The organism is Desulfosarcina sp. (genome assembly GCF_046496365.1).
Lineage (GTDB): Bacteria > Desulfobacterota > Desulfobacteria > Desulfobacterales > Desulfosarcinaceae > Desulfosarcina.
Window position 1 is genome coordinate 1 of the sequence record NZ_JAWOHB010000142.1, and the last position, 46,595, is coordinate 46,595.

Here is a 46,595-nt window from a genome sequence, read left to right on the forward strand (position 1 = left end):
ATCCCCATCCGCTTTGGCGTTCTTTCTAACTTACCCTATTGAGGTTTAACCCCCACAAACAGATTGGCGATACCCAATGTTTTCATGGCAATCATGGCGCAAGCGGGCTTTTCCCCTATCACCTGCCGCCGGATGACATTGGGTATCGCCAATCTGTTTGTGGGGGTTAAACCTCAATAGGGTAAGTTAGAAAGAACGCCAAAGCGGATGGGGATGCAATGTTCTCGAACCGAAGGGTCAGTCAGCGACGAAACCCACATTGACCCGATTATCAATCCATCCAATCGAAGGTGCGCTGAACCGCCTTGCGCCATCCTCGGATACCCGCCTGGCGTACATCATCATTCATCTTCGGCTGCCATGTCTTGTCCACCGTCCAGTATTGTTTCAGATCGTCCATGGAGCCCCAGAATCCGACAGCCAGTCCGGCTGCATAGGCGGCACCCAGTGCCGTCGTCTCGGTGATGGACGGCCGGATCACCGGTACGTTGAGCAGATCAGCCTGAAACTGCATGAGCAGATCGTTGGCCACCATGCCACCGTCTACTTTGAGGCTGTTGAGCACCACACCCGAGTCTTTTTTCATGGCCTCCATAATATCCAGGGTCTGGTAGGCGTTGGCCTCCAGAACCGCGCGGGCAATGTGGCTCTTGTTGACATAGCGGGTAAGGCCGGCGATAACACCGCGGGCATCGGAACGCCAATAGGGGGCAAACAAGCCTGAAAAGGCTGGAACAATGTAGGTGCCGCCGTTGTCATCCACACTTCGGGCCAGCGTCTCAACCTCTGGCGCCGAACCGATCAGCCCCAGGTTGTCCCGCAGCCACTGCACCAGGGCACCGGCAATGGCCACCGACCCTTCCAGGCAGTAAACCGGCTTTTCCCCGCTGACCTGGTATGCCACGGTGGTCAGCAGGCCGTGGGCGGACTGAACCGGCTCAAGGCCGGTATTAAGAAGCATGAAGCAACCGGTCCCGTAAGTGTTCTTGGCTTCACCAACCTCAAAACAGGTCTGGCCTACCAGGGCGGCCTGTTGGTCTCCCAGGGCTCCGCAGACCGGCACCGTCGCAGATAGAGGACCTTCCTTGAGCGTGTGGCCCCAGGTGTTTTTGTCGATGGACGGTACAATCCGCGGCAGCATCTGCCGGGGAATCCCCATGATCGAAAGGATCTCATCGTCCCAGTCCAGCGTTTTCAGGTCCATAAGCAGTGTACGCGAAGCATTGGAGACATCGGTCACATGCGCACCGCCGGCCGGTCCCCCGGTAAGCTGCCAGATAATCCAGGTCTCGATGGTGCCGAACAGCGCCCGGCCCCTGTCCGCGGCAACCTTCGCCTCGGGAGTGTTATCGAGTATCCATTTGATTTTCGGTCCGGAGAAATAAGTGGCAATGGGCAGCCCGGTTTTTCTACGAAAGCGATCCTGCCCGCCCTCTTTTTTCAGGATGTTGCAGATTTCATCTGTACGCGTGCACTGCCACACAATGGCGTTGTGAAAGGGCTGGCCGGTTTTTTTATCCCAGACCACTGCCGTTTCCCGCTGGTTGGTTATTCCGATGGCAGCAATATCCTTGCCTGTAGCACCGACCTTTCCCATGGCGCCTTTGATCACCCTTCGGGTGTTTTCCCAGATCTCCAGGGGGGCATGCTCGACCCAGCCCGGCCTGGGAAAGATCTGCTCGTGTTCCTTTTGGTCAACGCCGGCAATTTGTCCCTGATGGTCGAAAAGGATAAAACGACTGCTGGTGGTTCCCAAATCCAATGCGCCGATATAACTGGCCATGTGTCGCTCCTCTCCTTGAGCATGGGTTGACCCGAACGATGGGATGGTTCTCTCGGAATTAACATTTTTCGCGGAAATGGACAACCGGATTAAAAGGCTAAACGCCAAGCCACCGGGACGATTGGGCAGCAGGCTGACAGCCGGATTCAGCGCTGGCTGCAGGCGAGCGACCTGTCAATGGCTTCGACCGCACCGTACGCCGTGGCCACGGCGAGCCCGGTTCCACTTTTGGTTCGGATCCAGTCCTGGTGGGCCAGAATGGAACCGGCCGCATACAGATTGTCATAAACGACCCGGCCATCTTGATTCAAGGGCCGAAACCGGTCGTCCACCTCGATTCCGGCAAGATTGATGGCGTGGCCCCGGGGATCCAGAAATTGCTCCCGGTGCCAGCAGCTGCGGTCATGCGGCTGACAAACAGGCAGATCCATGAGCGCTTCGCGGATACCCTGGCGCTGGGCCACCAGCCCTTTACCCAGAAACCGGCCGGTGGCCAGCAGCACACAATCCGCCGTCACGGTTGTCTCGGGTTCGGTTTTGCCCAGCTCGATGGCAAACCGACCGTCTGTTTGACGATTTATGGAATAAACCCGGTGGTGATAATAGCATTTAACCCCCAGCTGAGGCATACGGCGGTCAAAGGTCTCCTTGAGGCGAATGCCGGAAACGGCCGGCGGCATGGTGGGAATCTCGAAAACAGGTCGCCCTATCATCTGCTGGAGGTCCCTGTGAACACCTTTGGTGTCGTGGATCCCGAGAATGGCGGGTATCCCCACATATTTCGCCTGGTATATATGGGGGCGGATGGATTCGGCCAGCTCCCGGCGAGCCGCCTCTACCTCCATGCCCCGAGCGATGTGTTCTGCATATTTGGGTCCCAGTCGGTTTTCCTGGCGCATATCAATGGAAGCGGCCGCCAATGCCGGCCATGCCGGTTTCAGCGTGTCGACAATCTGCAGCGCACTGAAGCCGCGCAACCCCCGGACGTCAACGATCAGGCAGGGCGCCTTTTCCTCCAGCGCCCGAACCCCGGCCCACATGGTCGTGGGAACACGGAATGTACGCTTGATCGTTCCAACCGAAGTGATCAGCCTGGCATTTTTATCGGGATAACCCGCATAGGGATGGCCGGCCTCCCCAAGAAACCTGGTGAGCAATTCAAACGCGGAACGAATCTGGCGGATGGACAGGCGGGAGAAGGGATGGTCGGGAACGTTTTGTTTGAGACGTTTCAGGGCCAAAAAGGGTTCATCGATCAACACACGGGTGCTGTCGTGGGTGACGCCGTATAGATCGAACAGGCCACTGGCATATAGGGTTTCTCCGGTGAGCCCGGCCTGCACGGTGGCAATACCGCGCCGAGCGGCAAACAGGGCCGCAGCGGTTCCAGCCATACCGGCCCCGACAACCATCAACCGACAAGAAACCGCCTCTGATTTATCTTTTTTCATGGCATGTATGCTTCTCGCCCCACGACCGGAAGCGTTACACGGATTCACTCACATCCAGACCCAGCAACCCACAGTGAAGCGCCTCCTGAAGTTCGGCCTGGGAGACAGCTGGCCCCCAGAGCAGCGGCTGCATTCCACGCCAGCGTTCATTCAAAAAATCCTTGAGCTCATCGACCCCTTCACTTTCTTTGAGCATGCCTTCGTTGTACATATGGGCGGCCATGCGCAAACTGCAAAAGGATCCCTGACAGGGCCCTTTGCCCACCCGACTGCGCTGGCCCATCTCCCGCAGACCGGGACGGTGGCCGGCAGTTGCCAGTGTGGCGGCAATTTCGTTGAACACGCTGGTGGGAACCATTTCACATTCGCAAAGCAACAGGTCCGAAGGGTCCTTTTTTTTGAACCACATTTTTGGCGTCAGTCCCGGCTCGGTAAAGCGGGCCTCACTGGAAGCGGGCAGGGGGTCTTCGGCAGTTCGGCAGGGAACGGTATTTCCCAACCGTTGGCAAACCAAATCCGCGGTCTTCTCCGCCATGAGTCGATAGGTGGTGAGCTTGCCGCCCGTGATGGTAATAAAATTCACCAGCCCGTCTTCTTCATGGCCCAGCAGCGAATAGCCGCGGCTCACAGCACGGTCTTCCGAACCGCTGCCTGATCTGACTAAGGGCCGAATACCCGCATAGGCGCGGATGAAACGGGTATCAGCAAGCTTGGGAACCATTTCCATGCCATCGCGGATCATGGAATCGATTTCGGCAACGGTGGGTCGGCACTTGTCCGGCGAGTCGATCCGTTTGGATGTCGTACCGAAAATGGACACTGTCCCGGCAGGAACCAGAATATCCGCATCTGCTGGCTGGCGCAGCCGGTTGATCACTCGCTGGCCAATCCGCGCCTGGCTGATGATCAAGCTGCCTTGGGAATAGACCATGCGGATACAGGCGCCGGCCATGGCCGCCACCTCCCCAGCCCATGCCCCGCTGGCGTTGACGATCTGATCGGCATGAACCCGCACATCGTTCCCGTTGCGCAGCGCTGACAGCCGCACCGTTTCAATGCATCCGGCGTGCTTGTCAAAGCCCACCACCTTGTGATGCAGCAGCAAACAGGTTCCCAGCCTCCCGGCCTGAGCCAGATTGTCCAATGAAAGTTTAAACGGGTCGACGGAAGCATCCTCCACGGCGAAGGCGGCGATGGTGTGCGGTGAAAGGCAGGGCTCCATTTCCAGGGCTTCCCTTGGGTCAACCACTGCGGCGGCGATACCGCAGCCTGCGCAGCGGTCGGTAAAATCGGCAATGTATCTTTCGTCATCTCCCTTCACAGCGACAAATAGTCCGCCGGTGTTTTCGACACACTGAGGTGCCAGACGCTTGATTAGCGCCCCCTCGTCACGGCATTCCCGCGCTGCCGCAGGGTCGGAGGAAATATACCGGGCGCCGCTGTGCAACAGGCCGTGGTTTCCACCGGAAGCTCCGGCATTGATGTCCTGCTTTTCAACCAGGATGCAGGCGATGCCGCGAAGCGCCAAGTCCCTGGCCAGGCCCGCACCGGTTGCACCACCGCCGATGATCAGCACCTGGGTTGACAAGGTTTTATTCATCATGACCGTCAAACCGGCCATCCGGATGTTTCCGGGTTGCCGTCACATGTGGTTTTCACTTGAGAAAAAGTGTCGTGAATGGTATGCATAATAGAAAAATTATCTGCCTGTTAATCAATTTTTTACCTTCAAAAATAGCACGGCAGGGAAAATTTGTCACCTGAAATGTTCGTATAAAATCAATGGCAGTAAAAAAATTTCCTAAACGAAAATATCCTTTCGACTCAGCCGGGACTCCAGTAAAATGAAAAACAACCATGCCTTGGACCAAATGGCCCCAGCAGCCAGAATGAAAGGCAAAGCGGGGCCGGTTCGCAAACGCCACGAAAAAATCCGAAAAATGGTGCAGACCCAGGGTTTCGTAACCATTGAAACCCTGGCGCAGGCCTTTTCGGTAACACCGCAGACGATTCGCCGGGACATCAATACGCTCAGCGAAATGGGCCATTTGTGCCGCTATCATGGCGGCGCCGCCATGCCGACATCAACGGAAAACGTCGCTTACACCGAGCGCAAGGTGCTCTGCTTTCGAGAAAAGCAAAAAATCGCCCACTTGCTGGCCCAGCACATTCCGGACAACGCCTCCCTGTTTATCAATATTGGCACGACCACCGAAGCCATCGCCCATGCCTTGTGCAACCACAAGCGCCTGCGGGTGATCACCAACAATCTGAACGTGGCCTCAATCATGAGTGCAAATGAAAAATTCGAAGTCATCGTGGCCGGCGGGCTGGTCCGCCACCGGGACCAGGGTATAATCGGCGAAGCCACCATCGATTTCATCAGCCAGTTCAAAGTGGATTACGGCATCATCGGTATCAGCGGCATCGATTTTGACGGAACCCTTCTGGACTTTGATTACCGTGAAGTCCGGGCCGCCCGGGCCATCATCGACAATTCTCGCAAGGTGTTTCTGGCAACTGACCACACCAAATTTGGACGCAACGCCATGGTTCGTCTTGGGAGCATTGCCGAAATAGATTGTATTTTTACAGACCGCCTGCCCCCTGCCGGACTTGCCGAAATCATCGCCGCATCGGAGGTAGCGCTCCACGTCGCCTGAAAAGAACGCCAAAAATTTTCGCTTGCGAAAATAAAATCGGGATGTTAGGTTAATCCCCAACATCCCACTTCTCTTGCTCACACCCCAACCATCGCGCTGAGTCTACAGATCGGAGTCCGAACGATGGGTTTAACCCTCCAGAAAATCAGTAAAATTGTGGCCGGAGAGACGCATCTCCGGCAGATTGATCTTGCATTTGAAACGGGATCCCGCAATGTGCTGCTGGGCAGAACTCTCTCCGGAAAAACCTCGCTTCTGCGCATCATGGCCGGGCTGGACCGACCCACCCACGGAAAAATCATCATGAACGGCCAGGATGTAACCGGTGTTTCAGTGAGAAAAAGAAGCATCGCCATGGTCTACCAGCAGTTTATCAACTACCCCTCCTTGTCCGTTTATGAAAACATCGCATCTCCGCTAAAAATTATGGGCATATCCAAAAGGGAAATAGACCGGCGGGTCCGCGAAACCGCGGAAATGTTGCATCTGGAGGATATGCTCAACCGGGTTCCCGCTGAGCTGTCCGGCGGCCAGCAGCAGCGAACCGCCATCGCCCGCGCCCTGGTTAAAGATGCCCAGTTGCTGCTTCTGGATGAACCCCTGGTCAACCTTGATTACAAACTGCGAGAAGAACTGCGGGTGGAGTTGCAGGAAATTTTCCGGAAACGGTCCGCCATTGTGGTCTATACCACCACTGAACCCTCCGAAGCCTTGATGTTGGGCGGAAATGTGGTGCTCTTGGATGAGGGGCGGGTTTTGCAGACCGGTGCCACCGCCACGGTGTATCAGCGACCCGAGACCCTGAGAGTTGCGGAGGTCTTCAGCGACCCCCCCATCAACGCCCTCGACAGTTCCGTAGCCAACGGCCGGGCTGTCATGGGAGAAGACATCGCGGTCCCCCTGCACGGACATCTTGCCGGGTTGGCGCATGAATCATACCGATTCGCCTTCCGGTCCAACCACCTGTGGCTTTCCAGGCGGGCGGACGGAGACATCGCCATCACCGGCAGGGTTGAACTGGCCGAGATCAATGGCTCGGAAACCTTCATCTACATCCATCATGGAAAAAGCGCCTTCGTGGTGCAGCAGGACGGGGTGCATCCCTTTACCATGGGAAGCATGATCACCGTGTTCATCAACCCGGCGCACCTTTATGTCTACGACACCACCGGCCGGCTGGTAGCCGCTCCCCAGGCGGGTGGAACCGCCGTGCAACCACAGCCAGGAGAACGCCATGGCGCGGATTGAATTCGATGAAATCGCCCACTCCTACCACCCCAACCCTGCAACGCGATCAGACTATGCGTTAAAAGAGATCAATACCGTTTGGGAAGATGGCGGCGCCTATGCCCTACTGGGACCTTCCGGTTGCGGCAAGACCACACTGCTCAACGTCATTTCCGGACTGCTCAAGCCCAGCCGGGGCCGGGTGCTTTACGACGGCACCGATGTGACCGCCTTGCCTCCGGAAAAGCGCAACATCGCCCAGGTGTTCCAGTTTCCTGTGCTCTACGACACCATGAGCGTTTTCGACAATCTGGCCTTTCCGTTAAAAAACCGGGGCTTTAATAAAGCGGACGCCGCCCGGCGGGTGCAGGAGGTGGCCGAAATCCTCGACTTGACCCCGGATCTGAAGAAAAAGGCGGCCGGCCTGAGCGCCGATGCCAAGCAGAAAATTTCCCTGGGCCGCGGCCTGGTTCGCAGCGACGTGGCGGCCGTACTCTTCGATGAACCCCTGACCGTGATCGATCCCCATTTGAAATGGCATCTTCGGCGCAAGCTCAAAGAGATCCACGAACAATTGAAGCTTACCCTGATCTATGTCACCCACGACCAGGTGGAAGCCTTGACCTTCGCGGATCAGGTAATCCTCATGTACGAAGGCGAAATCCTTCAGATCGGCACACCGGAGGAGCTCGTTGAAAATCCCCGCCACAAATTCGTCGGTTATTTTATCGGAAGTCCCGGCATGAATTTTCTGCCCTGCATCCTTGAAGGCCAAAAGGCACGGGTCGGCGGGGTGACCATCGCCCTGGATCCGGAAACAGCCGCTCTCGGGGCCGAGGCCCGGGGGGTGCTGGAGCTGGGCATCCGCCCCATGCACCTGAAGGTACACAGCTCGGCGGTCGACGGTGGCGTGCCGGTAACGGTGAAAACCGTGGAAGACCAGGGCAGCTTCCAAATTCTGACAACCGCCCTCAACGGTCACACCCTACTAGTCCGCGTGCCTGAGGGGCACCCGGTTCCGGAATCCCAGGCGTGGCTGAAGTTTCCGCCGCAACGAACCAAACTGTTTGCCGACGAACGGCTGGTCAGATAAAGGGAGGAACCCATGGAAAAATGGGCCGACAACAAGGCATGGTTTCTGGTGCTGCCGGTTTTTGTCGTCGTGGCTTTCAGCGCCATTATTCCGCTGATGACCGTGGTCAATTACTCGATCCAGGACATTTTCGGTCCGGGCAATGCCGTATTTGTCGGGACTGAGTGGTTTAAGGCGATGTTGACCGATACTCGCCTACACGATGCCCTGGGGCGCCAGTTTATATTTTCTGGATTGGTCCTGCTGATCGAAATCCCCATGGGAATCCTGATCGCGCTGGCCATGCCCAAAAGGGGCTGGGGTGCCTCCGCCAGTCTGGTAACACTGGCAATTCCCCTGCTGATTCCGTGGAATGTGATCGGCACCATCTGGATCATCTTTACCCGACCGGATATCGGCTTGTTCGGTGTCGGCATCAACAGTCTGAATCTTCTCGATGTACCCTTTGACCATACCGCACGACCCGCTTACGCATGGGTCACCTTGATGGCTATGGAGGTCTGGCACTGGACGCCGCTGGTGGCGTTGCTTTGTTATGCCGGGCTGCGCGCAATCCCGGAGGCCTATTACCAGGCCGCTAAAATTGACGGCGCTTCGTCCTGGGCGGTCTTTCGCTATATCCAACTACCCAAAATGCGCGGTGTCCTTACGATCGCCGTTTTACTCAGGTGGATGGACAGCTTTCTCATTTACGCCGAACCCTTTGCGCTAACTGGCGGAGGACCGGGCAACTCAACAACCTTTCTGTCCATCTATCTGGTCAAACTGGCCACCGGCCAGTTTGACCTCGGACCGGCCGCAGCCTTTTCCCTGATTTATTTTCTCATCGTTCTCCTGTTCAGTTTTATCTTCTACCAGGCGCTCCTGAATGTGGGCAAAGGAGAAAAGCCGTCATGAAAATCCAAAAAAGAACCTTCGCCTTACTCTTCTATTTCGCGGTCCTGATTGTTCCCATATACTGGATGCTGAATATGTCGCTACGCAGCAACGCGGATATCATGCGCTCTTTCTCCCTCTACCCATCCGACATTACCTTTGAAAACTACATAAAGGTTTTCACCGATTATACCTGGTATTCGGGCTACATCAATGCGATGATCTACGTGAGCCTGAATACCGTCATGTCCCTGGCCTTTGCGCTGCCTGCGGCCTATGCCTTTTCACGCTTTAAATTCCTCGGCGATGGACAGATGTTTTTTTGGCTGCTGACCAACCGCATGGCCCCGCCGGCGGTATTTTTGCTGCCCTATTTCCAACTCTACTCTACGGTAAACTTGATCGATACCCATATCGCCGTGGCCCTGGCGCATTGCCTTTTCAATGTGCCTCTGGCGGTTTGGATCCTGGAAGGATTCATGTCCGGCATCCCCAAAGAGATCGACGAAACGGCCTTTATCGACGGATACACCTTCCCGCGCTTCTTTATCACCATTTTCATTCCACTGATCCGTGCCGGCGTCGGCGTCACCGCATTTTTCTGCTTCATGTTCAGCTGGGTCGAGCTGTTGTTTGCGCGGACACTGACGGTCACCGAGGCCAAACCGATCGTCGCCACCATGACCCGGACCATCAGCGCCACCGGTTTGGACTGGGGCCTGCTGGCCGCCAATGGCATCCTCACCATCGTTCCGGGAGCCCTGGTCATCTGGTTCGTTCGCAACCACCTTGCCAAGGGGTTCGCACTGGGTCGCGTATAAAGGGGAGTCAGCATGCGTTTTGAATGGATGTATTGGACCGCCCCGACGGCAATTTTCTTCATCACCATTTTTCTGATGATCGCCGGCATGCTCGTTTGGGAACTGGTGTCGCCGACCGTCGAACGTCGCGGATTTCTGAAGATCCCAACCACGCGGGGCACCCGATTTTTTGTCGGTTTGCTGGGCACCGCCTATATCCATCTGGCCTGGCTCGGGCTCACGGATTTTAATTTGTGGTTTGCGTTACCCCTTTCAGCGGTTTGGCTGTTTATCGTGATGCGCTGGGGATAAAAAACAAACCCGTTTGTGGATACCCGAATCGCTCCAAAAAATTGTTGCACCCCGTTTTCAAATTTTCAAAAGCGGGCGGGTCTCTATCGTTGGGCGTTTACAGCCTTCACGCCGGCGATGCCGTCCGACAGCCCCATCCCACCCCTGAAGGCTTAAAGGAGGAGACCCATGAACGTGAAGATCAAAAAGACAATGCTTCTGGGAGTTGCTTTGGCGATCATGTTCGCCCTGGCAGCCGGTCCGGCCATGGCGGACATGGCCGCGGCAAAGAAGTGGGTTGACGAGGAGTTCCAACCCTCTACCCTGTCCAAAGAAGAACAGCTCAAGGAGATGGCGTGGTTCATCAATGCGGCCAAACCGTTTGTCGGCATGAACATCAAGGTCGTCTCCGAAACCATTCCAACGCATGAGTATGAGGCCAAAGTCCTGGCCAAAGCCTTCGAAGAGATCACCGGCATTAAGGTCGCTTTCGACCTGATCCAGGAAGGCGATGTTATTGAAAAACTGCAGACCCAATGGGCCTCGGGCAAAAATATTTATGACGGCTGGATTAACGATTCCGACCTGATCGGTACCCACGCCCGTTATGGCTATGTCGTGCCCTTGTCCGACTTCATGGCCGGCGAAGGCAAGGACGTGACCCTGCCGACGTTGGATGTCGACGACTTCATGGGCAAGTCTTTCACCACAGGACCGGACGGCAAGCTCTATCAGCTGCCGGATCAGCAGTTCGCCAACCTCTACTGGTTCCGTTACGACTGGTTCAAGCGGCCGGAATTCCAAAAGCAGTTTAAGGAGATCTACGGCTATGAACTGGGGGTTCCGGTCAACTGGTCGGCCTACGAGGATATTGCCGAATTTTTCACTGAACATGTCCGTGAAATAGACGGCAAGGCCGTTTTCGGCCACAACGACTATGGTAAAAAAGCTCCGGATCTCGGCTGGCGTTTTACCGATGCGTGGTTGTCCATGGCCGGTGCCGGAGACAAGGGCATTCCCAATGGCAAGCCGGTGGATGAGTGGGGCATCCGCATGGAAGGCTGTCAGCCTGTAGGCGCGACCGTGGCGCGCGGTGGTGCCGCCAATGGTCCGGCAGCCAAGTACGCGCTTCGCAAATATATGGAATGGCTGAGGAAGTATGCCCCTCCGGGAAGTCTGGGCATGGATTTTTACACCTATCTGCCATTTCTGGCAAATGGCAGTGTGGCCCAGCAGATCTTCTGGTACACCGCATTTTTGCCCAGCATGGTCGAACCGGGGCCAACGGTGAATGAAGACGGTACCCCCAAATGGCGCATGGCCCCTTCACCCCATGGCCCCTACTGGGAAGAAGGCATGAAGCTGGGTTATCAGGACTGCGGCTCCTGGACCTTTATGGAGAGCACGCCCCTCGAGCGCCGCAAGGCAGCCTGGCTGTTTGCCCAGTTCTGCGTAGCCAAAACCACCTCGCTTAAAAAAGCCCATGTGGGGTTGACCCCCATTCGTGACAGCGACATCCGTCATGAATCCTTCACCGAAAGAGCCCCCAAACTCGGCGGTCTGGTGGAATTTTACCGCAGCCCGGCCCGCGTTGCCTGGACGCCGACCGGCGTCAATGTGCCCGATTATCCGAAACTGGCCCAGTTGTGGTGGCAGAATATCGGCGAGGCGGTATCAGGTGAAGTGACCGTGGACACGGCCATGGACAATCTGGCCCAAGAGATGGACAAAGTGCTGGAGCGCATCGCCCGCTCCAAGACCCAAAGCGAGTGCGGCCCAAAACTGAATCCAGAGAAGGATGAAGCCTACTGGCTGAACCAGCCCGGCTCACCCAAAGCAAAATTGGCCAACGAAAAACCCAAAGGCGAAACAGTCGACTATGACAAGCTGATCCAGGCCTGGCGCGAGGGAAAGGTGAAATAACGCCAACGCCCCTACAAAACAAAGAACGGGTGGCCGGTCCCTTTTGGAACCGGCCACGGTCTTTTTTAGCTCCGCTTGCTCAGTTGCCTATGGGTGCGATTCACGCCCCTTCGCTTGGACGACCAATCTGGTGGCCGTATTGAACCCTCCCCGCGGCAAGCCGCGGGGAGGGCGCTCGCTATCGCGGTTCACCGCTGCCGTCGCCTGGATTACCGTTTGACTTTGGCCATGGCCTTACGTTAAATACGGCCCAACCATCGAATGAACCTGAAAGGACACCCCATGAACGAGGCGGAAAAAACAGCCTGTATCTCGCCGGTGCGACTGGGATACGGCAGTCAATTTAAATTTAAATGCAAACCCGGGGTGTCGTGCTTTACCCTGTGTTGCCGTGGCATCCATATCATTTTGACCCCCTATGACATCATCCGGATGAAAAACCGCCTGGGCCTTTCGTCCCGGGAATTTCTGGCCCTCTACACGCAACCGCACCTGCTGGAAAAAACAGACCTGCCCATGGTCACCCTCAAACTGCTCGACGACGAGCGCGAATCCTGTCCCTTTGTCAAAGATAAAAAAGGCTGCATCATCTATACGGATCGCCCCACGTCATGCCGCTACTATCCGCTGGGTGTGGCCACGCTGCAGCACAAGGAGGGTGCCGACGACGACGGCTTTTTCTTTTTTATCAACGAGCCCCACTGCAAGGGTTTCGAAGAAGATGCCGACTGGACCGTGGCCAAATGGCGCGAAGACCAGGGGGTTGATCTGCGGGACGAAATCAACCGCGAGTGGACGGACCTTGTGGTGCGCAAACGCTCCTTTCCACCCAATATTAAACTGACCGAAAAGGCCAAGCAGATGTTTTTCCTGGTGAGCTATGACATCGACAAATTCAGAGAATTTGTCTTCGATACCTCATTTCTCAAGCGTGTCGACGTAGACGGCAGCACCGTGGAAAAAATCAGGCGTGATGAAATCGAACTGCTCAAATTCGGACTGAAGTGGCTCAAAGGGGCTTTGTTTAAGCAAACCGATCCCGAACAGCAGGCGGCCAACTTCGCGGATAAGGGATTTCCGACTTGAGATATGGGCCGGCAGCGCAGCACCCCTCCACGAATGGCAACTTTCGATGCCCAGACCGGCGTTCTCGTTCAAAGGCAAGATCAGTAGTTCGGATAATACAGCCCTTCCAGCAAGCGTTGGTCGCTGAGCCGCGCATCAATGTTCACGTTGAAGCAGTCCGCCAGCGGTGCGAAAATTTCCGGGTTGGCCGACTGAACGGTCTTGGCAATGTTCACCACCTGCTCCAGGCCGGCCCGGCTCATTTTTCCCAGCGGCGCGCGGCAGGGTCCCGAGGGCATTCCCAGCAATTGCATCAGGGTCTTGAGTGCCAGCGGATTTCGTGCCCGGCACACCACCTCACCATAGGGCGTTTTCTCCATGGTTTTTACCGTGACCAGCCCGAACAGCGGCGTCAGAGCGTCCGCCAGCTTTCGGGCCTGTTCGATCTGATCGGCCGCCAACAGGCGGACCAGATCGCTCATGGCCCGAGGGACAATGTTGGCGACCACGGATATCACCCCTGCGGCGGCAATCTGGGGATCGGTCATCATTTCAAACGTCAACCCGTCGTCACCGGAAAAAATGGCGTATTCGGACCCGCAGCATCTGCGGGTTCGGCGCATGTTGTCAAGATCTCCAGTGGCCTCTTTCACCGCATTTACATTCGGGTGTTCCTCGAACAGCAAGGCCAGGTCTTCGGGTAGCAGCTGTGCACCGGTTCGCCCCGGTATGACATAGGGGATAATGGGTAAATCGGGAAAGGCGGCCGCCACCTTGGCAATGTACTCTTTTCTGATCTCCATGGAGCTGGGTCCGTTGTAATAGGGATCCACCAACAGCACCGCATCGGCGCCGGCTTCGACGGCGTGGCGGGTAGCGGAAAGCGCCTCTTTGGTGTTGTTGCTCCCCGCCCCGGCGATGCACAGGCATTTACCCTTGGTCCGACGTGAATAGTGCTGAACCACACGATTGTGCTCCTCCCATGCCAGGGTAGGGCTTTCACCTGTGGTCCCCACGGCCAGAATGCCGCTGATCCCATTTTGGATTTGAAAGTCGGCGAGGCGGGCAAGCCCTGCTTCATCGACCTCCGAACCGTCGAAAGGCGTGACCATCGCAGTATAACATCCTGAATTCATATTACCTCCTTAAAATGTCACATTGTTAAGGAAGTTGCTTTTTTATGTCAAGGGAAAAGCGGAATGGCATCGATTATTTTCCTTGACACAGGCAAGCGGTCACGTTAATTTTTTTGATTTAATGAGCAAATCACCACCGGTGAAGCCACCGGAAAAGGATGTTACCATGGAAAAAGCACCCAATGCGGAAGCGTTCATTGACCAGCAAAAAAATGCCATCGCCTCAAACCCCGATTGTGGCACCTCTCACTACAACCTTGGTGTGGCCCTGTTGGGACAAGGAAAGGTCGAAGAAGCCGAAAAATCATTTTTCACTGCCATCGAGTGCAGCCCCGGACTGGCCGAAGCCTATGTCCAGATCGGCGGCATTTGCCTGAAGCGCGGAGATACGGATGGTTGCCTGGACTGGAACCAGCGGGCCGTCAAGGCCAAGCCAGGTTTTTCCGAGGGGTGGGGAAATATCGGATTTGTGCTGCTCCAACGCGGGGATGTCGATGGTGCCATCAAGGCCCTGGAAAAAGCCACCGTGTTCAATTTTCGTTTTATCCAGGCGTTTGCAACCTTGGCCAATGCCTATTTGATGAAGGGTCGGGTCAAGGACAGCATCGCCGCCAACCTCAAAGCGTTAAAACTTTCACCGGATTTTGCCATTGCCCACAACAATCTTGCCATCGCCTACCTGGAGGACGGACAGACTGATCTTGCCCTGGTGCATGCAGACAAAGCCAGGCAGCTGGGTTATGATGTGGCCCCACAAATAATGAATGAACTGGAACCTTTTCGCTCCTGATCATACCGGCTGAGTCTCCGGACATCGTCAAACCTGGTCCGGAGACCCGCTGACAATCATTTTCTCCGGTGCCCCCGTACCATGCCGATCGTTAATTTTTGCCTGTCCACAACCCGTCATCCCATTGATGAAAACCATTCGCTGTGGCATTGCCCGCTGCCGATCAATCGCCTGCCTGCAAACGGAGCAACCGGCCCGATTGACGCCAATGCGGTTACCTATGGCAGATATTTTTCAGCCATTGCAAGATTTTGCGCGGACGCCGGCTGGAATGTTGTCCTGCGGGCAGCCGCCAGAAAATTGGCCCAGCCGGTTTTACAGAAGGATCTGGGACGCCTGACTGTCTTTTTGGAAAAGCACGGGGCCTTTTACCATCCGGCCCGGATCCAGGTGGCGATCAAGGATCAAACACTCTGCTTTGTGGTCAACGTGGCCGTATCCGACCACGGACGCCAGGCCCTGCAGCGCGAGGTAAGGGCGCTGACGCATCTCAGTCGGCAGCGGCCCTTTGACTGGTTTCCCCGTATTTACGGCTGTTCCTCCACCGAGCCACCCATGTTTTTAGGGGACTGGTTTGACAATTTTCATGAATTCCACCTGACCCGGCGCCCTGACAGCGCTGACTTGGCCATGGTGGTCTGGGATGGGGCGGTTGCGCCGGTGTTGCTTACGGACAAACAGGTGGCGAATCTTTATCGAAACGCCACCATGATCCTGGCTGCCTGCTACGAACCGATCACCGCTTGTCAGATATTTCCATGGCACCATGCAGCCGGTGACTTTGTCGTCAAGGTTGAAGGGGAACGGGTGACCGTCAAACTGATCACCGTACGGGATTATGTTCCCCTTTCCGGCTTGGCCGCTGAACCGGAAGACGAAAGGGCGCTTCTGGATACACTGCTGCTTTTTTTCATCCACTTGTCCGTGTGCATGCGTCTGGACCGTATCGACGGGGTGGGAGCCGTTGCCTGGGCACCGGATCACTGTCTGGTTCCCATGCTGGACGGTTTTTTTCAGGGATTGGACCTGACCGCACGAATGAGCGGCTTTCCCGAATTGTTTTCCGAGATCGTCCGGGAATATTTTAACCGCCACGCATTGCCGGATCTGTTGGCCCTGGCAAAGCGGGTCACAGCGGCCGTTTTTAATGCGCGCTCCGAAGAGTATCGCGTTGTCGACAGCCACCTGCTCCATCACATCAGCGGGATTTGTCGAATATTGTCGGCTGGATAGGTAAAATTATGCCCCTGTGGCCGCACGTGATGGTGGCCAACCATGCAGAAGCGGGCTCGCAATACCACATGGTGTTGTTTTAAGAAAAGCTTTCGCTACATTTTGTATGCTCGGCGCGTTGATAGGGTCATCTGTTGCTTAACTGCTCGAAACCAGGCTTTTTTATTGACAAGCCCCATGATTAATTCTATATCTGCTCCTTGCAGTTTTTAGGATCAAAATCGCGTGATTCCGATAATCCCGACACGATATACAATAAAATCCGAGAGGAGGTGACCGTGAAACCCCCCATCGGGGTCGGTTCTATATTTTTTGGCAGGTTGGCTTAATATCAATTCAAATGGAGGTAAAAGATGGCAAAGCATGCAACCCCTTTGTTGGACCAGCTTGAGTCCGGGCCGTGGCCGAGCTTCGTGTCAGATCTGAAGCAGGAAGCCGCGCACAGGGCCAAGAACCCTAAAAACGTGGAATTCCAAGTCGCCCAGGACTGTGTCGATGACCTTCTGGGTGTATTGGAATTGTCCTTCAAACACGGAATGACCCATTGGAAACACGGTGGCATCGTGGGGGTCTTCGGTTACGGCGGCGGTGTAATCGGCCGCTATTGCGACCAGCCGCAGATGTTTCCGGGCGTGGCCCATTTTCACACCATGCGCATCGCCCAGCCCGGCGGCAAGTACTACACCACCGAATTCCTTAAAAAACTCTGCGACCTGTGGGAATTCCGCGGATCGGGCGTCACCAACATGCACGGCTCCACCGGTGATATAATCTTCATCGGAACTTCTACCCCGCAGCTGGAAGAAATTTTCTTCGAGCTGACCCACAACATGAACCAGGACCTGGGTGGCTCCGGCTCCAACCTGCGTACCCCGTCCGACTGCATCGGGTCCTCCCGTTGTGAATACTCCTGCTACGACACCCAGGACCTTTGCTACAACCTGACCCAGGAATATCAGGACGAACTGCATCGTCCGGCCTTCCCCTACAAGTTCAAGTTCAAGTTTGACGGCTGCCCTAACTGCTGCGTGGCTTCCATCGCCCGCGCGGACATCTCTTTTGTGGGTACCTGGAAGGATGACATCAAGATCGACCAGGAAGCAGTTGCCGGCTACGTCGGCGGCGAATTCGCCCCCAACGGCGGCGCCCACAGCGGTCGGGACTGGGGCAAGTTCGACATCGAAAAAGAGGTCACCGGCCTGTGCCCGACAAAATGCATGAAGTACGACAACGGCAAACTGTTCATCAACAATCGTGAGTGCACCCGCTGCATGCACTGCATCAATGTCATGCCCAGAGCCCTGCATATCGGTGAAGACCGCGGCCTCTCCATGCTGGTCGGCGCCAAGGCCCCGATTCTCGACGGCGCCCAGATGGGTTCCCTGCTGGTGCCCTTCATTAAAGTTGAAGAACCCTACGACGAAATCAAGGAAGTCATCGAAGGAATCTGGGATTGGTGGATGGAAGAAGGCAAAAACCGTGAACGTCTCGGTGAGCTGATCAAACGTCAGGGATTCCAGAAGCTGCTGGAGGCCACCAACATCAAAGCGATGCCGCAGCATGTTCAGGAACCGCGCCACAACCCCTACATCTTCTGGAAAGAGGAAGAGGTTGACGGCGGCTGGGATCGTGACATCAACGCATTCAGAAAAGACCACCTGAGATAGAGGGGAGGAATCACAATGGCATTTATTTCTTCAGGATACAATCCCGACAAACCGATGGAAAACCGGATCACCGACATCGGCCCGCAAAAGTACGATCAGTTTTATCCGCCGGTCATCGCCAAGAACAAGGGTAAATGGCTGTATCACGAAATCATCAAACCGGGTGTACTGGTGCACGTGGCCGAAAGCGGCGACGAGTGCTACACTGTTCGTGTGGGCGGTGCCCGTCTGATGAGCGTGACCCACATCCGCGAGATCTGCGAAATCGCAGACAAGCACTGTGGCGGCCACCTGCGCTTCACCACCCGCAACAACATCGAGTTCATGGTGGACGGCAAAGCCAAGGTCGAGCCTCTGATCAAGGATCTGGAGAGCCGCAAGTTTGACGGCGGCAGCTTCAAGTTCCCCGTGGGCGGCACCGGTGCAGGCGTCACCAACATCATTCACACCCAGGGCTGGATCCACTGCCATACCCCGGCCACCGATGCCTCCGGCCCGGTCAAAGCCACCATGGACGTGCTCTTTGACGACTTCAAACAGCATCGCCTGCCGGCACAGCTGCGCGTATCCCTGGCCTGCTGCCTGAACATGTGCGGCGCCGTACACTGCTCCGATATCGCCATTCTCGGCTACCACAGAAAACCGCCGCTGCTGGATCATGAGTATCTGGACAAGATGTGCGAAATCCCTCTGGCCATTGCGGCCTGCCCCACAGCGGCCATCAAGCCGGCCAAGGTGAAAGTCGGCGACAAGGAATTGAAGTCTGTAGCCGTTAACAATGACCGCTGCATGTTCTGCGGAAACTGCTATACCATGTGTCCCTCCATGCCTCTGGCTGACAAAGAGGGTGACGGTATCGTTCTGATGGTGGGCGGTAAAGTCTCCAACCGCATCAGCACACCCAAGTTCTCCAAGGTCGTCGTCGCATTCCTGCCCAATGAAGTGCCCCGCTGGGAAAAAACCACGTCAACCATCAAGCGCATCGTTGAAGCGTATTCGGCGGGTGCCAACAAGTATGAGCGTGTGGGCGATTGGGCCGAGAGAATTGGCTGGGAGCGCTTCTTCGAAAAATGCGAACTTGAATTTACCCATCATCTGATCGATGACTTCCGTGATCCCGCCTATTACACCTGGCGTCAGACCACACAGTTCAAGTTTTAGTTTATACCCGATGAACCATTCTATGCAGGGGGAGGCCACGCGCCCCCCCTGCCTTCTTTAGAAAAGAGGTTACCATGGAATACGAAGAGGCAAAAAAGCTGATCGTAGAAGAGTTGACCAAAAAGTTGAAGACCAAAAGTAAATTCTACTTCAACGACCTGACCAAAATTCTGGACATGAAGCCCCGCGATGCAAAAAAAATTGTCAACCAGCTGGTCCAGGATAACGTTTTGGAATACTGGTCTTCGGGAAGCACTTCCATGTACGGTATGCCCGGAACCGGGAAACAGGCCGCAGCTGAGCACGAAGAAAAAGAAAAATAGCATTCTGCGGCGGGGTTTTCCCTCGATCGGTAACCCGTCGCCATGTGTAATTAATTGAATCAGGCTCCAACTAACCAGCGTCCCCGCACAACACCGGGTATTGTCGTCGCGGCCCTGCGCGGGGGATCCGGGAAAACAATTTTCTCCGTTGGAATCATTGCCGCTTTTAGGGGTCTGGGCAGATCCATCGCACCTTTTAAAAAAGGTCCGGATTATATTGATGCCGGCTGGCTGGCCCTTGCGGCCGGCCAGCCCTGCTATAACCTGGACACCTTTCTGATTGACCGGGATACCATCCTCGAATCATACCGAAGCCATACCAAAAATATAGACCTTGCCGTCATCGAAGGCAACCGGGGCCTTTACGACTGCATCGACCCGACAGGGGAAACCAGTACCGCCGAGATAGCCAAGTTGCTCGGTTTGCCGGTAATCCTATGCCTTGATGCCACCAAAACCACCCGGACCATGGCGGCCGTGGTAAGCGGCATTATCGCCTTTGATCCACAGGTGCGCATCGGCGGCGTCGTCCTGAACCGCGTGGCCGGTAAGCGACACCTGAGTATTCTTACCCGCAGCATCGAAGCGTATACCGGCATTCCGGTTTTGGGAGCGGTACCGAAACTAAAAGAGCAGGCTTTCCCCGAACGCCACATGGGGCTGGTACCCACCCCCGAACACAGTTGGGCGAATTCCGCCATCGCTGCCATCCGCTTGGTAGCAGAAAAATATTTGGATCTTGATCGGATTCAGCGTCTGGCCGCAACGGCTGCACCCGCTGAAGATCGTATGGTTTTAAAACCGTATGATTATGGAATCATTTCAAATTCCGACCAACCCACCATCGGCATTTTCAGAGATGCCGCCTTTCAATTTTACTATCCGGAAAACCTGGAAGCCCTCGAGGCCGCCGGCGCCAGGCTGGTATTCATCAGTCCGATGACGGATGAACAGCTTCCCCCGGTGGATGCCATTTATATCGGTGGCGGCTTTCCGGAAACCCACGCCCGGGAACTGCAAGCCAACAAAGCCTTTAAAAATGAATTGAAAGCACTATCTGAAAAAGGTCTGCCCATATATGCCGAATGCGGGGGCCTCATGTATCTGGGCGAACGCCTGCATTTGGACGATGGCGAATTCGAAATGGCCGGGGTCCTTCCGGTTGTGTTCGGCTTCTCCAAGCGTCCCCAGGGCCATGGCTACACCATCGTCATGGTTGAAAAAGCCAACCCCTATTTCCCCGTTGGATCCACGCTGCTGGGCCACGAATTTCACTACTCCAGCGTGAAAGCATGGAAAGGGCGCGACGAAAATCTGGCCTTCTCAATGCAGCGCGGCAAGGGCTTCCTTGACGGCAGGGATGGCGTTTGCCTCAACAATGTCCTGGCCACTTACACCCACATCCATGCCTTAGGGACACGTTCTTGGGCGCCCGCTCTCGTCAAAAGGGCGCTAATTTACCGGAACAATCGGTAGCGGCCATACCCAAGGCAGGCAGCGGAGACCGAAAGCGTGCGATCGCGCCTTGCCCGGTGAAGGGCAACCCGTCCCTCTTTTCAAATGTAAAAGACTTTCCCGTAGCGCCTATCAGCCCTACCCGCAGCAAATGCATTTCAATCTGCCACTGGCTGTCAAGATATAACAGCCCGGGCTGTTATACACATGCAGCAAATGGCAGCCAACGGTCCTCACTTTCGCTTCCCTATAATTTTCTTTTATTAAATCGAGGATCTTCTTCAGACTGTCTGATGTTGCCGACTCATCAGCCACCACCTTGCATCCGATTCCTGGGATGATGTCAATGGGGTTGCCTTCTTGATCGAAGACAATCGAAAATGCGCCTTCTTTTTCTTTTTCATTCATACCGTACCTCCTTTTTTTGTATGGGCTGGGCTTTTCCATCATTGCTTTGAAAATTGATCACCGCCTTCATACTTCCAGTAAGAATTGAAGTCCACTTAAAAGGCCAGTGTAATTTTCGCCAGGACAGACCGCTCCGGCACAATTTCCGGGTTGGATGGATCGGTGTCCTGGAACCGGAATTCCTGATCAAACAAGTTTTTGGCCTCAAGGCTGACGATCCCAAAGCGTTTAGGCAGCCGATATCCGACGGCGGCATCCACAACCCAGAATTGGTCGCTGCCCGTTTGCGTAGAACCAAAAATAGGATCGCCGAACTCGCCGTCTTGATCGACATAAGTGGCCTTGAAACGCAGGTAGACGCCCATGGGATGAAAAAAATTGACCCCGACGGGGACCTTGCGGGTATTCAGGGTGACGAACGCCTCCGGTCCCACGAAGTCACGGTCTCTTTCAAACCGGGTATAGCCATACTCGAGGCTGGCGGAAATCCAGTCGTGCGGGGTCCAGAACAGATAGGCGCTCCCGGCGTTTTCCTCCCAGCCAACCGTTTGATGTTTAAGCATCATGTCCTCGTACGTAATCTCAAGGTCCCGTTCGGAATATTCCAGGCCCGCAAACAGGTTTTGCCCTATCACATGATCGATGGCGGCACCATAACGCCAGGCTTGCGTGAGGTTGCCATCATCATAGAACTGGTTGAAACCAGCCACCTGGGTGGGCTCAAGGGTCTGGTCGGCAATCAGGTTCCTTTTTAAGGTGCGGAAGGCCGCGGCCCGCAGGGTCGTGGCCGGGGTCAGTTTCCAGGTGACACCCATTTTGGGGTTGAACTGCTCGTAGTCGGCACCCTTGGCATCGTAGAGATCCATGCTGGCGCCGAGCATCCAGGTCAGATTGGTTGGTATATGGATCTGGGAGTAAATATAGGCATTGGAATGGTCCACGCGGCTGGTGTATGTGTCGGAAGGAAACTCGCTGTACGCATCAACATGGTTTGATTCTGAATGAAAATAGCCAATTCCGCTAATCAGGTTGACGCTTTCCGATCTGCGGAGGTGCTGGATTTCAGCCATCACCCCATCCTGTTCTTCCTCCAGGGAATAGCTCAAATCAAAATCCGGGATATAGCTTTGATCCTTTCCGTCCAGGTTGCTCAAGATGATCGTCCCAAGAAGATCATTGCGCGGGTTGGGTGAATATCTGCCGCCGATGCGGATTGATTGCCGGTCGACATCCTGGCGGTAAAAAGGGTCCACATTTTCCGGGTCGAAACGCAGCGGCAGATCTCCTTTTTCGGTGTCCGACCAGCGGTACTCGGTCAACAGGGAGGCATCTGGGGTTAGGCTCACCTGGGCAAACGCATTGTAGAGGTTGGATTTACGGTCATTGTTCACCCGGAACCCCTCAGTTTCATGGTGAAATTGTCCCAGGCTGTAGGAAAAGCGGTTCTGCACCCCTGACTGCACAATTTCATCGCCCCACGTGGACTGATTACCCACCACCCCGCCGGCTTGCAGAAACAGACGATCACGCAAAAACAGGGGGCTGAATTCGTTGAATGCCGGTGCGAACGGCTCGGTACCATCCAGAATGAACTGTTTCGTTTCGGCGAGACTGGGTTGAATCGGTGTGATGTTGAGGGGCTGGAGCAATTGGGATTGGAGCAGCTCGCTGACCCGGGCGATTTCGTGGCGCGGCAGGACCGAATAGCTGTCCGCCAGAAAACGATGGGCAGAAAAATTGGTTGGATCGGTATTCACCGATTTCCAGCCCTGCACCAACGCCAACTGTTGAAATCCGAGATCCTGGTAGATCCGACCGATACTTGCACTGCGGGCGGCCAGGTCCTCATCCAACATGAGCCTTGACCGGTACACCGCGCGGTTGTCATTCAATTTAAAGGCGGTCTGGAGATCGTGAAGCGCTTCCACCGGACGGTTCAGGGTTTGTTTGCGCAGGGCATCGTAATACCAGCCGGTGGGATCGGCCGGGTCCAGCTGCTTGGCGGCAGCCAGTTGTACCTGGGCCGGGTCATCTCGCTTTTCCTCGTAATAGGCTTTACCCAGGTAGCTCCTGATCAGGGAATTGCCTGGATCCAGGCAGACGGCAATCTCAATTTCCCCCCGGCCTCCGGCCAACTGACCCTCACGAATCTTTGCCAGGCCCAACCCCAAGCGCGCCATGGGCGCGGCGGAATCCATTGTTATGGCTTGGACAAAGGTTTTTTTGGCGTTTTTGGTATCGGTCTGGGCCAGGTAGGCAAAACCCAGCACGGTCATCGTGTGCGCCAGATCCGGCTGTAGCTCCGCCGCACGCTGAGCCGCAGACAGGGCCTGCCGGCGCTCACCCATTGACAGGTAAAGCTCCGATAGGCGGGCCCATGCCAGCGCATTGCGCGGGTCTTTTTCCAAAGCACTTTGGGCGCTGGCCGTCGCGGCTTCCAAGTTGAAAAATGCCTGCTGCACGTATGAATTAGCAAGGTCAACGCTACTTCCGACCCGCGGTTGAGCGCGGGCCTGGTCGATCAGCCGGCTGGCGGCGTAGTTATCGTTTTGAACCACCGCCGCAACCGCCATAAGCGCCAAGGCATCGCTTCGCTGCGACTCGGCAGACCGGGCCTTTTCAAGGTCCGCCGCAGCTTCGGCCACATGACCCACCGCCAGCTGTAGTGCCGCCCGGTATAGTGACAACCGGGGATCGTCAATCAATTCCGGAACCGCATTCAGCGCCCTGAAGGCTTCAAGCAGATCGGCTCTCCGCCAGGCGCTGACCGATTGTCGCGCGAACTGGCACCAGCTGTTGCCGCAGGCGAAATCATCAGCTCTGAAATCAATCACAGCCGGATAAAAAAGTGTCCACTGCACGGCATCCCGGGGATGCACAACCACTAGCGGTACCGGCGGCTGATCCGCCATGGCCGTCACGGTCTGGTTTTTCGCCATTCGGATGCTGCCCTGGGGATTGAAGACGTTCAGGCGGCCCTCGAAAAGAGAGATGGTCGTCTGATGGTCATCCACACGCGAAAAAAACTCGGTCCCTTCCACGGCGCCATTCACAAATGGCGTCACCAGCTGGAGGCTGCGATGCACCCGGCTGAAAAAGTGTATCGCGCCGATTAGCAATTGAACCACAAACGGTTGCTCCTTTTCCGCCGCACTGAATACGAGCGTGGTCTGCTGGTCTACCCGCAGGGTGCTCTCGTTCTTCAGAACAAACGCCGCGCGGCTGTTAAGGCTCACCTTGATCATATCCCCGGCAAAAAAACGCTCGTTCAGATTCACCCTGAGCCATTGCTGGGCATCCTTTCTTCGCACCTGGACCAGACCCTGTAAGGATACGATGCGGGCAACCCATTTTGTCTCCATTTCTGTCTGGCCGGCCACAGGTTGAGGGATCACCGCGGCGCCGATCACCAACCAGACGGCCACTGCCAGTATTAATCGATGTCCGAAGCCGACAGCCTTTGCCTTGTGTTTTATCGATCCCATTGGTTATCCCCCGCACCCATTATTTTTGCCCCATGGTCACCGTTCCATCCCAGCTCTCCCCCGGAGGATTTTGCTTCAATTCTTCACAGCGGTTTTTATAAAATAGCGCGGGGCCATCGCAGTGGCAGATACTGAGCGTCCGCTCAAAGGCGGCGATCGCCGCATCCCAGCGTTTCTGTTGGAAGGCAACAAGTCCCTCTGCGAAACAACTACCGATTTGATGCTGTTTCAGGTTGATATCTTTTGAATAGCCCAGCAGTTCATAGATCGCGACGGGATTGGTTTTGCCGAACAGCAGAAACTTACCGAGTCCCCGGCTCATGAAGCCGTCCAAGTGTTGGAGCACTTGATCAGACACCAGAATCTGCGTGCCGAGATGTTTGTTCAGGCTCTCCATCCGGGACGCCGTATTGACAATATCCCCCACCGGACGATACTCATAATGATCGACTGCACCGATATTGCCGATGAGGATGGGCCCCGCATGCATCCCAATTCGGGTGTGGAGACTGATTTGTTCATCTTCCCGATTAAACGCGTTGATGGCCTGAACCATCTCCAGCGCCGCGTGGCAGGCGGCCGCCCTAATGGAGACATCGGGATTGGCTTTTGCCCAGATTGCCATCAGGGAGTCGCCCACCACGTCAGAAACCATTCCACCGTATTTTTTAACCGGTATAAAAAGCTTCTGGTAGTATCTGTTCATGAGCAGGCTCAATGCCTTGGGATCCATCGCTTCGGAAAGGGCGGCATATTGTTGGGCATCCGTATAAAGGCAAATACCGTATACGATTGTGTTGGTCGCATTGATGTCTCCGATGTTTTTTGCCAAATGGTCGATAACCGGATCCGGCAGATAGTAACCGAAGGCTTTTCGAAGCACGCTGTGCTCCTTGGAGGCAACGCAGTACCGGCAAACGACCGTTCCGAACAGGGCCAACGGCATCAGGATGAACACAGGAATAACCACGGGAAGCCAGATGTTCTGCATGCTGAAAAAGATCCATGCCGTGGACAGATACAGGGCGCCGGTGCTGAGGACGCAAACGGTGGCAACCCCCATGGGCAAAAAAAAACAGATCATACCCAGAAAAAAACCGAACGCGAAAACAATGCCCAAATTCAAAGGCCATCCCAGGACCGTCAACAGACGACCCTCCAGCAGATTGGCAAATGCCGTGGCCGCTATCTCCACACCGCTGATATCAATCCCGTTCCTTTGGGAAAATACCGTATGATAGCCGTCCTGTCTTTGCAGTCGCATGTTTTCGGACAATCCCACGAACACAACTTTCCCTTCAAGGCCCATTGGGTTGGACGTTGAGTCGCCCTTGGCTTTTGCCGAACGGTCCGGAATTTTCAACGCATCGTGATACGACATGGTGTTTACAGTGCCGGCCGGACCATAGAAATTCAAGTATCTGCTGTTTTCGCTCTGGAACATCCGGATAAGACCGGTAAGCATGTCCGCTTGTTGCCTGTCTCGAGATTCGATTTGGTTTTGCATTTCCCGGGCAATCAACGGTTCACGGTTGAATTTTTCCTTAATTGCAATCATCGTTTCTTCTAACCTGCGCTGGACGGCAATCTCCTCCCAGGTCGGAAGCTCCTCCGGACCGCCGCTTTCGGCGACCACCTTGTTGAAAAGCTTGGAAAATGAATCATAATGGTTGCCGGCGTAGATGAAAAATGCGGCCGCCGGTAGGGTTGGTGAATTTCCCGAACCGGCTTTAAACAGCCAGAATTGACTTAATTGGACGGGAACTTTTGGCAGGGGAAAAGGGGCCAGGGAAAGCGCTGACCGCGCCAGGGGAGAAATCGGAGGAACAAGGGTTTCAACATTTACGTCGGCAAGATGCTGCCCACTCGAATCAAAGATGGGAAGTTTTTCCTGCCGGATGGCTTCACAAAGAACAACTCTATTCGATTCGGCGATAGCTGCCCCGAACACCTGGTCAGCATCGGCGTCACGGGGTTCATCAAACAGCAAATCGAAGATAATGGCCGTCGCACCCAGACGGGAAAGCGTTCGAACCAATTGTGCATGCAGCTTGCGCGGCCATGCCTCGGTTTTGGTGGGGAGATCGAGCGCCTCCGCCGACTCCCGGTCCAACGCAACAATGAGCACTTCCGTCGGAGGAGGCAGTGGCCCCCTTAAGTGAAAAAGCAATTTTAGCCCGAAATTCTCCTGCAGTTCCATTGATAATGGCGCAATGGACAATATGGCCCCAAGCAGTCCCGCTCCCAGACAGATCCCTATGGCTTTGACGGATCGGGACATTGGCAATACCTGCGTCTGTAAAAACAGATCGGCAGCGGGTCAAAAATGCCGCGCATCTTCTTGTTGAAAACCGGCCACGCCGTGACTTGAAGCGTATAAAACCGGGTAATTTTTGGTTTTGTTCTCCTTGGCAGTCAAAAAAACAACTGCATTCAAGCACGTATTCCCGGGCAAATGCTGTTTTCACGCATACGCAATAGGTTGGAACGTCATTTGGTTTAAGCTGTTTGAATAACGGCAGGGAAAGTTTGCTTATCGGCCAACAGCAACGATCAGATCATCCGTTGGGAGCATCGTTTTGAATAACGCTGTGCGGTTATGATCGCCTCAGGAGTAGCGATATCGCGGCAAGTTCAGAATGAACAGCCTTTACTTGATTCCCGTATCACCATCCGGATCGCCTGTCAACGCCACTTTCGGTTGGATCTTCGCCATAAAAAGCCGGGCGGCATCGTAAAAATCGACGCTGCCCGGCTTTTTAAGCTGGCAGGAAGTATCGGTTCAGTTATTTTTTTTCTTTGGGGTGACAATTGGTGCAGGTCTGCGGGGCAGCCTTGGTCTGGTTTTTCTTGTTGTGGTCCTTGTGACAGCTGATGCAATTTTCGTGGATGGCCTCGGCGTGGTACTCCATCTCTTTGGCGGAGATCTCTTCCTTGGATGCGTTTTTGGCCTTGAGTTCTTTTTTCAGATCACCGGGCATCTGTCCGGGAAGCTTGTGGCATTCGAGGCAGCTCTGCACATCGTCACCCAGCTTCAGGTCATTCAGCGGCTGTCCCTTGGCATCGTGATGGCAATCACCGCAGCCGATTTTGTAGTCTTCATTGTGCTTCTTGTGGCTGAATGTCACAATGCCCTTGGTGTGCTCGCTGTAGGCCTTGTGCTCCATCCGGATCACATCCTCGACGGTGGTGCCCGCAAAAATGGAGCCTGCGGCAAACATCAGCCCCACACATACCGCTACCCATAAAACAGCATTTCTTTTACGCATAACCGCCACTCTCCCCTTTCATGGTTGGTTAAAGACCCAAATTCATCCCACCCGAAAAAGTGTATCAATCCCGTTGCACCCTGTCAATGGGAATTGCTTTTCAGTTTTTCTTGTAAATTTTCAGGTAGTTATTGAACAATCGCGGGCTGATTCGGCAGTACCGGTCAAAGTCTGCCGTCATCTCAAGCCCCGGAATCAACGCTTTGACGACAGGGATTTCCAGGTCCTTGCGGGTAATATCCACATAAATGGGCGTAAAACCGTTGCCTGCAAGGGTTTTTTCCAAAAGCATCAAATCCCGCTCCGGAATGCCGGTTGAGAAATTGGGCAGGGATTCAAACTCAAGCCAGGGTAGCGCCGGCGTTGCCGGGGTTGAGGGCGGTCCGGCAGGATAAGGATATGGCGTTTCGGTCAGCGCCGACAGAACGGCAAGCCTGCCGTTGAGGTTGGCGCCGCCGCCCTTGGCCACGGTTCCGTCGTGATGGGTCACAAAACAGGTGCAGCAGGGGATGCCGAAGGCCGGACTGATATCCTGAAATTGAAGATGAATACCGCGCGTCAGATAATCATTGAACAGTGCGCTCAATTGCGGATCTTGCGCATGAATTCGGAAGCAGCGTGATGGATGGTAAGGATTGACCGCCGCGCAGTCCCTTTCAATGACTTCATACAGGGCACTTAGCCTGGCCTCTGCCATGGTGTTTCCGGAAGCCAGGCCGGTGGACCCCAACCCTGAAAACAATGACCGCTCGTCCAGATTGCTGAAAAGAAAGACACACTGCACGGGCACCCAGATCGATCGGGTGCCATCCGCCGTTAGCTGCTCCCCTTCGATCCAATACAACGGCTCGTCGCGATAGGGCACCTCGAGTGCCAGGCTGTTGGGGTTCAGAAGTGGATACCCATCTGCAGTCAACTGCGAATGGCAACCATGGCGCACCGGGTGGGGACGGCGCGTCCCCAAAATTCTGGTTTCGGCAACACTGGTAAAGGCGGAGCAGCGTTCGGCCACTTCCATAAGGCAGGAGGCGCGGGCTGCTTCCAAAGAGCGCCCCCGCCCGTAAGCGGTCTGCACACTGGACAGGGTATAATTCAATTGGCCGACCTTGATCACGTGGTTGAAACGCCATTTACGGAGAAGGGCATACCGGCTCAGCGAGGATTGGTGCCGCATCTCCGGTCCATCGAAAATCTCCAGGCGGTTGAGCCGTGAAATGGCCTTCGCAATGGTCGCTTCCAGCGACTGACGTGGCTTGCCGAAACCGGCCATCTCCGGCAGATAGCGTTTGATGATCGCCGTCAAATGGGCTTGGGCCGGTAAAGGGTCATCACTGCCGTCAATCCCGTCAAAGGGAAAGGGCAGTCCCGTGGAAGCCGGTGGCGGCAAGCGGCGGTGCTGAAAAAGATTGTCATGAAACAGTTGCGCCCATTGCCGGTGGGTCTTCTGATCAGCCAGCAATTCAGATCGCAGAATCACCAGTGGTGTCTGATCGGCCAGTATTTGAATCGGGTGGTCGCAGAAGGCGTCCCTGACCGCAGACAGATGCGGGTAAACGGTAGCGGCTTCAAGCACAAGGGCTTGGACAGCCGGGGTGCTGCCCCCCTCCCTTGCCAGCAGATCAAAGATTGCCCCTTGGTCCATCTCCCCGATGCGGACCAGCAGATGGGCATGCATGAAGCTGTCGTTGGGGTGTCGACGCAGGTAGGCAAGGCCGTCCCCAACCGTGGCGATCTCCTGGGGAAGGGCGTTAAAATACCCGGTGCCGGCCGCCGTCTCTATTAATTCAAGTCGATATTGGATCGGACTTGGATAGCGGCTCATCGTTCGCCGGCGCCCTCGGTTTCGGCATCGGGTTGCGGCGCCTTTTTTTGTTTGCCGAAGATGCGTGCACCGACAATACTGATTTCATAGAGCACCATCAGCGGCACGGCCATCATGATTTGCGTCACCACGTCAGGCGGGGTCAATATCGCCGCACCCACGAAGAAAAGGAGAATGGCATATTTCCTGTTTTTCTTCAGAAAAGCCACCGAAACGATGCCCAGCCGTGCCAGAAAGGTAAGCACCAGGGGCAGCTCAAAAACCAGCCCGAAGGCCAGCAGCAGTTTTGCGGAAAAACTCAGATATTCTTTCATGGAAGGCATGGGACGGATGGTTTCCGTGGCAAACCCCATAAAAAACTGAAACCCGAAGGGAAAAACAATGAAATAGCCGAACAGGGCGCCCCCCACGAAAAAGATCGACGACAGAAAGACAATGGGAATCATCAGCCGCTTTTCGCGATCATAAAGTCCCGGCGCCACAAACATCCAGAACTGGTAGATAATTACCGGCGAGGCAACCATGAGCCCGGAAAGAAAAGAGACCTTGAGGAAGGTGAAAAAGGCCTCGGGCAATCCGGTGTAGATCAATGTCTCCCCCTCTTTCATGACTGAAATCAGGGGCTGCGTGAGAATCTCAAACAGCTTCTCTTTAAATCCATAGGATAGGGCGAAACCGATGCCAACGGCGACAAAGCAGGTGATCAGCCGTTTGCGTAGCTCTTCCAGGTGAGCGGTAAAGGGGATTTTGTCTTCCGTTTCGGTTTCCAAGTCTGCCACGTTCGTTATCCCTTGCGCGGTTCGGAATCCCGGTCTGGCCCGGTGTCAGACGCTGGTTTGGCGGACGGGGAGCCGTCGTCCGCGGTCTCTTCGCTGGGTCTGTGAAAAGCCGCCTTCAGGGTATCCATGGGGTCAGCGTTAGCTGGGTTGCCAGGATCGCTCGCTGCACCCGGCGCAGCCGCATCGACAGGTTTTTCGCCCCCTTCTCCGACGAAGGGGCTGCCTTCCTTTTTTCCCTCCCGGTTGATATCATTAAATGCCGTTTTAACGGCTTTGAGCTCCGTATCGATCTGCATGCTCTCTTTCAGATCGCTGGTGGCCTTTTTAAATTCTCCCATGGCTTTTCCCAATGACTTGGCCAGATCCGGCAGTTTCTTGGGTCCGATAACGATCAGGGCCACCGCCAGAATCAAGATCATTTCCGGCATTCCGATACCGAACATGAGTGTCTCCTTATGTGGGGCTTGAACAGGGTCGCTTCAAAGATGGCAACACTACTGGTTTTGCCAGGGGGTGTCAAGACAAGAGCACGGCGCGAACAGGGTTCCGTCAACGGGTCATGGCAAACCAAGTACCCTCGTAAAATGCCATTTCGGGCACACGCCAAACTTGTTTTCGGCTCATCATGACTTTCGTAAATCCTTCAGGCCCGGACGTTGACAGGGCTCCGACGGCACGAGAAGTTAGAAGGTGCAGCCGGATCAGTCCGCATTGGAACTTGAATCATTGCATCTCAGGAGCCAACACCAGCAGATAAAAGTGCCCTTTGTGCTGCATGTGGCCGGCGGCAATCTGCGCATAGGGCCCGTTGCCCCAAAAGATATCAACGCGCCCCGGTCCCCGGATGGCCCCGCCGGTATCCTGATTAAGGGCAAACGCGGAAAAATCCATCCATCGGTCGATGCGGCCGTTGCCGTCCACCACGGGGATCTGGGTTTGCAGAAAGGCCGGTGCGGCCATGGGAAAGACCCGGCGATCCACGGCAACGGATCGTCCCGGCGTCAGGTCAACCCCGATGGCACCGATGGGTCCGGAGGTCTCCGTCTTGAAGAAAACATAGCTGGGGTTGTGGTTGAGCACGGCGTCCACCTCAGTGGGATGGGCGTGCAGATAGGCCTTGAGTCGCTGCATGGACATCTCTTGGGCCGGGATCTTGCCCTGGTCGATGAGCAGGCGACCGATGCTGCGATAGGGGTGACCGTTGGCGCCATGGTAATGCACGCGAAGAAAATCACCATTGGTCATATAAATACGGCCGGAGCCTTGGATCTGCAAAAAAAACAGGTCGACACGGTCGTCCACCCACGCGATGGGCGGTGCGTTGCGGGCGAACGCAGGGTCCGCCTCGATCGCCTGCCGATCCGGGTAGGGAACCACGGTGTTGCCCTGCAGGCGGCCGACGATACGTTTACCCTTGAGGTCCTCTGAAAAGGGAGCAAGGTCGATGACCATCAGGTCTCTTGGCATGGCGTATACCGGATACCGGTAGCGGGCATCGGGTTTCAGGCTCCCTTTAAGGTGAGGCTCGTAGTATCCGGTAAACAGCACCTGACCGCTCTCCGGGCCCCCGCTGGACTGGTACACCCGGTAGCGGTCGGCAATGAACCGGTTCAATGCTTCCGGACCGGGCCCTGTTTCCACGAAATCCCTCAGGGTCTCCAATGACCGACGCAGGTGAAGGGCGCTGAACGAGTCATCTCCGAACTGGAAAGTGCGTTCAGCCGGCACACGATTGAGATATTCCAGGCTTTTAGAGATGCCGTAGGCAAGGTTGTCCAGAAACAGCCCGTCGGAAAAATCAGGATAATCCGACACGTTGAGCCGGACAAGCGCTGGAGCAGGCCTGACAGTCGTCTTTGGATAAAAGGCGCAGCCCGCAGCCATCAATAAGGCAACCCCAAGCATGCACAAATTAATATTTCTGATTATTTTTTGGTCAGGGTTTAGCATGGGGTGTCGTTTTCATGGATAAAGGTGCCGCTCTTGCCGCCTGTTTTTTTCATCAGACGGATATTGGTGATGGTCATGCCTTTGTCAATGGCTTTGCACATATCGTAAAGGGTGAGTGCCGCAACGGAAGCCGCTGTCAACGCCTCCATTTCAACACCCGTCTGGTCCACGATGCGCGTCGTTGCTTCAATGCGGATGGTGTGGCTGTCCGCCTCAGGGAAAAAATCCACCTGCACATGGGTCAGATTCAGCGGGTGGCACATGGGAATCAGGTCGGCTGTTTTTTTTGCAGCCATCACACCGGCAATGCGGGCCGTTTCCAAAACGTTGCCCTTGGAAACGGTGCCGGCAGCAATGCGTTGGAACGTCTCCGTGTTCATCTTGACCATGGCTTGGGCCACGGCGGTTCGCTGGGAGGTTTTTTTTTCGGTCACATCGACCATGCGTACCCGGCCCTGCGCATCAATATGGGTCAGTTCGGACATGTGTTCCTCTCGTTCATGGGCTGTCCGGATCAGGCAAAAAATTCGTTCTTGACTGTTACCGTGGTTTTGATGGCATTTAGCGTGTCAGTCAGGGCGTCAATGACGTTTTCTCTGATGTCACCGGCAACCACCAGCATCATCACGTCGTCTCCGACGGAAAGATTGGCGTCGGCGGCAATCTCCACCTGGATGTCCACGATGCCCGGCCGGGACCGATGTTCGGCAAGCACGTTTGCCAACCGTTCCCGGTCGACGGCCACTCGCAGGCCGGTGACCCGGCGACCGTCACGGGAGGTGCCCCGGACCACGCCGTTGTGGCACAGAACCATCCCCACCTGGTCATAGGCCGGGTGGGCCTTAATTTTGGTAATCAGTTGGTTTGCGTTCATTTGTTCGTCTGCTCCTCAGTTGCGCGCTTTATCGAGCGCTTCGGCCGTGATCAGCTCTTGGGGCGTGTTGACGTTGAAAAAAGAGATCAAGGCTGCATCGGCCTGGCGCAAGTCGGCCTCGGCGATCGTATTTACCCGCATCTTGCTGAAAAGCCCCTGGATCTTCAACCGGTCTCGCTCCAGCTGCCTCGCCATGACAGGCAGGCAGGTTTTTTTATAAACGGCAAACATCGGTTCAAAGCCGGCCGATGTCGTTGGCACGACAATATCCGTATTGCGCTCAATACGGTCAATTACGAGCTGAATCAAGGCCCCTTGGATAAACGGCGTGTCGCAGGCGGTGAAAAAGGCGTATTCATGACCGGCGGCAAACAGCCCGGCATGGAGGCCATTGAGGGAACTGCGCACCGGATAATGGTCGCTGACGATCAACGCATCGACATCCATGTAAGCCGCCGGATCGTTGGTTACGATCACAATCTGATCGAACAGCCCGGCATAAACCTCCAGGAGGCGGTCGATAATGCGTTTCCCGCCAATACGGATACAAGCCTTGTTTTGTCCGTCAAACCGTTTGTTCAGTCCACCGGCAAGAATCACGCCGGTACAGGGTGTCACCATTTCATATCCTCGGTCTGAAATCGGTTCACGAGGCTGGATTGTTTTTTAAAGGGCAGGCCCTTTTGCACCTGAACATAGAAAAAAGCCTGTTTAAAAGCAAGGAGATTAACCAAGTCTGGCCTTGCCATAACGCGTTGCATCAGTTAGGTAGGGTTTATTCACACGTGGCCCCGGCCGGTTCGGGCCCCGGCCGGAAATGGCCATTTCCGGCAACCATTCAGACAAATCAGGAATATTATGGGCGTTCACGAGCATCGAAAAGCGGCCCCGGCATCGGTAGGCGTGGGAATCCTTTCGGTTTCCACCACCCGGACGCTTGAAAACGACGAGAGCGGACGATGGATTGCAAAACAGGCCCAAAAAGAGGGTTATCAGGTCCGCTTCCACCAAGTGATTACCGACGACATCTCCGCCATCCGCGCGGCGGCCTTGAAGGCCATACGGGATCACGGCCTCCAAGCCCTGCTGGTCACCGGCGGGACCGGCATCACCCCCAAAGATGTCACCATCGAAGCCATTCAACCCCTGTTTGCCAAAGAGATGCCCGCCTTTGGCGCCCTCTTCGCCCAGCTCAGCTATGAAGAGATCGATTCGGCCGCCATCCTGTCTCGCGCAGCGGCCGGTATTATCGGCAGCACGGTGGTATTTTGCATGCCCGGCAGCAAAAAGGCCTGTCAACTGGCCTGTAAAACCCTGGTCTTCCCCGAACTGGGGCATGTGGTGGCCCATATTACGTAGCACCCATCCAGAAATGGATAAAACACGGTTCGCTATGACCCAAAGGGGGTCGAAAGACCCGCCGTTACCAAGTGGATCAGGAGGAGAAACCCATGACTGATTGCGTTTTCTGCCGCTTGGCTTCAGGTCGATTGCCGTCCAGCAAGGTTTACGAAGATGCCCATGTGTTGGCCTTCATGGACGCCGGTCAGATCAATCCGGGGCATGTGATCGTCGCCGTCAAGCCCCATGTGGATAACATCTATGGCCTCTCCGCAGAGCTGGCCGCCGCGGTGTTTCCAGCCGCGGTGAAAATTGCCCGGGCGGTGAAGGTTGCCACGCAGGCCCCGGGCATGACCCTGCTGCAGGCCAACGGGAAGGCCGGCGGGCAGACCGTGGAGCACTTCCACATCCACGTGTTACCCCGCCATTTCGATGACGGGGTCACGTTTACCTGGCCCGCGAAACATCCCCCCAGGGAGGAACTCGAGCGGCTCGCCGCAATGGTGCGAAGCGAACTGCCTTGATATCTTTCCCTTAGCATGGCAGAGGGAACCCTAGGGCGGAGAAACGGAAAAAACATGCGCAACAGACTGATGCTCGTGCTGTTGGCCTTCCTGCTTATTTTAAACCTGACCCATTATGCGGACCGGGCCGGGGATAACTACTTCGACAAATCCCTGAAAAATGCAGCCGTCACCTTTGCCGTTGCCCGGGTATTGAACGGCATCCTTTCCGTCATCCAGCACGTGGAGGTCGCAGCCACCCCGGCCGGTGTCGGCCTTTCCGCGGCACCCGGCCAGATCCTGGACCCCCTCAATGACATGGTCGAACAATTTTCCACCGTCATGCTCATGGCCACCGTATCGCTGGCCATCCAGAAACTGCTCCTGGCCTTTTCAGGATGGTGGGGGGCAAAAATCGTCATCGCCAGTTTGCTGTTGCTGCTCATGACCCTTTTGGTTCTCGACCACTTTAAAATCGCCGGCCAGGTGAACAAGGACACGCTCTACAAATTCATTCTGCTGCTGCTGTTCGTCCGCTTCGCGCTCCCCTTTGTGGCCATATCCAGCAGTATTGTTGAGGCGCTGTTTTTAAATGCGCCCATCCAAGCCAAGACCGCGAAATTGCAGTTGATCGAACAATCCGCAGCCGCGGTCATCGAAGCGGATGACGGCATGAAATGGCACGAAAACCTAATCACAAGCGGCAAAAACCTGATCAATGTCAAAAAAAACGTAGCCTTGCTGAAAGAAAAACTAACCCAGTCCATCAGCACGATCATTGATCTGATTGCCCTGTTCATCATCCAGACCATACTATTGCCCCTGGCCTTTCTCTATCTCGCGCTAAAGCTGGTCAAGGGGCTTTTCGGCTATGGCCTTTCAACAGCTTATCACAGGCTGCCGCCAACCTCCGCTGCATGAAAAAGACGCTGGTTAAGGACTGCGATCAACGGGTGATCGATTTTCAGCGGCCGGTCATCCAGGCTCAAGGCCGGCACGACGCCCATGAGGGCATTGGTGAGCAGAACCATATCGGCATCCATGACTGCATCCGCGTGGATCGGGCGAGTCATAATGGAAAACCCCAACCCATGCAAGCGTCGACAAACCGCGGCCTGCATCACTCCGGACAACACGTGGGGAGATCCGGGGCGGGTCACCGTCTTGCCTGACACGACCAGGATGTTGGCCGTATTGGTTTCGGAAACCGTTCCGTCCGGGTTCAGGATAACCGCCTCGTCGGCACCCTGCTCCCGGGCCCAGACACCGGCCAGATGGGTGTTAAGGTAGTTCAACGTCTTGTGGTCCGCCAGGGGGGACTGGCGCGGGTGTGGATAGGTTGCCAGCCTCAGCCCGGTTGCCGCCAGCGTCGTCAACCGATGGATGTAAGGCCGGGCGTCCACCAGCAGGGTGCCGTTATACCGGGAACGGCTTCCATCGCCGCGGGTGGCCAGGATCTTCACCGCTGCCGCCGTCCCGCCTAAACCGTTTTTTTGAATCACCTGACCGATAATGTCCCTCCAGGTCAGATCCGGCGGAGAATCGTTAAATATGGCTCTCCACGTCCGGTCAAACCGATCCAGGTGCGCTTGCAACCGGCAGGCAAACCCCTTTTCGACACGGATCGTCTCGAAAAAACCGAATCCGTATTGCAGGCCTAAGTCGGTTACAGGCACCACCGCCCGGTTCCGGTGGCGCAGCCGTCCGTTCTGCCACACCCAGGGGCCCGAACGGTTGTCGGTTACCGGGCCGCCATCCGTTCCCTGAAACACCGCCATCAGGGTCCGTCCTTTGTGGAGGGTTTCTTCATACTCATCTGCAGGATCGGAGTCATAGACGATCCCGCCCCCCACGGAAAAGAAAAGCCGCTTGCCGACAACCGTCGCTGTGCGGATGGCAATTGACAGGTCCATGGTGTCGTGAAAGCTGATATACCCGATCGATCCGGTGTAAACATGGCGACGACGGGTTTCCAGCTCGTCGATAATCTCCATGGCCCGGATCTTGGGGCAGCCGGTAATGGAGCCGCCGGGGAAGGCGGCCCGGATCAGATCCACGGATCCCTTTGCATCAGCCAGCGCTCCCTCGACCACCGAAACCAGGTGGTAGACATTCTGGTAAGCCTCCAGACACTTGTGCCGGGCAACGACCACCGATCCTCCGGCGCACACCTTGCCGATGTCGTTGCGCAGCAGATCCACGATCATGGAAAGCTCGGCCTCATCTTTGGGGCTGCGGACCAGCGCCTGCATCATCTCCCGATCTTTCTCCGGCGTCTTGCCCCGTGGACGGGTGCCCTTGATGGGACGGGTCTCCACCCGCCTGCCGCTTTGCAGCAGAAACCGCTCCGGTGAAGTGGAAATAATATGATGGTCGCCGGCATGAACGTAGGCGAAAAAAGGTGCCGGATTCAACGCATACAAGGTTTTGAATAGTGCGTAGGGGTCTCCAGCAAAATTCATTTCAAACCGCTGGGACAGATTCACCTGGTAGACGTCGCCGGCGGAAATATAGTTTTTTACTTGTTGAACCGCGTTTTGGTAAGCATTTCGGGTGAAGTTTGATTTGAACGGCCGTCCGGTCCCTGAGAAAACACCGGATGCCTGCATGGGTAATGTCAGGGCGTGCCGGAATGCCGCAATGGCCGCATGCACCGCCTTGGCATCCTGACCTCGGCGGATCGGTGCATGGAGTTGGGTGGTCCGGCTTTGCTTGTCATGCACCACGATCAGGGAGGGCGCAACCAGGCAAAGGTTGGGGAGCCCAAGATCGTCAATGGTGGTTCGAGGCAGAACCTCGAGGTCGTCTTTCAGGTCGTAAGCCAGATATCCGAAAAGACCGGCGTCAACAGGCCCCATCGTGTCACCGGGGAGCAAATGACAGTGCGTCAGCACCGTTTCAAGCACATCCAGCGGTGCTTGTTGGAAAGCCTGGGTCGCACCATCGACGACAAGGGTTGTTTCACCGCAATGCCCGTCAAGCGTGAGCCAGGGATTAATGCCCAGGATGTGATAGCGGGAACTGTCCAGATCTCCGCCGCTGAGCATCACCACCGTCCCCGGTTCGTGAGCAAAGCGGGCCGCCATATCCACAAATGGTTCCTCCAGGTCAAGCGGCTCGCGCATTACCCCGGCAAGGCCGCTTAAAAGATCCGCCACCTTTTTCAAGAGACCCTCGATTCTGGCGGGCAGAAGGAATCGGCAGCCCCACGGGGGACCTTTATGGCCGGTTCGCATTTCAACGGGCCCAGCCGCAGAAAATTCTCAATCAGCTTGAATCCGAATTCCGTAAGAAAGCTTTCCGGGTGAAACTGCAGGCCGTGAAGGGGAAATCGACTGTGGGACAAGCCCATGATCGTACCGTCCGCAGTGCAGCCGGTAACCACCAGATGCTTTTTGAGGGCGGCAGCCGCAGGTTTCACCGCCAGCGAGTGATAGCGGGCCACGGTGAACGGGGAGGGCACTTGCAAAAATAGCATCTCCTGGCGATGATAGACCCAGCTGGTTTTACCATGCATGGGCGTCGGCGACGGGACCGTTTTTCCACCGAACACTTCATTGATACACTGCATTCCCAAACAGATCCCTAAAATAGGGGTTGTCCGGTAAAGGGCGTGAATAAGGGCTTTGGAGATGCCGGCATGATCGGGGTCCTTGGGACCGGGGCTGATCAGCAGGTAGTCCGGTCGCTCACCGGCTGCCCGAGCCAGGCTGATCCGGTCGCTGCGGTGGACCTGGATGGAGAGATCGAAATGCATGAACATCTGCACCAGGTTGTAAGTGAATGAATCGTAGTTGTCGATCACCAGCAGGGTGGCCACGATTGCCTCCTGGATTGTGCCTGAGGGGTTTTTTGGGGTCTCAATCCCAAACAGAACCGCATTGAAGCCGCAGGAGTTGTCCTGTTGCGCCGAGGATTTTAAAAAACGAGACCGCCGAACTGGGGTGCAATGCACCCGTTATGGCTGGAACGGGATTAATTTACCGGCAGCAGTACCGTAAAGGTCGTGCCCTTGTCCGGAACGCTCTCCACACTGATGCGTCCCTTTAACGCCTCAACCAACCCCTTGACAATCGGAAGGCCCAGTCCGGTGCCGGTGATGAAGCGGGTTTTGTCGTTCTTTACACGGAAAAACCGATCGAAGATCTTGTCCAGGTAACGCGATTCGATGCCGAATCCATTGTCGATCACCCGGATACGCGTGTTGATGCCGGTCATGTCGACCTTGACCACAATTTCGCCCCCGTTTTGGGTGTAGTTGATGGCGTTGGCAATCAGGTTGCCGAATATGCTCTCCAAAGCCAGCGGGTCGGCTTTGATGGAAGGCAGCGGGTCTTCCGGCCGGATCAGCGTGAGTGTCTGCTGTTTAGTTCTGGCCCGGGTGCCCATAAAGTCAACAATATTGCTCAACAGGTCTTCCAGCTTAACCGGTTTGGGCTCCTGGCAGGTGGTCCCGGATTCGATTCGTGACAAATCCAGCAGGTCGCCGATGGTGGAAATCAACCCCTGGGTTTTTTCCTTGGCCCGGGCGAGCAGATGTTCTTCCGATTCACTGAGCTGACCCATCAAATCATTGAGCACCAGGGCCAGTTGCTCGTGGATGGTGGACAGGGGGCTTCTGAGTTCATGGGAGACCTTGGCCACGAATTCAGACTTGAGCCGGTCCAGCACCTTCATGTTGGTGATGTCGATGACGGTAACGACCGCTCCAAGACACTCTTTGCGCTCACCCAGAACCGGCCTGCCGCGGGCCATGAGAAAGCGGTCTTCACCAACGGAAAATTCGTAGGTGGGAATATCGTCAAAATCCACATGCCTGCCGCTTGAAATTTCCACGATCAACCGACACAACCCCTCGTCGGGGATGTAGGTCGAAATCCGCCCGCCGACAGCGGTGCCGGTGTCGAGCCCCAGGAGCCGGCCAAAGGCCGGGTTCATCAGCACCACCTGACCATCGGCATTGGTGACCACGATGCCGTTGGGAATGGAGTCGATAATCGTATGGATTCTGCTCTTTTCGGTTCCCAGATCCGCCAGGGTTCGACGCCGCTCGGATTCCAGTTTAACCGCTTCCTTCTTCAACCAGATCTTTTCGCGGGCCCGGTTGATCACGATTCTAAGCTGGTCCGGTTCGAAGGGTTTGGGGATAAAATCGTAGGCACCTTGCTTCATGGCCTCGATGGCGGTTTCGATGGTGGCAAAACCGGTGATAACAATCACCAGGATGCCCCGGTCCAGAATCTGGATCCGCTTGAGCACCTCCATGCCATCAATCCCGGGCATTTTCAAATCCAACAGCACGATAGCCACATCGGTCCGGCCGATGATATCCAGACCTTCTTCTCCGTTTTTGGCCGTCAGCGCGTTGCATCCCATGCGGCTGATTATACGTTCCGACCCGTCCCGGATACCCTTTTCATCGTCAACCACCAGAACGGTTACGGGATCAGGCGTGGTCTGCATGTTCGGCTCCTTTTTCGGTTGCAAGGGTGATGGGAAGTTCTATCGTAAAGGTGCTTCCCCGGCCGGGAGTGCTTCTGGCGGAAATGGTGCCGCTGTGGTTTTCAACAATGCCGTATACAACGCTCAGTCCTAAACCGGTGCCCTGGCCTTCTTCTTTGGTGGTGAAAAAGGGCTCGAAGATATGTTCAAGGTCCGTGGCGGAAATTCCCGGGCCGGTGTCTTCAATGTGGATGATCACCCGGTCTTTGGTGGCTGACTCCTGGGTCGTGATGGTGATGGTACCGTTGCCGTCCATGGCCTGCGCGGCGTTGATGATTATGTTCATGAACACATGGCCCAGCTGCTGACTGTCCCCCATTATCAGGGGGACAAAGGGAGCCATCTTTTTTTTCAGGGTGATATTGTGAAAAAGGGTTTGATTCTCAATCAGAAAAAGGGTTCGGTCAATCGCCTTGTTGATGTTAATCGGTTTCATAAACTGACGCGTCTGCCGGGCAAATTCAAGCAGTTCCTTAACCGTGTCCCGGCAGCGCTGGGCGTCCTTTAGAATCCGGTAAAGATCCTCTTTGGCGTTGTCTTCCAGTTCGTAGTCTTCCAGCATCAGTTTTGTGTAAAGCGTGATTCCACCCAGCGGGTTATTCAGCTGGTGTGCCACCCCGGCAGAAAGCTTTCCCAGTGAGGCCATCTTTTCTGACTGGATCAGCTGCAGTTGAGTTTTCTCCAGTTTTTGCTGAATGTGGATGCGCTCTCTCAGATCATGAAAAAAGCCTATGGATCCGGCTTCTTTGCCATTTTCATCGTAGATGATGGACGCATACAGACTGATGGGAATTTTCTCTCCGTTTTTGCCGATCGCCTTGATGCGATATTTCTTTAATTTGCCCTTGCCGCCATAGTCATCACTTCTCAGGTTTCGCATCACCTCTTTGGCCCCGTCGCCCTCGTAAATGGCTCTGATGTTGAGGTGGTCGAGTGCCGCTGCCACGCTATGTCCGGTCACCTCGGCGGCCGCATCGTTGAAGATGATTATCTTACCGGTCATGTCGGGTGCAATGACGCCATCACAGGCGCTTTGAAGCAGGTTATGCAAAAAACCATTGGTCCGCCGCAATTCTTCCTCAAGACCATCCAGCGCGGGAAGCTCGAAGTTGAAAATGGTCATTACCTCCTGCCCGTCCTGGTCGGTGATCGGATAGGCATACAGGCAGGATCTTTTCAGTTTGCCCAAGGCGCTTGTCGACAAGTCCCGCAAGGAGGGCTTTCCAGAAAACGCGACCTTCCTGGCCGGGCAGTTATCACATGGTGCGGAGCGGCTGTAAAACACTTCGTAGCAGCATTTCCCCGAGGGTGATTCCCCATCGACGCGGGCATCCACACCGGTGGAAGCCAAAATTTCGAAATCCTTGGAGATGACGATGATTTTTCGCTTGAACGCATCCAATGCCCTGAGCAGCAGGTTCCGCTCTTTTTCCGTACGCATCATACCTCCCGGGGAGTTGCGGTTGCTAAACCTTCGCAGTCGGGCGATTAAAAGACAGAATGGTGATGTTGTCAACAGCAATGCAGCGAAAAGGGTCGTTCGGTTGACCCTTGAAAAACAGCTTTTGCATGGCTGCTGGGAACCATCGCACAAAGCCACATCAGAGAGGTTGCTGTCGGGCTGCGGAAAGGTTCAGCGCGATTGGATGTACGCCTCCCATTCCATGGGGAGCAACTGCTTTTTTTTGTTGTTGCATGACTTGCATGCTGGAACCACATTTCCCTTGGTGGTTTTGCCTCCCCTGGCCACAGGGACGATATGATCCATGGTCAACTCGGCTGCTGGCGTCTGATGCCCACAGTAGTGGCAACGGCATTTGGCACATTGCCGCTGCCACCATTGGGACTGTCGCAGCGACCGTGCCTTTTGTCGCTCCCGGTTAAGATCCTGCTGCTCCAGATCATAGGCATAGGGCTTCATGGCATCTCCCCGGCAGGCGTTTCCTGCGATGGCCGGGTGATCGCCAGCCCCAGGCCGAACAACCAGCTATCGATTTCCGCCTGCAGCATCCCATAGAAACGGTGGGAGCCCCCCAGGCCGGTTCTACCAAAAAAGTAGTTGATTTCCAGAAACAGCGGCCGCGGATCGCTTTTCATCGGCCCGGATCCATCGTAGATGAAATCAAACCCGGCCAGGTTGATTCGCGCTTGCTGGCAAATGTCACCAACCAGAACCAGGGCTTTACGGCGAAGGGTGGGATCTGATTCCGGGTCGATATGGGCGCCTTTGGCCAGGCTGGTTCCGAAAATCAAGGGATTGTCTTGAATTCTCCAGTATGCCACGTACGTGTTTCCGATAACCGCTACCCGCAAGGTTCGATCGGAACCGCGGACAAAGGTTTGAATGACGAATCCCTGCTGGCCGGACTGCTCGTATGCAGCGGTCCTTGAAAGCGCTTGTTCCAGATCGGCTTTGGACCGAACCAGAAAGACGGTATCGCCCTCCCCCCCCCAATCCAACTTCAACACGAGGGGAAAACCGGCAGCGAAAACGGCTTCGTTGTCTCGCTGAAAGTGTCTCGTGTCGTTAAATACCCAGGTGTGGGGATGGGGCACGTTCAGGGCCTGGAAAAGTTTGGCCTGGCCGGTTTTTCCCGGATAGGTAAAGCGTGCATCGTAGTCGGGAAAGACATGCGCACAGTTGTGTCTGGCCATAAGGTAAAGTGCTTTTCGGCAGCCCTGGGGCAGAATAACTGCAGCCGCGCAGCGAATGGCCGAGAGGTCTTTTTGATCCGGCTCTCTGCCGGCGCAAAGCATATTGGTATCGGCTTCGTAGCAGGGGTGATAAGACAGAATCATCAGTACCCGAACTTGCGCAACGATTTGGTATCTTTGGTCCAGTTTTTCTGTACCCGAACAAAGAGCTTGAGAAAGACATCAACGCCCAGCAGGGCCTCGATTTCCTTTCTCGCCGCCTCGCCGATCTGCTTGAGTTTAGCACCCTGACTGCCGATGACAATGCCTTTTTGGGAATCCCGCTCCACATGGATCGTGGCATGTATCCGGGTCAGCGAACCTTTTTTCTCCTCTTTGAACGCGTCGATGGTAACGGCCACTGCGTGTGGAACTTCCTGTCCGGTCAGCCGGAAGGCTTTTTCCCGAATCATTTCGGCGACAATGAACCGCGTCGGCAGGTCGGTCAGGCTGTCGGGCGGAAAAAAGGGTGGCCCGGCCGGCAGCATCGCTTCCATGGCATCCAACAGCCGGTCCACCTGCTCGCCGTTTTTGGCACTGATGGGAACGAGGGCCTTAAAAGGAAACGCGCCGGACCAGCGTTCCATCTGCGATAGCAGGTCTGGCCGCTGAACCTGATCGATCTTGTTGAGGGCCAGCAGCACCGGGAGCCGTCGCTGGGAAAGCTTGTCCAACAACAGCTGTTCCGACGGATGGTCCGGTTTCTGTGCGTCCACCACCAAAAGGACGAGATCCGCTTCCGCTAGGGTGGACAGGGCCGTATCAACGATGCGTGCATTGAGCGGCTTCTTGGCCTGGTGAATACCCGGGGTGTCTAGAACAACCATCTGACTCCCGGTTCGGTGGACCACACCCAGAATCCGGTTGCGGGTTGTTTGCGGCTTTTTGGAGGTGATGGACAGCTTCTGGCCCAGCATCCGGTTAAGCAGGGTGGATTTCCCGGCATTCGGTGCGCCGAGTATGGCCACAAGGCCGGATCTGAACGGTTGGGTTGCGTCCGTTTCGTTAACGGTGTTCATCGATAACGACCTTTTCAATGGCAGACCATACTTCCGGCTTGCCCAGCCGCGACTTGGCGGAAAACAAGACCAGGGCCGATTCGTCCTGTCCCAGGGCGGAGCCGATGGCTCTGCGTTGTTTTTTCTGTTCAGATTTTGACAGCTTGTCGGCCTTGGTCAGCACCAGAATGGGCGTACGCCGGTAGCGTGTCAGCCAGTCAATGCAGTTTTGTTCTTCCATGCCCGGGATTCTGCGGACGTCCAGGATCAGCACCACCGCCTTCAGGTTTTCCCGCCCTTTCAGGAACATTTCGATCATCGGTCCCCACGTGCGCTTCACCGATTCGGGAACCTTGGCATAGCCGTATCCGGGAAGATCCACCAGGGAAAGGCTGTTGTTGACCAAAAAGAAATTGATCAGCTGGGTTCGACCTGGGGTGGAACTGGTTTTAACCAGTCGTTTTCTGTTCACCAGCGTGTTGATCAGCGATGATTTGCCCACGTTGGATCGACCGGCAAAAGCCACCTCCGGATACAGGGTCCGGGGATACTGGGACGGTTTGACCGCACTGGTGACAAATTCTGCCGTTTTAACAATCATAACGATTCAAACCGGGGATGAGCGGGCTTTAAAATATGCCTCCAGCCGCGACATGCCTTCGGCAATGTTTTCCATGGAGTTGGCGTAGGAAAAGCGCAGGTATCCTTCGCCGTGCTGACCGAAATCGATGCCCGGCGTTACCCCCACGCAGGCCTTCTCCAGGATGTCGAATGCCAGAGTATAAGAATCCTCGGAGATGTGACGGGCGTTGGCAAATACATAAAATGCGCCGGTGGGTTCAACGGTGATACCCAGCCCTATTTCCCTGAGCCGCCGGATCATGAAAATCCGCCGTTCATTATAGATGCGCTTCATTCGCGCCACATCCGCTCCGGACTCCTTTAGTGCGGCAATGCCCGCTTTCTGAATCATGGCATTGGCCGAGATGAAAAAGTTCTGGTGCATCTTTTGAATGGGACGGATAAATGCCTTGGGCGCGATGAGATAGCCCAGGCGCAGACCGGTCATGGCAAATAATTTGGAAAAGCCGTTGAGCACGAAAGCCCGGTCTGTGAACTCGAGAATCGAATGCTCCTGGCCCTCGTAAACCAACCCGTGATAAATCTCGTCGGAAACGATCCAAGGCGGCATGTCGGCAACGGCCTGCATGCGCGCTTTGGAAAGCAGGTTGCCCGTGGGGTTGGAGGGAGAGTTGATGAAAATGGCGCGGGTTCGCTCGGTGAGCTTATCCCCAATGGCTTCGGGGCGAAACTGGAATCCGTCCTTCTCGAACACCGGTACCATCACCGGTTGTCCACCGACGAACTGGATGAAGTTGGGATAGCAGGCGTAGTGTGGGTCGGAGAGGATCACCTGGTCGTCGGGTTCCAACAAGGCGGCGAACGTCATGAAAATGGCCGGTGAACTGCCGGAGGTGACCACCACCTGGTCCGGATCCACCGTGACGCCATACGTACCCTGGTAATGCTCGCAAATGGCTTCACGCAACGCCAGCAACCCCAGGCTGTGGGTGTAATGGGTGAAGCCGTCCGCGAGGGCCTTGCAGGCGGCTGTTTTGATGCATTCAGGTGTATCAAAGTCGGGCTCTCCCACTTCCAGATGCACAATATGCTTGCCCTCGCACTCCAGGGCGCAGGCGCGTTCCAACACATCCATAACGATAAAAGAGGTCATCTGTTCCGTGCGTTTTGATGCCATGGACTCCCCTTGAATGCCTGTCGACCGTGAAGCCGGCGACCGGTTAAATCACCTTGTTGAGCGGGTATTCGATGATCCCCTCCGCCCCTTTTTTAAGCAGCTCGGGAATCAGTTCCCGCACGACACCTGTGCCGACCACGGTCTCCACGGAAAACCAATCGGACTGATACAAGGAAGCAATTGTCGGTGCATTGAGGCTGGGCAACAGATCAACCACCTGTGCCAGTTTGTCGTGGGGCACATTCATTTTGATTCCAACCATCTTTTCTCCCAG

42 protein-coding genes are annotated in these 46,595 nt (G+C 55.5%); 17 read left to right on the forward strand and 25 right to left on the reverse strand.

Annotated elements, in window-relative coordinates; translation table 11 throughout:
- Positions 1–271: 271 nt before the first annotated feature.
- From glpK to glpA, 3 genes are all read right to left on the reverse strand, one after another.
- Entirely contained in the window at positions 272–1,783 is a 1,512-nt protein-coding gene (glpK, locus tag R6V78_RS13560) for a glycerol kinase GlpK (protein ID WP_410289902.1), read from the reverse strand.
- Between the two features lie 146 nt (positions 1,784–1,929).
- Complete coding sequence (gene glpB / locus R6V78_RS13565; RefSeq protein ID WP_410289903.1) at positions 1,930–3,234, reverse strand: glycerol-3-phosphate dehydrogenase subunit GlpB; 1,305 nt, start codon at positions 3,232–3,234, stop codon at positions 1,930–1,932.
- A gap of 34 nt (positions 3,235–3,268) precedes the next feature.
- Positions 3,269–4,855 (reverse strand): anaerobic glycerol-3-phosphate dehydrogenase subunit GlpA, encoded by a 1,587-nt coding sequence (gene glpA / locus R6V78_RS13570; protein ID WP_410289904.1) that lies wholly within the window; start codon positions 4,853–4,855, stop codon positions 3,269–3,271.
- A 268-nt stretch (positions 4,856–5,123) separates the two neighbouring features.
- Between glpA and R6V78_RS13575 the strand changes: the two genes are divergently transcribed.
- The 8 genes from R6V78_RS13575 to R6V78_RS13610 all read left to right on the forward strand — a co-directional run bounded on the left by R6V78_RS13575 (position 5,124) and on the right by R6V78_RS13610 (position 13,193).
- Entirely contained in the window at positions 5,124–5,897 is a 774-nt protein-coding gene (locus R6V78_RS13575) for a DeoR/GlpR family transcriptional regulator (RefSeq protein WP_410289905.1), read from the forward strand.
- A gap of 123 nt (positions 5,898–6,020) precedes the next feature.
- Positions 6,021–7,145: an ABC transporter ATP-binding protein gene (locus R6V78_RS13580; protein WP_410289906.1), complete on the forward strand. Its 1,125-nt coding sequence runs from the start codon at positions 6,021–6,023 to the stop codon at positions 7,143–7,145.
- Positions 7,132–8,217, forward strand: coding sequence for an ABC transporter ATP-binding protein (locus tag R6V78_RS13585; RefSeq protein ID WP_410289907.1), 1,086 nt, complete (start codon positions 7,132–7,134; stop codon positions 8,215–8,217). The genes R6V78_RS13580 and R6V78_RS13585 overlap by 14 nt, the downstream gene beginning before the upstream one ends.
- A gap of 12 nt (positions 8,218–8,229) precedes the next feature.
- Positions 8,230–9,114, forward strand: a complete 885-nt coding sequence (locus R6V78_RS13590) for a carbohydrate ABC transporter permease (protein ID WP_410289908.1) — start codon at positions 8,230–8,232, stop codon at positions 9,112–9,114.
- Positions 9,111–9,914: a carbohydrate ABC transporter permease gene (locus tag R6V78_RS13595; protein WP_410289909.1), complete on the forward strand. Its 804-nt coding sequence runs from the start codon at positions 9,111–9,113 to the stop codon at positions 9,912–9,914. The genes R6V78_RS13590 and R6V78_RS13595 overlap by 4 nt, the downstream gene beginning before the upstream one ends.
- A gap of 12 nt (positions 9,915–9,926) precedes the next feature.
- The gene (locus R6V78_RS13600; protein WP_410289910.1) at positions 9,927–10,205 is read left to right on the forward strand and encodes a DUF2160 domain-containing protein; all 279 of its coding nucleotides are present in this window, start codon (positions 9,927–9,929) and stop codon (positions 10,203–10,205) included.
- Positions 10,206–10,373: 168 nt separating this feature from the next.
- On the forward strand, positions 10,374–12,107 hold the full coding sequence (locus R6V78_RS13605) for an ABC transporter substrate-binding protein (protein ID WP_410289911.1): 1,734 nt from the start codon (positions 10,374–10,376) through the stop codon (positions 12,105–12,107).
- Between the two features lie 282 nt (positions 12,108–12,389).
- Positions 12,390–13,193 carry a YkgJ family cysteine cluster protein gene (locus R6V78_RS13610; RefSeq protein ID WP_410289912.1) on the forward strand — a complete coding sequence of 268 codons (804 nt, stop codon included), beginning with the start codon at positions 12,390–12,392 and terminating at the stop codon, positions 13,191–13,193.
- A gap of 80 nt (positions 13,194–13,273) precedes the next feature.
- Here the strand turns inward: R6V78_RS13610 and dapA are convergent, their stop codons facing one another.
- Positions 13,274–14,308, reverse strand: a complete 1,035-nt coding sequence (gene dapA, locus R6V78_RS13615) for a 4-hydroxy-tetrahydrodipicolinate synthase (protein WP_410289913.1) — start codon at positions 14,306–14,308, stop codon at positions 13,274–13,276.
- Between the two features lie 166 nt (positions 14,309–14,474).
- On the opposite strand from dapA, the gene R6V78_RS13620 reads away from it, so the two are divergent.
- The 6 genes from R6V78_RS13620 to R6V78_RS13645 all read left to right on the forward strand — a co-directional run bounded on the left by R6V78_RS13620 (position 14,475) and on the right by R6V78_RS13645 (position 20,958).
- Positions 14,475–15,098 (forward strand): tetratricopeptide repeat protein, encoded by a 624-nt coding sequence (locus tag R6V78_RS13620; protein ID WP_410289914.1) that lies wholly within the window; start codon positions 14,475–14,477, stop codon positions 15,096–15,098.
- 81 nt (positions 15,099–15,179) lie between these two features.
- Entirely contained in the window at positions 15,180–16,331 is a 1,152-nt protein-coding gene (locus tag R6V78_RS13625) for a hypothetical protein (RefSeq protein WP_410289915.1), read from the forward strand.
- Positions 16,332–16,684: 353 nt separating this feature from the next.
- A complete protein-coding gene (dsrA, locus tag R6V78_RS13630) occupies positions 16,685–17,998 on the forward strand; it encodes a dissimilatory-type sulfite reductase subunit alpha (protein ID WP_410289916.1) in 1,314 nt (437 codons plus the stop codon).
- 15 nt (positions 17,999–18,013) lie between these two features.
- Entirely contained in the window at positions 18,014–19,159 is a 1,146-nt protein-coding gene (gene dsrB, locus R6V78_RS13635; protein WP_410289917.1) for a dissimilatory-type sulfite reductase subunit beta, read from the forward strand.
- A gap of 74 nt (positions 19,160–19,233) precedes the next feature.
- Positions 19,234–19,482, forward strand: a complete 249-nt coding sequence (locus R6V78_RS13640) for a dissimilatory sulfite reductase D family protein (protein WP_410289918.1) — start codon at positions 19,234–19,236, stop codon at positions 19,480–19,482.
- 54 nt (positions 19,483–19,536) lie between these two features.
- A complete protein-coding gene (locus R6V78_RS13645) occupies positions 19,537–20,958 on the forward strand; it encodes a cobyrinate a,c-diamide synthase (protein ID WP_410289919.1) in 1,422 nt (473 codons plus the stop codon).
- 117 nt (positions 20,959–21,075) lie between these two features.
- Here R6V78_RS13645 and R6V78_RS13650 read toward each other — a convergent pair whose 3' ends face one another.
- The 11 genes from R6V78_RS13650 to R6V78_RS13700 form a co-directional block, all read right to left on the reverse strand.
- Complete coding sequence (locus tag R6V78_RS13650) at positions 21,076–21,345, reverse strand: hypothetical protein (RefSeq protein ID WP_410289920.1); 270 nt, start codon at positions 21,343–21,345, stop codon at positions 21,076–21,078.
- A 95-nt stretch (positions 21,346–21,440) separates the two neighbouring features.
- A complete protein-coding gene (locus R6V78_RS13655) occupies positions 21,441–24,830 on the reverse strand; it encodes a TonB-dependent receptor domain-containing protein (protein ID WP_410289921.1) in 3,390 nt (1,129 codons plus the stop codon).
- 19 nt (positions 24,831–24,849) lie between these two features.
- Positions 24,850–27,111, reverse strand: a complete 2,262-nt coding sequence (locus tag R6V78_RS13660) for a CHASE2 domain-containing protein (RefSeq protein ID WP_410289922.1) — start codon at positions 27,109–27,111, stop codon at positions 24,850–24,852.
- Between the two features lie 505 nt (positions 27,112–27,616).
- Positions 27,617–28,099: a cytochrome c3 family protein gene (locus tag R6V78_RS13665; protein ID WP_410289923.1), complete on the reverse strand. Its 483-nt coding sequence runs from the start codon at positions 28,097–28,099 to the stop codon at positions 27,617–27,619.
- A gap of 100 nt (positions 28,100–28,199) precedes the next feature.
- The gene (locus R6V78_RS13670; RefSeq protein ID WP_410289924.1) at positions 28,200–29,921 is read right to left on the reverse strand and encodes a YcaO-like family protein; all 1,722 of its coding nucleotides are present in this window, start codon (positions 29,919–29,921) and stop codon (positions 28,200–28,202) included.
- The gene (gene tatC / locus R6V78_RS13675; protein WP_410289925.1) at positions 29,918–30,700 is read right to left on the reverse strand and encodes a twin-arginine translocase subunit TatC; all 783 of its coding nucleotides are present in this window, start codon (positions 30,698–30,700) and stop codon (positions 29,918–29,920) included. The genes R6V78_RS13670 and tatC overlap by 4 nt, the downstream gene beginning before the upstream one ends.
- Before the next feature lie 5 nt (positions 30,701–30,705).
- Complete coding sequence (locus tag R6V78_RS13680) at positions 30,706–31,143, reverse strand: twin-arginine translocase TatA/TatE family subunit (RefSeq protein WP_410289926.1); 438 nt, start codon at positions 31,141–31,143, stop codon at positions 30,706–30,708.
- Positions 31,144–31,423: 280 nt separating this feature from the next.
- Positions 31,424–32,584 carry a murein transglycosylase A gene (locus R6V78_RS13685; RefSeq protein WP_410289927.1) on the reverse strand — a complete coding sequence of 387 codons (1,161 nt, stop codon included), beginning with the start codon at positions 32,582–32,584 and terminating at the stop codon, positions 31,424–31,426.
- Positions 32,585–32,643: 59 nt separating this feature from the next.
- Entirely contained in the window at positions 32,644–33,135 is a 492-nt protein-coding gene (gene moaC, locus R6V78_RS13690) for a cyclic pyranopterin monophosphate synthase MoaC (RefSeq protein ID WP_410289928.1), read from the reverse strand.
- Between the two features lie 29 nt (positions 33,136–33,164).
- Positions 33,165–33,524: a molybdenum cofactor biosynthesis protein MoaE gene (locus R6V78_RS13695; protein WP_410289929.1), complete on the reverse strand. Its 360-nt coding sequence runs from the start codon at positions 33,522–33,524 to the stop codon at positions 33,165–33,167.
- A gap of 15 nt (positions 33,525–33,539) precedes the next feature.
- Positions 33,540–34,145 carry a molybdenum cofactor guanylyltransferase gene (locus R6V78_RS13700; protein ID WP_410289930.1) on the reverse strand — a complete coding sequence of 202 codons (606 nt, stop codon included), beginning with the start codon at positions 34,143–34,145 and terminating at the stop codon, positions 33,540–33,542.
- A gap of 237 nt (positions 34,146–34,382) precedes the next feature.
- On the opposite strand from R6V78_RS13700, the gene R6V78_RS13705 reads away from it, so the two are divergent.
- The 3 genes from R6V78_RS13705 (at position 34,383) to R6V78_RS13715 (ending at position 36,289) form a co-directional block, all read left to right on the forward strand.
- Positions 34,383–34,883, forward strand: a complete 501-nt coding sequence (locus R6V78_RS13705) for a molybdenum cofactor biosynthesis protein B (RefSeq protein WP_410289931.1) — start codon at positions 34,383–34,385, stop codon at positions 34,881–34,883.
- Positions 34,884–34,975: 92 nt separating this feature from the next.
- Entirely contained in the window at positions 34,976–35,389 is a 414-nt protein-coding gene (locus R6V78_RS13710) for an HIT family protein (RefSeq protein WP_410289932.1), read from the forward strand.
- A gap of 54 nt (positions 35,390–35,443) precedes the next feature.
- Entirely contained in the window at positions 35,444–36,289 is an 846-nt protein-coding gene (locus tag R6V78_RS13715; protein WP_410289933.1) for a hypothetical protein, read from the forward strand.
- Here the strand turns inward: R6V78_RS13715 and pabB are convergent.
- The 10 genes from pabB to hisG all read right to left on the reverse strand — a co-directional run.
- Positions 36,259–38,526 (reverse strand): aminodeoxychorismate synthase component I, encoded by a 2,268-nt coding sequence (pabB, locus tag R6V78_RS13720; RefSeq protein WP_410289943.1) that lies wholly within the window; start codon positions 38,524–38,526, stop codon positions 36,259–36,261. The two genes, R6V78_RS13715 and pabB, sit on opposite strands and share 31 nt — an antisense overlap.
- Positions 38,527–38,531: 5 nt before the next feature.
- On the reverse strand, positions 38,532–39,188 hold the full coding sequence (locus R6V78_RS13725; RefSeq protein WP_410289934.1) for an anthranilate synthase component II: 657 nt from the start codon (positions 39,186–39,188) through the stop codon (positions 38,532–38,534).
- A gap of 155 nt (positions 39,189–39,343) precedes the next feature.
- Entirely contained in the window at positions 39,344–40,831 is a 1,488-nt protein-coding gene (locus tag R6V78_RS13730; protein ID WP_410289935.1) for a response regulator, read from the reverse strand.
- Positions 40,815–42,311: an ATP-binding protein gene (locus R6V78_RS13735; RefSeq protein ID WP_410289936.1), complete on the reverse strand. Its 1,497-nt coding sequence runs from the start codon at positions 42,309–42,311 to the stop codon at positions 40,815–40,817. The genes R6V78_RS13730 and R6V78_RS13735 overlap by 17 nt, the downstream gene beginning before the upstream one ends.
- Positions 42,312–42,503: 192 nt before the next feature.
- Positions 42,504–42,791, reverse strand: a complete 288-nt coding sequence (locus R6V78_RS13740; protein WP_410289937.1) for an HNH endonuclease — start codon at positions 42,789–42,791, stop codon at positions 42,504–42,506.
- Positions 42,788–43,669, reverse strand: coding sequence for a RimK family alpha-L-glutamate ligase (locus tag R6V78_RS13745; protein ID WP_410289938.1), 882 nt, complete (start codon positions 43,667–43,669; stop codon positions 42,788–42,790). The genes R6V78_RS13740 and R6V78_RS13745 overlap by 4 nt, the downstream gene beginning before the upstream one ends.
- Positions 43,669–44,583: a GTPase Era gene (gene era, locus R6V78_RS13750; RefSeq protein ID WP_410289939.1), complete on the reverse strand. Its 915-nt coding sequence runs from the start codon at positions 44,581–44,583 to the stop codon at positions 43,669–43,671. The genes R6V78_RS13745 and era overlap by 1 nt, the downstream gene beginning before the upstream one ends.
- On the reverse strand, positions 44,570–45,163 hold the full coding sequence (yihA, locus tag R6V78_RS13755; protein ID WP_410289940.1) for a ribosome biogenesis GTP-binding protein YihA/YsxC: 594 nt from the start codon (positions 45,161–45,163) through the stop codon (positions 44,570–44,572). The genes era and yihA overlap by 14 nt, the downstream gene beginning before the upstream one ends.
- 6 nt (positions 45,164–45,169) lie before the next feature.
- Entirely contained in the window at positions 45,170–46,321 is a 1,152-nt protein-coding gene (locus tag R6V78_RS13760; protein ID WP_410289941.1) for a pyridoxal phosphate-dependent aminotransferase, read from the reverse strand.
- Positions 46,322–46,364: 43 nt separating this feature from the next.
- Positions 46,365–46,595 (reverse strand): ATP phosphoribosyltransferase (gene hisG / locus R6V78_RS13765; protein WP_410289942.1); only part of this gene is annotated, 231 nt, incomplete at its 5' end.

What these genes read in the sequence shown, in the direction of transcription:
- R6V78_RS13695 (WP_410289929.1), bottom strand. Translation starts at nt 33,524, where the DNA reads ATGAACGCAAACCAACTGATTACCAAAATTAAGGCCCACCCGGCCTAT.
- R6V78_RS13680 (WP_410289926.1), bottom strand. Translation starts at nt 31,143, where the DNA reads ATGTTCGGTATCGGAATGCCGGAAATGATCTTGATTCTGGCGGTGGCC.
- R6V78_RS13740 (WP_410289937.1), bottom strand. Translation starts at nt 42,791, where the DNA reads ATGAAGCCCTATGCCTATGATCTGGAGCAGCAGGATCTTAACCGGGAG.
- R6V78_RS13670 (WP_410289924.1), bottom strand. Translation starts at nt 29,921, where the DNA reads ATGAGCCGCTATCCAAGTCCGATCCAATATCGACTTGAATTAATAGAG.
- dsrA (WP_410289916.1), top strand. Translation starts at nt 16,685, where the DNA reads ATGGCAAAGCATGCAACCCCTTTGTTGGACCAGCTTGAGTCCGGGCCG.
- R6V78_RS13660 (WP_410289922.1), bottom strand. Translation starts at nt 27,111, where the DNA reads ATGTCCCGATCCGTCAAAGCCATAGGGATCTGTCTGGGAGCGGGACTG.
- R6V78_RS13665 (WP_410289923.1), bottom strand. Translation starts at nt 28,099, where the DNA reads ATGCGTAAAAGAAATGCTGTTTTATGGGTAGCGGTATGTGTGGGGCTG.
- R6V78_RS13610 (WP_410289912.1), top strand. Translation starts at nt 12,390, where the DNA reads ATGAACGAGGCGGAAAAAACAGCCTGTATCTCGCCGGTGCGACTGGGA.
- R6V78_RS13580 (WP_410289906.1), top strand. Translation starts at nt 6,021, where the DNA reads ATGGGTTTAACCCTCCAGAAAATCAGTAAAATTGTGGCCGGAGAGACG.
- R6V78_RS13640 (WP_410289918.1), top strand. Translation starts at nt 19,234, where the DNA reads ATGGAATACGAAGAGGCAAAAAAGCTGATCGTAGAAGAGTTGACCAAA.
- R6V78_RS13735 (WP_410289936.1), bottom strand. Translation starts at nt 42,311, where the DNA reads ATGCGTACGGAAAAAGAGCGGAACCTGCTGCTCAGGGCATTGGATGCG.
- R6V78_RS13710 (WP_410289932.1), top strand. Translation starts at nt 34,976, where the DNA reads ATGACTGATTGCGTTTTCTGCCGCTTGGCTTCAGGTCGATTGCCGTCC.
- R6V78_RS13595 (WP_410289909.1), top strand. Translation starts at nt 9,111, where the DNA reads ATGAAAATCCAAAAAAGAACCTTCGCCTTACTCTTCTATTTCGCGGTC.
- moaC (WP_410289928.1), bottom strand. Translation starts at nt 33,135, where the DNA reads ATGTCCGAACTGACCCATATTGATGCGCAGGGCCGGGTACGCATGGTC.
- R6V78_RS13585 (WP_410289907.1), top strand. Translation starts at nt 7,132, where the DNA reads ATGGCGCGGATTGAATTCGATGAAATCGCCCACTCCTACCACCCCAAC.
- R6V78_RS13705 (WP_410289931.1), top strand. Translation starts at nt 34,383, where the DNA reads ATGGGCGTTCACGAGCATCGAAAAGCGGCCCCGGCATCGGTAGGCGTG.
- R6V78_RS13600 (WP_410289910.1), top strand. Translation starts at nt 9,927, where the DNA reads ATGCGTTTTGAATGGATGTATTGGACCGCCCCGACGGCAATTTTCTTC.
- glpK (WP_410289902.1), bottom strand. Translation starts at nt 1,783, where the DNA reads ATGGCCAGTTATATCGGCGCATTGGATTTGGGAACCACCAGCAGTCGT.
- R6V78_RS13715 (WP_410289933.1), top strand. Translation starts at nt 35,444, where the DNA reads ATGCGCAACAGACTGATGCTCGTGCTGTTGGCCTTCCTGCTTATTTTA.
- R6V78_RS13620 (WP_410289914.1), top strand. Translation starts at nt 14,475, where the DNA reads ATGGAAAAAGCACCCAATGCGGAAGCGTTCATTGACCAGCAAAAAAAT.
- R6V78_RS13760 (WP_410289941.1), bottom strand. Translation starts at nt 46,321, where the DNA reads ATGGCATCAAAACGCACGGAACAGATGACCTCTTTTATCGTTATGGAT.
- glpB (WP_410289903.1), bottom strand. Translation starts at nt 3,234, where the DNA reads ATGAAAAAAGATAAATCAGAGGCGGTTTCTTGTCGGTTGATGGTTGTC.
- glpA (WP_410289904.1), bottom strand. Translation starts at nt 4,855, where the DNA reads ATGGCCGGTTTGACGGTCATGATGAATAAAACCTTGTCAACCCAGGTG.
- R6V78_RS13575 (WP_410289905.1), top strand. Translation starts at nt 5,124, where the DNA reads ATGAAAGGCAAAGCGGGGCCGGTTCGCAAACGCCACGAAAAAATCCGA.
- dsrB (WP_410289917.1), top strand. Translation starts at nt 18,014, where the DNA reads ATGGCATTTATTTCTTCAGGATACAATCCCGACAAACCGATGGAAAAC.
- R6V78_RS13605 (WP_410289911.1), top strand. Translation starts at nt 10,374, where the DNA reads ATGAACGTGAAGATCAAAAAGACAATGCTTCTGGGAGTTGCTTTGGCG.
- R6V78_RS13730 (WP_410289935.1), bottom strand. Translation starts at nt 40,831, where the DNA reads ATGCAGACCACGCCTGATCCCGTAACCGTTCTGGTGGTTGACGATGAA.
- R6V78_RS13685 (WP_410289927.1), bottom strand. Translation starts at nt 32,584, where the DNA reads ATGGCTGCGGGCTGCGCCTTTTATCCAAAGACGACTGTCAGGCCTGCT.
- yihA (WP_410289940.1), bottom strand. Translation starts at nt 45,163, where the DNA reads ATGATTGTTAAAACGGCAGAATTTGTCACCAGTGCGGTCAAACCGTCC.
- era (WP_410289939.1), bottom strand. Translation starts at nt 44,583, where the DNA reads ATGAACACCGTTAACGAAACGGACGCAACCCAACCGTTCAGATCCGGC.
- R6V78_RS13590 (WP_410289908.1), top strand. Translation starts at nt 8,230, where the DNA reads ATGGAAAAATGGGCCGACAACAAGGCATGGTTTCTGGTGCTGCCGGTT.
- R6V78_RS13700 (WP_410289930.1), bottom strand. Translation starts at nt 34,145, where the DNA reads ATGGTGACACCCTGTACCGGCGTGATTCTTGCCGGTGGACTGAACAAA.
- R6V78_RS13745 (WP_410289938.1), bottom strand. Translation starts at nt 43,669, where the DNA reads ATGATTCTGTCTTATCACCCCTGCTACGAAGCCGATACCAATATGCTT.
- R6V78_RS13650 (WP_410289920.1), bottom strand. Translation starts at nt 21,345, where the DNA reads ATGAATGAAAAAGAAAAAGAAGGCGCATTTTCGATTGTCTTCGATCAA.
- R6V78_RS13625 (WP_410289915.1), top strand. Translation starts at nt 15,180, where the DNA reads ATGCCGATCGTTAATTTTTGCCTGTCCACAACCCGTCATCCCATTGAT.
- dapA (WP_410289913.1), bottom strand. Translation starts at nt 14,308, where the DNA reads ATGAATTCAGGATGTTATACTGCGATGGTCACGCCTTTCGACGGTTCG.
- R6V78_RS13655 (WP_410289921.1), bottom strand. Translation starts at nt 24,830, where the DNA reads ATGGGATCGATAAAACACAAGGCAAAGGCTGTCGGCTTCGGACATCGA.